Origin of the sequence: Burkholderia sp. MSMB1078WGS (assembly GCF_001528895.1) — a bacterium.
Lineage (GTDB): Bacteria > Pseudomonadota > Gammaproteobacteria > Burkholderiales > Burkholderiaceae > Burkholderia.
This window is the reverse complement of sequence record NZ_LPDI01000068.1, coordinates 1-48,735: the sequence shown is the minus strand read 5'-3', so window position 1 is coordinate 48,735 and position 48,735 is coordinate 1. Positions and strand designations below refer to the sequence as shown.

The following is a 48,735-nucleotide window of genomic DNA, read 5'->3' as shown; positions in this document are numbered from 1 at the left end:
AACCTCCCGTTCCTATTGGGAAAATTGCCTCCGAAACACTAACACTCATTTGTGTCCAGGATTTCTAGAGCAGATCAATACGATCCCGTACGTGAACGACTGGTATCGGAAGTATCGCGACCAGGGGCTCGTCGTGGTCGGCGTGCATACGCCGGAATATCCGTTCGAACGCGACGCGAGGAACGTGGCCGATGCGATCAGGCGCTTCGACATCCGGTATCCGGTCGCGCAGGACAACCGCTACGACACGTGGCGCGCGTACGGCAACCAGTACTGGCCCGCGCTGTACCTGATCGACGCGAACGGCAAGATCGTCTATACGCGGTATGGCGAAGGCGGGTACGACAAGACGGAGGCCGCGATTCGGGGGGCGCTTGCGCAGGCGGGAGAAGGTCGAGCACGACAGCAATAGATGGTATGCAGCCGCGGGGAAACTAATTCGGAAACGTCAAACCCACCCACCTGGGATGCATGAGTCGCAGTGGGTGTGTTTCCTCCTGACAATTACCGCTTTAAACGTGCGTGGTTCAAGGAACCCTATCAATATCGAGATGCGCTATTGCGCGACACGGCTACGATGACGGCTTTCCGAGAGGGCCGATCAATGAAAAGAAGAATTGCAGTCGTGGGCGATAGTCTTTCAAGCGGTGGGACGGTTAACGCATACGACGGCCCGCCGTTTCTTGTACACGGGCATCAAGCCGCCCTGATCGGGGGTAACGCATTCTGTATCGTGTGCCAAAAAGTCGGCACCATCGCAAAAGCCGGCGGCCCATACCGGATCAAGCTTCGGGGAGAGGTCGCGCTGGATAACGACGTCGTCCTGTGCGACTGCGCTACTCCACCGCACATCGTTGCATTGCTTGCCGGCGAAGCTTGGTGCAATGACGGGATAAAAGGTCTCGGGGAAGTCATTTCGAGCCGCACGCTGACAGGCGGAATCACATCGATCAGGAAAGGCGCTTTCGACGAGCGGGTAAGGGCGACCAAGGAGGTAACGGAAGGATTGCCCTACTATATCGAAACGTCTGACGGTCGTATGCATTTCGGGCGTCTTGATTCAAGCGGAAAACTTCCCCGCATCCATACCGGTAACGAGGCAAGCGATTACACCGTCTACTGGGGTGATGACGCGCTGTCAAAGCGAAACGGGGAGTAACCGATGCCACACACCGAGCCCACGAAAATCCGGACTACCGACACGAAAGATTCTGAGAAAGAGGTGCCATTAGCAGGAGTCGCCTTCAAAGAGCTTTGGGATAACTTCCCGTCCGGCAATCCGTACCGCGATCCGACGTATGCCAATCAATGCGCCATTCGCCTTAGCGTAACTCTGCACCGTGTCGGTATCGGAATGAAGTCGTTCAATGCAAGGAACGTCAAACCGATGTCGGGCGCAAAGACGATCGGCCGTATCTTGCTTGACGGGAAGCCCACCGCAACACGTGCTGATGAGCTGGGTGCATGGTTGCAGCTACAGCCGTTCGCAGGTCTTCCTAAAGCCGAAAACATTACTGGGAAGGATTGGGAGTCGAAGGTCAAAGGCCGCACCGGCATCATCCACTTCTCAAGATACTGGACGCGCAGTGGCGAATCGGCCGAGAACGCGAGTGGTGGCCATATAGATTTATGGAGCGGATCACGACTAACCGTCAGCAGCATACCCGGTGTTGTAGCAACGTTTGGCCGGGCCTTCGGTTTTCAGGCGTTCTTGCCTGGAACAGATTTTGGTTGGTCCGACCTCCGCAACGCTAAACAGATCCATTTTTGGGAAATCAAATGATGCGACGCTTTCTCGCCGCAGTCGCTTTCGCTATCTCTGGCTTTATCAGCGTCGTTGTATGGGCGGCGATAGACGCGCGCATATGCGCCAGTTTTGCACGATTTTGTGCACCTCACCCTGGCGAATGCGGTGGTGGTGTTGACGCATGCGCCCCCACCCTTCATTCGACTCTCTTGCTGTTTATCCATGTGTTCGGACCACCCGCCATCTTTGCAGCATTGGGTTTCGGCCTGTTCGCTCGCCGCCGTCGCCCGGAAGTCATCTTCGGATATTTTGCAATCGCCGTCTCAATACATTGGCTTTTGACATTCCTGAGCGTACGCATACTGCATATCTGATCTCAGCGACGGCCGCCCTCATCTGGCGGCCGCCCAGTTATTCGTTCTTGTAGTCGGCTTCCGCCAGCATCGCCTCCCCGATCGCGAGATTGCCGTTCGCGACCAGCGCTTCGCCCGCGCCGCGAATATCGGCCTCGGGCTTGTTCTGCCCGAGCTTGCGCTTGCCGATGAGCTGCGTGATCTTGATCTGCAGCCCGACAATCGATTGCAGCATCCCGTCCATGAAGTCCTGCGGCGCGTCGCCCATTTTCCACGGCACCGGCTGCGACGCTTCGTGCGTGCGCGTCAGCCGCGCGACCACGCCGCGCACGAACTTCTCGTCGTCGCGCGCCGTGATGCGGCCGTGCGCATGCACGACCCGGTAGTTCCACGTCGGCACCTCCCGGTGCGTCGCCTGCTTGCTCGGATACCAGCCCGGCGAGATGTATGCGTCGCCGGCACGGAAGATCGCGAGCACCTCGTCGCCGTCCGCGACGTCCTGCCAGACCGGATTCGCACGCGCGACGTGTGCGTGCAGTTCGCCGAGCCCGCCGTCCTCGTCGGGCATCAGCACGAACGGAATATGGATCGCGTCGAGCCCGTTCTTGCCGTGCGTGATCAGGCTGCCGAACGGATGCTGCACGATCAGCTCGCGCAGCGCGTCGGGGTTGGGCTCGTTGTAATCGGCAGGAATGTACATGTCGGCTCCACGGTCGTACGGGGTGGGAAATGGCGCGGGTGCTGGCCCGTCATGGTTCGATTGTGGCTGCAAACTGGTTTATCCTGTAGAGCCGGTTTAAAACAATTTCAGCAGACCAGAATCATGGCAAGAACGGCCCGGATCGTCGAAATCCCGTCGCTCGGCGCGCTCGACCGCGCAGCCGGCGACCTGAGCCGCCAGCTCGCGCAGGCGCTGCGCGACGCGGTGCGCCGCGGCGACGTCCGGCCCGGCGACGCGCTGCCTTCCACACGGCTGCTGGCCGCGTCGCTGCAGGTGGCGCGCGGCACCGTCGTCGATGCGTATGCGCAGCTCGTCGCCGAAGGCTTTCTCGAATCGCGCGGCGGCGCGGGCACGCGGGTCGCGAACGCGCTCGCGGAGGCGGCGCCCGGCACCGAGCCCGAGCCGCCCGCCCGGCGTCGGCGCCCGGTGCGCGACGGCCTGCCCGAGCCCGCCGCCACCTTCGCGCGGATCGCCCACGAATTCAGTCCGCTGCCGGCCATGCCGTTCGCGATCTCGGTGCCGGTCGGCCTCACCGCGCCCGACGACATCTGGCGCCGGCTCGGCAATCGCCTGCGCGCCCGCGGCGCCGGCGCGCCGTCCGGCTATGCCGATCCGCAAGGCGCGCTGCCGCTGCGCGAGGCGATCGCCGATTACGTGCGCCGGTCGCGCTCGGTGCGCTGCAATGCCGGCCAGGTCGTGATCACGAGCGGCACGCAGCAGGGGCTGCATCTCGCGAGCCAGGTGCTGCTCGGCGAGAACGATCGTGCGTGGGTCGAGAATCCGGCCTATCGCGGCATCACCGCGCTGCTCGAAAGCACCGGGCGGCGCGACGCGATGGTGCGCGTGCCGGTCGACGCCGACGGCCTCGACGTCGACGCGGGCGTGCGTCTCGCGCCCGATGCGCGCGCCGCGTTCGTCACGCCGTCGCACCAGTACCCGCTCGGCATGCCGCTGAGCATGGCGCGGCGCAATGCGCTGCTCGCATGGGCGGGCGCGCACCGCGCATGGGTCGTCGAAGACGACTACGACAGCGAATTGCGCTACGAAGGCTATCCGTTCCCGTCGCTGCAGGGCCTCGCGCCCGACCGCGTGATCTATCTCGGCACCTTCAGCAAGATCCTGTTTCCGTCGCTGCGGCTCGGCTACGTGATCGCACCCGACGATCTCGTGCCCGCGTTCTGCGGCGCGCGCGCGCTGATGGACCGCCACGCGCCGACCGCCGACCAGCACGTGCTCGCCACGTTCATCGCCGAAGGCCATCTCGATCGCCACATCCGCCGCGTGCGCGGCGTCTATGCGGAACAGCGCGCGCTGCTGATCGACACGCTCGGCGCGCGGCTGCCGCGCGAGCGCGCGTGGGTACAGCCGGGCGACCAGGGGATGCACGTCGTGCTGTGGCTCGCGGCGGGCATCGACGATCTCGACGTGGTCGCGCGCGCCGCCCGGGCCGGTGTCGCGGTGCGTGCGGTGTCGCCGATGTTCGCGCCCGGCACGGCGCGCCCCGGGCTCGTACTCGGCTTCGGCGGATTCGGCCGCGCGCAGATGGAAGCGGCCGCGCAGCGGCTCGCGGACGTGGTTTCGTCGGTGGAATCGCGGCCCCGCGCGCGATAAAAGGTTGGCGGCGGGCAACAAACGTAATCGTCTGTAAATCCTGCAAGCAAACGGCCGTTTCGGCGGCCGGCGCGCGGGTTCCGTTTGCTAGGATCGCGCGTCTTCGTTCCGCGCCCCTGCCGCCTTGAATCGCTTCGTGCCGTTTCTCCGAGATGCGTGGCTCCGTTGCCGCGCCCGTGTCGCGCCGCTCGCCGCCGCGTGCCGCACGCGCGTGCGCGCACCGTGCGCCGGCGCGCTGCATCGCCTGCGCCATCCGACCCGGCGCGGCGTGACGCTGACGCTCGCCGCGATTCCCGTGCTGGGCCTGCTGGTCCTGCTCGCGTTCGTTCCGTTCACGCCGAGCAACGGCGACATCCGCAAGGCGCGCATCGACCGCCCCGCGCGTGTGCTGTCGGCCGACGGCCAGCTGATCGCCGAATTCCGGCCCGTGAACCGCGAATGGGTGCCGCTCAAGCAGATCTCGCCGCACATGGTCGACGCGCTGATCGCGACCGAGGATCACCGCTTCTATGCGCATCACGGCATCGACTGGCGCCGCACGCTCGCGGCCGGGCTGCATACGTTCTCGGGCAGCCGCCAGGGCGGCTCGACGATCACGCAGCAGCTCGCACGCAACCTGTATCCCGACGAAGTCGGCCGCGCGCCGACGCTCACGCGCAAGATGAAGGAGCTGATCACCGCGTTCAAGATCGAATCGGTGTACAGCAAGGACGAGATTCTCGAAACCTACCTGAATACCGTGCCGTTCCTGTACAACGCTTACGGCGTCGAAATGGCCGCGCGCACCTACTTCGGCAAGTCGGCGGACCAGCTCGACATCGCGGAAAGCGCGACGCTCGTCGGGATGCTGAAGGGCAACAGTTACTACAATCCGGTGCTGAATCCGGAACGCGCGGTCCAGCGGCGCAACATCGTGCTCGGCCGGATGGCGCAGATGGGCATGCTGTCGCCGCGGCAACTCGCGAAACTGCAGCACCAGCCGCTGCGCGTCGACTTCGAGCCGCAGACGGCGCAGCCGGGCCTCGCGCCGCATTTCGCGGTGCAACTGCGCAAGTGGCTGATCGCGTGGGCCGACCGCAACGACCACGATCTCTACTCGGACGGCCTCGTCGTGCGCACGACGCTCGACGCGCGACTGCAGGATATGGCCACGCAGGCGCTGACGCGGCAGACCGAACGGCTGCAGGCGATCGCCGACGGCGCGTGGCGCGGGCCGGCCGGCTGCGGGCTGCGCAACGATCTGTTCCGCGGCTTCATGCGCCAGACGCCCGAGTATCGGCAGGCACGCGACACCGGGCTCGCCGACGGGATTGCGCTGAAGCAGCTCGGCGCGAATCGCGCATTCATGCGGGCGCTGTGCGAGCGCAAGACGCTGGTGCAAGCCGGCTTCGTCGCGATCGATCCGCGCAACGGCGCGATCCGCGCATGGGTCGGCAGCCCCGATTTCGGCAGCGCGCCGTTCGATCACGTCGCGCAGGCGCGGCGCCAGCCGGGTTCGACCTTCAAGCCGTTCGTCTATGCGGCCGCGTTCGCGGACGGGATGCGGCCGGGCGACACGTTCGTCGACCGCCCCGTCGCGATCCCGATCGACGCGCACTCGGTGTGGCGTCCGACCGATGCGGAGCCGCCGACCGGCGAGCCGATGACGCTGCGCGACGGGCTGGCGCTGTCGCGCAACCGCATCACCGCGCAGGTCATGCAGCACGAAGGCGCCGCGAAGGTCGCACAGCTCGCGCGCGCGATGGGCGTGCGCGACAGCCCGCTCGACGCGGTGCCGTCGCTCGCGCTCGGCACGAGCCCTGTCACGCTGAAGGAAATGGTGTCCGCGTACGGCACGATCGCGAACCGCGGCGTGTACGTCGCGCCGCAGATGATCACGCGCATCGAGGATCGCGACGGCAAGGTGCTCGCCGCGTTCGGCAGTGCGCCGCCCGAGCGTGCGTTACCGGTGGCCGCGGCACAGACGCTCGTCGACGCGATGCGCGGCGTCGTGGATTACGGCACCGGCGCCGACATCCGCTCGCGCTACGGAATTCGGATCGACGTCGCGGGCAAGACCGGCACGACGCAGGACAACACGGATGGTTGGTTCATCCTGATGCATCCGCAACTGGTGGCCGGCGCGTGGGTCGGCTTCGACGACGGCAGCGTGACGCTGCGCAGCGACTACTGGGGCGCGGGCGCGCACAGCGCGCTGCCGATCGTCGGATCGTTCTACGATGCGGCGCTGCGCGCGCATGCGATCGATCCGCACGTGCAGTTCTCGCCGGACTTCCGGCCGCGCAGCGCACCGGCGCCGAGGCGGCGTGCGGCGCAGCATTCAGGCCTGTTCGACTGGCTGCGGTTCTTCCGTTGATCGTGCCGGCGAAGGGCTGAGCCAGGAAACGCGCTCAACCCGCCGCAAGCGCTGCAGCGAGCGCATCGAACTCCGGCGACCACGCGGCACGCCACGCAGCCTTCGTTGCATCGTCGACCCACGCGCCGTCGATCCCGTTCAGCATGAACTGCTTCAAGTCGGCCACTGTGAAGCCGAAATGACTGAACATCAGTTCCCACGCCTCGCTCGGATCGACCTTGTGCAACGTCGGATCGTCCGTGTTCGGATGAATCTTCAACCCGAGGCCGGGCATCTTGCGCATCGGATGCCGCTCGGCCCACTGCTCCGGCGGCAGCGTGCGCAGATAGTACGAATTCGTCGGCACAACGGTAAACACAATCCCGCGCTCCGCGTAGCGCGCGCACAGCTCGGGATTGTCGACGATCGTATAGCCGTGATCGACACGGTCGACCTGCAGCAGATCGACGGCCGTCTCGACGTTACGCCACGGCATCCCGAATTCGCCCGCATGCGCGGTCGTGCGAAAGCCGGCCGCGCGTGCATTGCGGTACGCCTTCCAGAACAGCTCGGGCGGCCGGTCGTTCTCGCGATAGTCGATGCCGAGCCCCGCGACTTCGTCCGCGCGATTCGCCTTCATCCACTCGACGACCGCAACCGCTTCATCGGGATCCTGCTCGCGATCGATGCTCGGAATCAGGCGCGCGCCGATTCGAAAATCGCGCGCGGCATCGCGGATCGCGGTCACGATCGCGGCCTGCGCGTCCGCATACGCGATGCCCGATACCCGCACCGTTCCCGTCGGATTCCAGAAGAATTCCGCGTGCCGCACGTTGTGCGCGGCCGCGTCTTCCAGATACTCGTATGCGATTCGTCGCAGGTCGTCGGGTTGCGTCAGCAGATACCGGTCGAGCGCGCGCAGCACGTGCAGCACGCCGACCGGCTTCTCGCCGCGCGCGTAGAACGCGTCGATCTCCGCACGCTCGATCGGCGCGCCGCTGCGTTCGGCCAGCGCGACGAACGTATCGTGCCGCACCGCGCCGAGCAGGTGGCAATGCAGCTCGACCTTCGGCAACGCGTGGAAGAAGGCCCGATGGGCCGGCGTGATCTCGATGCCCGTGCGCGCGGCCGGGACGTTGCCTGGTGTTCCCTTCATGTCAGTCTCTTTTGCGGTAGTGCGATGCGTCGCGCAAGCCGTCTCTCAGTGCGGCTTCACGACGGTCCAGAAGTAATAGCCGAGCGGGATCGCGAGTACGACGAGCCCCCACGACACGTCGCGCCAGCGGCCGGCCAGCAGCTTGACGAGCACGTAGCACAGCAGCCCGCCGGCAATGCCGGTGCCGAAGCTGTTCGACATCAGCGTGAGCAGTACCATCGACATCACGGGCAGCGCATCGGTGAAGTCGTCGAAATGCGTATGACGGATCGTCGCGAACATCGACAGCCCGATCAGGATCAGCGCCGGCGCGGTCGCCTCCTTCGGGATCGCGAGCGCGACCGGCACGAACAGCAACATCGCGGCGAACAGCACGGCCGCCGCCAGCGACGACAGCCCGCTGCGGCCGCCGGCTTCGACGCCTGCAGCCGATTCGATCAGCGCGGTCAGCGCCGGAATGCCGAGCACGGGCCCGAGCGTCGCGGCGAGCGAATCGACGAGGAACGGCCGGTTGATGTTCGGCAGGTTGCCCTGTTCGTCGAGCAGGTTCGCCTTCGCGCCGACCGCGAGCGCGGTGCCGAGCGTCGAGAAGAATTCCGCCGCGAAGAACGCGAACAGGTACGGCGCGGCGGCCAGGCTCAACGCGCTGCCGATATCGAGCTTGAACGCGATCGGCGCGATGCTGTGCGGCAGCGACACGAACGACACCGGCAGATGCGTGACGCCGAGCGGCACGCCGGCCGCGGCCGCGACGAGGATCGCGATCAGGATCGCGCCGGGCACCTTGCGCGCCTGCAGCACGATCGCCGTCGCGAGACCGATCAGCGCGACGAGCGCGCCCGGCCGCGAGAAGTCGCCGAGCGCGAACGCGTTGGTCTTCGCGTTCGCGACGACCATCCCCGCATTGCGCAGCCCGAGCATCGTGACGAACAGCCCGATCGACGCGCCGAGGCCGAGCTTGATCTGCACCGGAATCAGCCGCACCACGACGCCGCGCGCGCCGAGGATCGTCAGCAGGAAGAACAGCACGCCCGACACGCACGCGATGCCGAGGCCCGTCTGCCAGCCGACGTGCTCGGTCGTCGCGAGCGTCACGCCGATGATCACCGAGCCGCCGATGCCGGGGCCGACGAGGAACGGCAGGTTCGCGTACAGCCCCATCAGCGTGGTGAACAGCACGAACACGACGATCGTCGCGGTCGTCGCCGCGCCGCGCTCCATCCCGCCCGTCGCCAGCAGCGACGGGATCACGACGAGCAGGTACGCGGCCGCGAGGAACGACGTGACGCCCGCGATCGTCTCGGTACGCACGCTCGTGCCGCGCGCGGCGAGCGCGAAGCGGCGTTCGAGCCAGTTGGCCGGCGCGCGCGCCGGCATCGTGTCAGTCGCTGACATGGTGGTTCTCCTGTGATTCCGAATATTGTCCCGTGTCGGTTCGTGCAGCGCGGCCTTATACTGCCGCGTACCGCATCCCGACCGTTATTGCCCGATGTCCGACCGCTCGTCGCTGCTCCCCGCGCTCACGCTGCGGCAGGTCCAGCACTTCGTCGTCCTTGCGCATGCGCGCAGCTTCACTCAAGCCGCGCAGGCGCTGTCGCTCACGCAGCCGGCGCTCACCGCGTCGATCCGCCAGATCGAGTTCCTGCTCGGCGGCCGCCTGTTCGCACGCACCGCCCATCGACTCACGCTGACCACTGCCGGCGAAGCCGTGCTACCGCTCGCCGAACGCCTGCTCAACCAGGCGCGCGGCACCTTCGACGACATGACGCGGCTCATCGGCGAACGCATCCAGACCGTGCGCATCGCGTTCATTCCGTCGGTCGCGGGCCGCCTGCTGCCCGCGCTCAACGCATTGCGCGGCACGCATCCGACGTTGCGCTTCACGCTCACCGATTTGCCGAACAGCGCGCTCGTCGAAGCGGTGCGCGACGGCGTCGCGGACCTCGGCATCGGCGTGCGCGAACCGGACACCGACGACGGCACGCTGCGCTACCGGCAGCTGTTCGAGGACGAGATCGTGATCGTCGTGCGGCACGACGATCCGCTCGCCCGCGCGAAGAGCGTCACGTGGGCGAAGCTCGTCGATCGCGAACTCGCGGTGTTCGTGCGCGGCAGCGTCAGCGAATCGCTGCATCGCACCGGCGGCGCCGGGAAGCTCCGCCTGAACGTCACGTACCGGATGGAATACACCGAGCCGCTCTACGCGCTCGCGCGCAACGGCCTCGCGATCGCCGTGCTGCCGAGCCTCTACACGATGCATCTGCACGATCCCGAACTCGTCGCACTACGCGTCGACAAACCGCGCGTCACGCGCGCGATCTCGCTGATCTCGCTCGCTGCCGACGATCGCGGCCCGCACGTGCGCGCGTGCCGCGAATGGATTGCGAAGCACATCTGATGCCGCGTTCGCCGCGCTTGCCGAGCGCGCTCAGGGCAGCTTCGCGATGCGCGCGACGAGCGTCGCGTAGAAGCGGTCCGCGTCGACCTCGTTGATCCACGTCGCGTTCGCCGCACGGCCGCTGCGCCCGTTCCAGTCGACGATCGTCTCGCCGAGCGTCCACTGCCCGGTCGTCTCGACCACCACATTCACCTTGCGTCCGCCGAACAGCGTCGGATCGACGAGATAGCCGACGGCCGTCGGGTCGTACATCGGCGCGTCGTCGATCCCGCGCCGCTTCCTGTTGTATGCGAGCTCCGCCTCCATGATGTCCGCGACGATCGCGCCGCAGCGGTTGCCGAGCGCGCGGAACGGTGCGACGCGCGCCGGCGTGATCGGCGCCTTCACCGCGACGTCGCGCGGCAGCACGACGATCGGCACGCCGCTGCCGAACACGACGTCGGCCGCCTGCGGATCGACGTAGACGTTGAACTCGGCGGCCGGCGTGATGTTGCCGCGCTCGAAGAACGCGCCGCCCATCAGCACGATATCGCGCAGCGCGGCGCGAATCTGCGGCGCTTCGACCAGCGCGGTCGCGATGTTCGTCAGCGGGCCGAGCGCGCACAGCGTCACGCTGTTGGGCGCCGCGCGGCTCAGCGTATCGACGAGGTACGACACCGCGTGACCGGCGGCGAGCGGTGCGCGCGGCGCGTGCAGTTCGACGCCTTCGAGCCCCGTCTTGCCGTGCACGTTCGCGGCCGTCACGAGCTCGCGAACGAGCGGGCGCGGGCAGCCCGCATACACCGGCAGCGTCGTCGTGCGGCCGGCCCAGTCGCGGACGATCCGCGCATTGCGTTCGGTCAGGTCGAGCGGCACGTTGCCCGCCACGGCCGTCAGCGCGCGCACGTCGAGCCGGTCCTGCGCGCCGAGCGCGAACAGGATCGCGATGGCGTCGTCCTGCCCCGGATCGGTATCGATGATCACCGTGCGGCGCGCGGCAGCGTCGCCGGCCGCGAATGCGCCCGTTTCGGGCAGCAGCGCGGTGCCGGCCAGCGCGGCGGACAGTTTCAGGAAGGTGCGGCGGGATGCGATCGGATGGCTCATGGTCGGGTGCTCAGAAGACGTGCCGGACGCCGAGCGTCGCCATCATCTGGCGCGTGCCGGTCGAACGCGCATACGCGAAGATCTGCGCATGATCCGCGTCGCCGGCCGCCTGTTGCGCGATCACCGTCAGCGCGACGTCGGTGCGTTTGGACAGGAAGTAGTCGGCCTGCAGGTTCACCTGATGCCATCTCGGACGCTTGTCGATCACGTCGTACTTGCCGTTCGTGAACGCATACGCGGCGCCCAGAAAGAGCTGCGGCGTCATCGTGTAGACGACGTTCACGCCGAGGTTCTGCAGGTGCAGGTGCGAATTGTCGAGGTAATCGTAGCGCACGTCGGTGAACATCGCGGCGAACTGCGCGCGGCCGATCGTGTAGAAGCCGCCCGTGCCCGCGATCCGCTGCCGGCTCGCATACGCGGCGGGCGTCATCGCGCTCTTGCTGAAGATCAGCAGCGGCGACGCGTAGTCGTTCGCAATCGCGCCGTCCTGGTTCGTCGCGCTGTAAGGATGGTTGTACTGCGCATAGACCGCGCTCCAGCGCAGCGGGCCGCGTTCGTAGCCGAGCCCGAAGCTGTACGCGCTGTTGTTCGCGAAACCGGTCGCATTGCTGAAGCCGTACAGCGCGGTGAACTTCAGCCCGTAGTAGACGGGGCTCACGTACTTCACCGAGTTCTGCACGCGAATGTCGTTGTAGCCGTTGTCGTTGTCGCCGATGTTCACGCCGTTGCTCGCGATGATCACGGGCCCGATGTAGTCGTGGATCGCGTCGTACTGGCGACCGAACGTCAGCGAGCCGTAAGTGCGGTCGGCCAGGCCGACGTACGCCATGCGCCCGAACTCGCGGCCGTTCTGCGCGGCCGTGCCCGTCATCACGTTGAAGCCGTTCTCGAGTTGGAACACCGCGGACAGCCCTTGCCCGAGATCCTCCTTGCCCTTCAGCCCCCAGCGCGGGTTCTGGTTCGTGCCGGACAGCGCCTGCCACGCGTTCTTGCCGCCCTGGTTCGTCGCGAACCCGACACCGGCCGAGATGAGACCGTACAGCGTGATGCTGCTTTGCGCACAGGCATGGGTCGCGAAGGCGCCGAGCATCGCGAGCGGAGCGAGCTTGTAGAGAGTTTTCATGCGGGTCGTGTGATCGGTGGTGGTCCAGGCGCGGCAGGGTTCCGCGAAACTGGCCTCGACTATACGAACCCGGATCGGATAATAAAAGTTTGCTTTCTTTATATCTCGATAAAACGGATTTATTCTCATCCTCGCGCCGCCCGCGTTCGGCGCACCGGCGCTCAATCCGCCGTATCGCCACCCTTCGGCAGCTTCGACCATGCGCCGCGCCCCGGCATCGGCGACCACGCCGGGCGGGTCTTGCGGGCGCTGTCGATCACGACCAGATAGCGGCCCGCGATCGGCGTGACGTCGCGATCGCGACGCAGTACCCACAGCGACTTGCCGGCCTCCACGCGAGCCTGGTAATCGTCGTCGAGCAGGCCGTGCCGGTCGAGGAACGTGTTCAGCGATGCGGGAATCCGCACGCACCCCTTCGAGTGCCGGATGCCGAGCAGCGCCTCGAGCCGGTCGGGATCGGTCGCATGCATCTGGAAGCGCATCGGCGACACGCCGCCCTTGCCCCAGCCGCGCTCGCCGTCCACCCAGCCGAAGTCGTAGATGCGCATGTCGCGGCGCCCGTAGCCGCGAATACCGTTCTCGTTCGTCGTCCCTTCCGCGCGAAAATCCATCGTGTCGGGCGAGTGATGAAACACGCCGAGCGGCGTCAGGAAATGGTCGTACTGGCCCGGCAACCCGGTGCCGACCGGCGATGCACCGATCATCAGCCATGCATTGGCCGGCGTCGCGCGGAAATAGATGAACAGCGCCTGCACGTTCGGCGTACGGTCGACCATCGCGACGTATTCGCCTGCGAGATCGCCGAGATCCGCATCGGCGAGCGCTTGCTGGAGCCGCTCGCCATACGCGCGCTGCTCGCTCGCCGGCACGTTCAGGCGTCGCGTGACTTCCTGCGCGAAACGCTTGCGCATGTCGAGCGCGCGCGTCGTCGCGTTCTGCGCCTCCTCGGCCGACAACGGCGGATGCCGGCGCGGCGGAGTGGGTGGAGCCGGCTCGGCCTCGCTGGCAGGCGTGCCGGAGGCAGCCGATGCTGGCGCGCTGGCCGACGCGGCGGAAGCGGCCGACGCCCCCGATCCCGCGCTCGCGGGTTCCGCGTGATTCACGTGATTCGCTTGTGACGCGGCGGATGTCGGCGCGGCGGCCGATGCGCCCGACGCTGCCTGCGCGGACGAAGCGGGATGCGTGAGAGAGGCCGCCGAAGCGGGCGACGCACCGGATGACGATTGCACGGCAGACGACGGCGCGTCGGATGCCGCGAAGGCAGGCCGTTCGGCGAGAACGGAAATCGACACCACGGCAGCGAGCCACACGTATGCGGCGACTGCGCGGTGACGGCAACGCGGCTTTGCAAATTGCCGCGCCAGGTGGGCAAGAATCATACGTTCGAAGCCATCGGCCGATCCGGCCGCCGCAGCGTGCTGTTGCGAGCGGCGCATCTTCCGCGCAAGCCATCGACACGTCCGGCGCATCGCGTGCGCCCGGCGCCGACGCCTCTTCGCGGCGGAGCCGTTCGCCGATGCAACGCGGGCGCTCCGATGGCTGCTAATGAGTCGTCAGGCCCTTCATTTTACTCGTCCATATGCGAATCGGCTGCGATGGAAATCGCGATTTCACGGCGAAATTGCGCTTCGTCACGCTTTGTTTCAACTCGTTGCCGCTTGCGTATTCGTAGCGTGGCAAGCTCGTGTGTTGACGTTTCGTCTGCGGCCGAGCGCGTGCGAGATCGAGCCGGTTCGATCGCACTTCCCGGTTGATTCGCACAACAAAGTAACTTGGCGACCGGACGGCCCAAACCGGAAACCTGTGACCGCCTCGCACGCATGCCGCAACGAACCGTGCGACACGCGTGCGCACCTGCCCGCTACTTCGAGATGGTTTCGAGCGCGATGCCCTTCGTGCGCGGCCCCATCCATCCGATTGCCGCCATCACGATCACCATCGCGCCCGCGATGAACGCGAACACGCCGAACGTGCCGAAACCGCGCAGCACGGCCGCGATCACGAACGACGAGAAGATCGCCGAGAAGCGGCTCCACGAATAGACGAAGCCGACGGCGCGCGCGCGAATCGACGTCGGGAACAACTCGGCCTGGTACGCGTGGAAGCTGTACGACATGATGTTGCTCGCCAGCGTGAGGCCGATGCCGAGCACGATCAGGAAAGCACCCACCTTCGTCTGGCTGAACAGCAGCCCGCAGACGACGATCGCCGCAGCCATCGCAACGATCACCGACTTGCGCTCGAAGCGGTCGGCGATCGCGAGACCGATCAGCGGGCCGATCGGCGCCGCGAGCGCGATCACGCTCGAATACATCAGGCTCGACGTGATCGTGATGCCCTGCTTGATCAGCAGCGTCGGCACCCAGTTCGCGAAGCCGTAGAAGCCGACCGTCTGGAACACGTTGAAGATCGTCATCATGATCGTGCGGCTGCGATACGGCGGCACCCACATGTCGCGGAAGCTGCCGCGCGGCGGGACGGGTTCGGCCGGTGCCGGCGGCGGCAGCGGCCGGCCGTATTCGGCTTCCACCTTCGCCTCGAGCGCGCACATGATGCGGTCGGCTTCGTCGACCCGGCCCTGCTGCGCGAGCCAGCGCGGGCTTTCCGGCAGTTCGCGGCGAATCCACCACACGAACAGCGCGCCATGCGCGCCGATCAGCACGACCCAGCGCCAGCCGTCGAGGCCGAACGGTGCGTGCGGCACGAGCAGGTAAGCGAGGAACGCGACCACCGGCACCGCGACGAACCCCACCGCCTGCTCGCACGCGAACGCGCGGCCGCGAATCTGCTTCGGCACGAGTTCGGAGATGTACGTGCCGATCGTCACCATCTCGACGCCGAGGCCGAGACCGACGACGAAGCGCCAGAAGTTCAGCCCCGCCGCGGTGTCCTGGAACGCCATCACGATGTTGGCGGCCGTGTACCACAGCAGCGACCACGTGAAGATCGCGCGGCGGCCGAAGCGGTCGGCGAGAAAGCCGCACGCGATCGTGCCGATGAAGAGCCCGGAGAACAGCGCGGCGATGAAGCTCGCGACGCCGGTGGTGCCGAACAGGCCGTGCGTGGTCGCGGAAAGGATGCCGCTTTTCACGAGGCCCGGCGCGATGTAGCCGCTGTACAGCAGGTCGTAGAGTTCGAAGAAGAAGCCGAGGCTCAGCAGCACCACGAGCTTCCAGACGCTGCGCGTCGCCGGCAGGCGGTCGAGGCGGGCCGAAATGGAACCGGGGTCGATGGAGGGGGATTGGGCAGGTGCCTGGTAAAGGCTGTCCGTTGAGGCCATCTTGGGCGCGTCTCCTGATCGTGTCGTGTTGTGCGTCGTCCGCCGAACCGCCGCCGGGCGGATCGCTGCATTGTACCGGCACGCCCGTTTGACGCATGGGCAAGGTAGCCGGCCGGACGCGTTCCAGGCGCCGAAACAATCCGATGCCCCATTTTCCCGCCTGATAATGTGTAACTTGCGTAACCGTGTGTCGGGCACGGAAAGCGCGTCCGCGCGGCGCTCCGGTGCCATCGGCCGCGCGCGCAGGCTGGTAACGACGGGGTTGCCGCGCTGTTTCGCGCAGGCACGCGCCGCCGATATCGCCGCGGACGACGAGACGCAATCGGTACAACCACGCGCTCCGCGCCCCGGTAACATGCTAGCGGGCCAACTACCGGCTTCCGGCTGCCTTTCGGCAACCGGCATTGTCGGCAAATCGTAAGCATTCCATGTCCATACAACGACTATCCACGTACGCCCGCCGGATCGCGCTGATCGCGCTGCTGCAGTTCGCGGCCATTGCGACTGCGTCGGCATTCCCGGCCGCCGCTTCCGCTCCCGTCGCGAGCGGCGTCGGCGCATCCGTGCCGGCCATCTCGCTGCCCGACGCCGTCGCCCAGCTCAAACAGATGCAGGCGGAGCTGGACCGCATCAAGCAGCAGACCTCGACCACGTCCAACAGCAAGGAGCTGGACGCGCTCGACGATTCGGCGCAGGAACTGAGCACCGATGTCGCGAAACTGCAGAGCGATCTCACGCCGCAACGCGCGCAGGTCCAGGCGCAACTCGACGTGCTCGGCCCGCCGCCGGCCGAGGGCGCCGCACCGGAAACGCCTGCCGTCGCGAAGCAGCGGGCCGCGCTCGACGCGCGCAAGACGCAGATCGATGCCGCGCTGAAGCAGGCCGCCGACCAGAAGGCGAGTCTCGCGAACCTGACCGAGCAGTTCGCGAAGCTGCACCGCAGCCTGCTGAAGAACCAGCTCGCGTTCCGTTCGGGCAGCATCTTCAGCGCGCAGTTCTGGCTGCCGCTGTTCCACCTGGCGCCGGACGATCGCCAGCGGCTCGATGATTTCAACGGCGAACTGTTCGACATGCTGCATTCGTCGTGGGTCCCCGGGCAACGGGCGATCACCACGCTGCTGCTGATCGCCGCATTCGCCGCATGGCTCGGCGGCCGTCGGCTCATCGAGCGCGGGCTCGCGTGGATCGCGCTGAACCGTCTGCCGCCCACCCGCTTGCGCCGCAGTGCGCTCGCGCTGTCGACCGCGCTGTCGACCTTCCTCTCGACGGCCATCGCGATTCAGATTTTCTACCTCGCCGTCGCGCGCCACTACGAACTCACGCCGTCGCTGTCCGATCTGTGGGACCAGTTCGCGAAACTCGCCGCAACGTGCGCGTTGATCGCAGGGCTCGGCCGCGCCCTGCTCTGCACGAAGCATCCGTCGTGGCGACTGCCTGCGCTCGCCGACCCGGTCGCGCTCGCGATGAAGCCGTTCCCCAGCATCCTGGCCGCGCTGCTGCTGGTGTCGGGCACGCTCGAATCGATCAACCGGATCGTCGATACCAGCCTGTCGGTCACGCTGCTCGGCCGCGGCATCGTATCGCTCGTCGTCGCGCTGACGGTCGGCGCATCGCTGTTGCGCGCGAACCGCGCGCGCAGCGCACTCGCGGCGGCAGGCGAGGCACCCGAGCAACGCTCGACGCTCGCCGGCCTGATCCATGCCGGCGTCACGCTCGCGATCGTCGCTTCGTTGATCGCACTCCTGATCGGTTACATCACGGTCGCGCGCTTCATCACGTACGAGCTCGTGTGGTTCGAGATCGTGCTGTGCGCGACCTACATCCTGATTCAGTTGACGCGCGACGCGAGCGAAAGCCTGTTCTCGTCGAGCCTGTCGTCGGGCCAGCAGATCAAGCATCTGTTCGCGCTCGAAGACCGCCACCTCGACCAGGCGCGTACGGTCCTGTCCGGCTTCGGCACGAGCCTGCTGATGCTGATCGCGGCGATCGCGCTGCTGACCGGCGGCTTCGGCACCACGCCGAGCGACCTGCTCGACAGCGCGGTCGCGATGATCGGCAGCCAGCGGCTGCAGAGCCTGAACATCATGCCCGACCGGATCATGAACGCCGTGATCGGCTTCGCGATCGGCTTGTACCTGCTGCGCTCGCTGCGCCGCTGGCTCGACGGCGAGTTCATGCCCGCGCTCGGCATGGATACGGGCATGCGCGTGTCGCTGATCACGCTGTTCACCAACGTCGGCTACGTGTTGCTCGTGCTGATGACGCTCGGGCTGCTCGGCGTCAGGTGGAACAATCTCGCGTGGATCGTCAGCGCGTTGTCGGTGGGGATCGGCTTCGGCCTGCAGGAAATCGTGAAGAACTTCGTGTCGGGGCTGATCCTGCTGACCGAGCGCCCGGTGAAGGTGGGCGACATGGTCAGCATCGCGGGCGTCGAGGGCGACATCCGTCGCATCAACGTGCGCGCGACCGAGATCCAGCTGAGCGACCGCTCGACCGTGATCGTGCCGAACTCGCAACTGATCTCGCAGAACGTGCGCAACGTGACGATGGGCAACAGCACGCAGGGCGTCGCGACGCTGGTGCTGACGTTCCCGCTGAACACCGATCCCGAGCAGGTGCGCGACCTGCTGCTCGATGCGTATCGCGAGCACCAGGCGATTCTCGAGAAGCCGGCGCCGTCGGTGACGTTCAGCCAGCTTACGCCGGACGGGATCACGCTGAGCGTGACGGGTTACGTGTCGAGCCCGCGAATCGCGAGTTCGACGAAGAGCGATCTGCTGTTCGAGATCCTCAAGCAGTTGCGGGCGGCGGGGATTACGTTGTCGAGCCCGCAGATGCTGGTGGTGCAGAACATGCCGGCGAACGATGGTTCCACGCGGCACGAATCGTAAGTCGACCATCGAGCGGGTACGCTCGCGATCGGTCGGCGCGCCGCGCGCCACGCAGTAAGCGAAATGGGCCGGTTACCGCTTCCACGGCAACCGGCCCATTTCATTCGACCGTCGAAGCGCCCAAGCAGGGCGCCTGCACTTATACGTCGAACTTCACCCCCTGCGCCAACGGCAACTGCCGGCTGTAGTTAATCGTATTCGTCGCGCGACGCATATAAGCCTTCCACGCATCCGAACCCGACTCACGCCCGCCGCCCGTTTCCTTCTCGCCGCCGAACGCGCCGCCGATTTCCGCGCCGCTCGTGCCGATGTTCACGTTGACGATCCCGCAATCGCTGCCGGCTGCCGACATGAACTGCTCGGCTTCACGCATGTCGTTGGTAAAGATCGCCGACGACAGCCCCTGCGGCACCGCGTTGTGCACGGCAATCGCGTCGTCGAAATCGTCGTAGACCATCACATAGAGAATCGGCGCGAACGTCTCACGCTCGACCACCGCCGTTTGCTTCGGCATCCGCACGATGGCCGGACGCACGTAGTACGCATCCGCGTGACCGACGTCCACGCGCTCGCCGCCCTTCACTTCGCCGCCCTGCTCGCGCGCGTCGGCCAGCGCCTTCTGCATCGCGTCGAACGACGCACGATCGACCAGCGGGCCGACCAGCGTGCCTTCCTCGAGCGGGTTGCCGACCTTCACCGACGCATACGCCTTCTCGATGCGCGGCAGCAGTTGCTCGACGAGGCTGCGATGCACGATCAGGCGGCGCAGCGTCGTGCAGCGCTGGCCGGCCGTACCGACCGCCGCGAACGTGACCGCGCGCACGACGAGGTCGAGATCCGCGCTCGGCGCGACGATCATCCCGTTGTTGCCGCCGAGTTCGAGGATGCCGCGTGCAAGGCGCTGGCTCAGCACCTTCGCGACTTCCTGGCCCATCCGCACGCTGCCCGTCGCGCTGACGACCGGCACCTTCTTCGACGCCGTCAGCACCTCGCCGACATCGCGCATGCCGAGCACCAGTTGGCTCAGCTCGGCCGGTGCGACGCCCGGATGCGTCTTCTCGAACTCGCGCAGCGCCTTCTGAAGCAGCACGTGACACGCGATCGCGGTGAGCGGCGTCTTCTCGGACGGCTTCCACACGACCGAATCGCCGCACACGAACGCGAGCGCCGCATTCCACGCCCACACCGCGACCGGGAAGTTGAACGCCGAAATCACGCCGCACACGCCGATCGGGTGCCACGTTTCCATCATCCGGTGGCCCGGACGCTCGGACGCGATCGTGAGGCCGTAAAGCTGGCGCGACAGGCCGACCGCGAAATCGCAGATGTCGATCATTTCCTGCACTTCGCCGAGGCCTTCCGACGTGATCTTGCCGGCTTCGAGCGTGACGAGGCGGCCGAGCTCGGCCTTGTGCTCGCGCAGCACGTTGCCGAACACGCGCACGAGTTCGCCGCGCACCGGCGCCGGCACCGTGCGCCACTTGAGGAATGCGTCGTGCGCGGCGTCGATCTTGCGTTCTGCGTCGGCGGGCGTGTCGACGGCCAGCGTCGCGAGCGTCGCGCCGTCGAGCGGCGAACGCGCGGTCAGCGCGTTGCCCTTCCACTGGGCGAGATCGATGTCGAGCGCGGCAAGAATGTCGTTGAATTGCATCACTTCCTCTTCAGGGACAGATTGATCGGTGCGGCGGCAGCGCCGCCCGCGTGATTCGATTGGAGCGCGTTCGAGCGCCTTGTGCAAGCGGATGCGCCGCGCGGCGGGCCCGGTGCGCCATCCGGCGCATCGCGCTGCGCCGTCGCAGGAAAGCCAGGCCGGACGGCACGCCCCAGCCTCGCGAGGCACGATCCATGAAACGCATTGTCGATGGCCACAAGTCGGGCCGCTATTGATATTAACTCACGACTTCATTCCAAAAACGCAAGAAGTAAGCAGGCCCGCCACCCCCGTTTCCGTGCCGATATGGGACGCTTCACAAGCCCGTAATCGGGCGCTCGGATGTGTCTCGACACGACACAAGTTGATGACCATCTCGCATCACCCTGTTCGGAAATATCGTTTGCCGCCGGTGCACCGGGCACACACAATCGGTGCGACGTCGAGGTGCAACGCACCCGGCGCGCCGCCGGCCGCCACCACGGCAGCCGGACGACCGACGAAGGCGACACGCACCACGGCCCGGCTCAGCGGGCCCGTTCCGCACCGCATCACCGCTACCCGGCCGCGGCCGGCAACGCGTCGCGCTTCGTCACCGAAAAAACAATCCCGGAGACAGCGCCCAGCGCACGCCATGCATTCAGATGCCCGCCCCGATTCGTCCCGTCCGTCCGGCTCGCCGCCCGCGAAGCCGTCCCTCCACCGCGCGTTGCAGGCCCGCCATCTACGGATGATCGCGATCGGCGGCTCGATCGGCACGGGGCTGTTCGTCGCATCCGGCGCGTCGATCTCGCAGGCCGGCCCCGGCGGCGCGATGCTCGCGTACATGGTGATCGGCCTGATGGTCTACTTCCTGATGACGAGCCTCGGCGAAATGGCCGCGTTCATGCCGGTGTCCGGGTCGTTCGCAACCTACGGCGCGAAGTTCGTCGACGAAGGCTTCGGCTTCGCGCTCGGCTGGAACTACTGGTACAGCTGGGCCGTGACGCTGGCCGTGGAGCTCGTCGCCGCGCAGCTCGTGATGCACTACTGGTTTCCGGACGTGCCGGGCGTGTGGTGGAGCGCACTGTTCCTCACGCTGATCTTCACGCTCAACGCGCTGTCGGTACGCGGCTTCGGCGAAGCCGAATACTGGTTCGCGTTGGTCAAGGTGCTGACGGTGCTCGCGTTCGTCGGCGTCGGCCTGCTGATGATCTTCGGGATCATGCAGGGCGGCCCGAGCGCCGGCTGGGGCAACTTCACGATCGGCGACGCGCCGTTCGTCGGCGGCTGGGCCACGATGCTCGGCGTCGCGATGATCGCGGGCTTCTCGTTCCAGGGCACCGAAATGATCGGCGTCGCGGCCGGCGAATCGGAAAACCCGCGCACGACGATTCCGCGCGCGGTGCGCCAGATCTTCTGGCGAATCCTGCTGTTCTACGTGTTCGCGATCTTCGTGATCGGCGTGCTGGTTCCGTACACCGATCCGAGCCTGCTGAAGAGCGACGTGACCGATATCGGCGTGAGCCCGTTTACGCTCGTGTTCCGCCACGCGGGCCTCGCGTTCGCGGCCGGCGTGATGAACGCGGTGATCCTGACGGCCGTGCTGTCGGCCGGCAACTCGGGCATGTATGCGTCGACACGGATGCTCTACAACCTCGCGGTCGAAGGCCGCGCGCCGAAGTTGTTCGCGAAGCTGTCGCCGGGCGGCGTGCCGCGCAACGCGCTGTATGCGACCACCGCCGTCGGCGCGCTGTGCTTCCTCACGTCGCTGTACGGCGACAAGACCGTCTACCTGTGGCTGCTGAACACGTCGGGTATGGCCGGCTTCATCACGTGGCTCGGCATCGCGGTCAGCCACTACCGGTTCCGCAAGGGCTTCCTGAAACAGGGCTACCGGCTCGACCAGTTGCCGTATCGCTCGAAGTGGTTCCCGTTCGGTCCGCTGTTCGCGTTCGCCCTGTGCGCGGTCGTCGCGCTCGGCCAGGACTACCGCGCGTTCCTCGCCGACAGGATCGACTGGACGGGCGTCGCCGCGACCTACATCGGCCTGCCGTTCTTCCTCGCGATCTGGCTCGGCTACGCGCTGGTGCGTAAGTGCCGTCTGGTGCGCTACGAGGACATGGAAATCGCGCCGTGGATCGACCGCAACGCGACACCCGACGCCACCGAAAAGGCCGACGCCGGCTATCCGGCCTACGTCGCCCGGCCGGTCAACCCGACGCCGGGCGCCTGAAGCCCGGTGACGCGCAGGCGGCCGCCCGATCGCGGCGGCCGCTGCGCTGAAAACCCCATTCGACGCGGCGCGCGCGTTCAGGCAAGATCGACGCCCGCCGTCCGTTTTTCCGCCGCCACGAATCACCGAAAACGCATGCAGAACTTCTACGAAGCCACCGTTACCCGCCAGCCCTACCCGCAACTGACCGGCACGACCGATACGCAGGTCTGCATCGTCGGCGGCGGCCTCGCCGGCCTGTGCACGGCGCTCGGCCTAGTCGAGCGCGGCGTGCGCGACGTCGTCGTGCTCGACAGCGAACGGGTCGGCTTCGGCGCGTCGGGCCGCAACGGCGGCTTCGTGTTCGGCGGCTACAGTCTCGACAACGCCGACCTGCTGCGCACGCTCGGCCGCGACGAAGGGCGCCGGCTGTACCGGCTCACCGTCGATGCGGTCGACCTGATCCGCGCGCGCATCGCCCGCTACGGGATCGACTGCGACATCGTCGACGAAGGCGTGATGCTCGCGAACTGGTTCGACGATCCGTCGCGACTCGACGGTGTGCGCACGCTGATGAAAAACGAGCTCGGCGTCGAGTGGGAACCCGTCCCGACCGGCGCGCTGCGCGAGCGGCTGAAGACGCAGCGCTATTACGGCGGCCTGTTCGAGCCGAACGCGTTCCACTTCCACCCGCTCAAGTACGTGCTCGGCGTCGCGGCGGCCGCCTCGCGCGGCGGTGCGCGCGTGTACGAGCGTTCGGCCGCGCTGGGCATCGCGCGCGACGGCGCCGGGTACGTCGTGCGCACGGCGCAGGGCGCGGTACGTGCAAAGGACGTCGTGTTCGCCGGCGGCGGCTACGCGCGCGGCGTGTCGCCGCGCATCGAGCGCGCGGTGCTGCCGATCGCGACCTACGTGATCGCGACCGAACCGCTCGGCACGCGCCTGCCCGACGCGATCGACGCGCCGTACGCGATCTACGACACGCGTTTCGCGTTCGACTACTACCGTCCGCTGAAGGACACGCGGATCCTGTGGGGCGGCCGGATCTCCGTGCTCGACCGCGGCCCCGACGCGATCGCGCGCCTGCTGCGGCGCGACCTGCTGCGCGTGTATCCGCAACTGGAAGGCGTGAAGGTCGACTATGCGTGGGGCGGGTTGATGAGCTACGCACGGCACAAGATGCCGCAGATCGGCCGCGACGCGGACGGCGTGTGGCACGCGATCGCTTTCGGCGGCCACGGGATGGCGCCGACCACGGTGGCCGGCGAGGCGCTCGCCGCCGCGCTGGCCGAAGGCCGGCCGGTGCCGGACGGCTTCGCCGCGTTCGGGCTCACGCGCACGTTCGGCCTGGCCGGCCTCGCCGCCGCGCAGCTCACGTATACGGCGTACCAGGCCCGCGACGCGCTCGCGTCCTGCCGCCGCTGAGCGCCCGCGGCCGCCTTGCCGATTAGAGCGGAAGGTCGGCCGGGCGGGCATTTCCCACATGCTAGAATGGCTTTTCCAAGCCGCCGCGAACCACAACAAAGTCACATGAAAGCAGGAAGCAAGGCCGCCACGTCCGACACCCGCGCGCTTGCGTCCGACGCGCGGCGCAAATACGATCCCGAGCAAACCAAGCGCAACATCCTCGACGTCGCCACGCAGGAATTCTCCGCGATGGGCCTCGCCGGTGCGCGCGTCGACGCGATCGCGGAGCGGACGAACACGACGAAGCGGATGCTCTACTACTACTTCGAAAGCAAGGAAGGCCTGTACGAGGCCGTGCTGGAGAAGGTGTACGGCGACATCCGCGCGCTCGAGCAGGAACTGCACGTCGGCGACATGGAGCCGCGCGAAGGCATGCGCCGTCTCGTCGAATTCACGTTCGACTATCACGACAAGCATCGCGATTTCGTCCGTCTCGTGTCGATCGAGAACATCCACGGCGCGAAATACGTCGAACAGCTCAAGTCGTTCAAGAACCGCAACGTCAGCATCATCAAGACGCTCGAGGAACTGCTCGAGCGCGGCGCGGCCAGCGGCGCGTTCCGCAAGGACATCGACGCGTTCGACCTGCACCTGCTGATCAGCTCGTTCTGCTTCCATCGCGTGTCGAACCGCTACACGTTCGGTGCCGCGTTCGGCCGCGATCCGTCGGCGCCGCGCCTGCGCGCGCGGCATCGCGACACGATCGCCGACGCGGTGCTCCGCTACGTCGCCGCGTAAGCGGCGGCATCAGCCGGCCGGGGCGCGACACGTCCGCGCCGTTGGCACTGCAACGTTTCGGCGCATCAGTCCGTCGGCTCGGTCGACGCCAGCGCGATCCGCGCCTTCTGTTCGGGGCTGCCTGCCACGTAATACTTCTTCGCCCAGCTCGAATCGGGCGCAAGCGCGAGCCGCGCATGCGCGCCCGTGCCCCGCTGCTTCGCATCGATCGCCAATGCGCGTGCGCGGTAGTGCTCGTAAAGCCGCAGGAATTCCGCGAGATAGATCGCCGCGATCCGCTTGTCGCGGATCTCGAGCAGGTTCTCGTCGTTGTACTGCTCGGAATTGCGGCTCATGTTCGCCGAGCCCGTATAGACGACCGGATTCGCGCCTTCCGCATCGATCACGATGAACTTGTGATGGATCACGACGGGCGGAAAGGCCGGCGCCGGCTCGCCCGGGAAGAGCCGCAGTTCCGGCTCGAAGCCTTGCGGCACCGTGGCCGGCGAAAAATACGACGCGTCGATCACGTCATGGTTGTCGCGGCTGCGGTGGTACAGCTCGAGGTTCGCGAGCGTCGCCGCATCGAGCGACTGGCCGCCCTGCTGCGCGGCATCGGCCTTCGTCGCGCTGCCCGCGTTGATCCGGTTCACGAGGCCGAACATCATCAGCCCGCGGTCGCCGGCCGCGAAACACGCATCGCGCAGCGCCGCGTCGGTCGGCATGAACAGGCAGAACGACACCGAATGCTTCGCGGCCGCGATCGCGGCGACGATCGTATCGATCTCGGTACGCTGCCCCGACGGCTCCGGCGAGTACGCGACGCGTACCTGCGCGCTGCCGATCGTCATCGGCGCCGACCAGCCCGGCGACAGCCGGGCGGTCTCCGCAATCGACGGATTCCCGGCCAGCGCGTGGGCGCGTTCGTTGTACAGCGCGGCGAGCGCGGGCGAATCGAACGCGTGCAGCACGTTGGCCTGCTCGGTCAGCCCCTCGGTCGTGAAGTTCGCGGAACCGGTCAGCACGCGTGCGGGCGCCGGGCTGGACGGCGCATCGGTCACGATGAACTTGTCGTGCATGATGTGCGTCCGGTCGCGCGGCGCGAGCGTCGCAAGGCCCTGCAGCGCATCGACGGCCGGCTGGTTCGGCGACGGCAGCGGCGGCTTGCCCTTGCGCGCCGTCGTATGCGCGTCGTAGACGATCGCGAGCGACGCTTCGCCGTGCCGGCGGCCGAACGCCTCGAACGCGGGCAGCGCCCACAGCGTGTCGGTCAGGTGATAGACGGCCGACACCGCGCGCGACGCAGGATCGAGCATCTCCGCGAACACCTGTTCCATGTCGTTAGCGAGCCACGTGCGCAGCTTCAGCGCCTGCTCGGCGCTCGGCGCCTCGTTCGGCGCGAGGCCCAGCGCCGCGACCTGCTTCGCGAACGCCTGCGAGCTGACCACCGCGCGGTTGAACCACGTGCCGATGCCGTCCTCGACGTGCGCGGGCAGCACGACGTCGCACACACCGGCTTGCGCGTCGAGCACCTGCAGGTTCGCCGGCGTGCCGACGACCGGATAGACGTCGTAGCGGAACGACGCACCGCGGTCCTGCGGATCGATGCGCGCGTCCCACCACATGAATTTCTGAATCGGCGCCTGATCGGTCGGCGCATCGCCCTGCGTGTCGGCGGCCGGGCCGTCGAACGTCAGGCGATTGGGCAGCCAGCTGTCCGGCGCACGCGTCTTGCCGTCGGCCGACCAGAAGCCGGGCGTGCGCCGGATCGCGAAGCCGAGGAAATCGGACCGCGTCGCCGCATCGGGCCAGTCGAAAGCCAGCAGGACCAGGGTGGGGGAAAGATAGCTGCGCACGCTGACGGTCATTCGTTGCTCCCTGGCCCGGCGGCCGATCGAGATGAATGGGTCAGTCTTGACGACGGTTCTTCCCGCACGATGACCGTTCGATGAACCTTGTATGTCGGACGCGCGTCAGTCGCACACGAGCAGCTCGATCCCGCGCGCCGTCAGCGCGCGCCGCACGGCCTTGTCGGGCGCGCGCTCGGTCACCAGATAGCGGGCGGCGGCCGCGCCGTTGATCCGCACCGGCGTCACGCGGCCGAATTTCGAGTGGTCGGCGACGATGATCGCCGTACCCGCCGCCGCGATCATCCGGCTGCGCACTTCGGCCGCGAGCCGGGAGTAGTCGGTGCACTCGCCGTCGGGCGTGATGCCGCCCGCGCCGACGAACGCGAAATCGACGTGGTATTGCGCGAGCTGATGGATCGTGTCGAGACCGAACGTGGCGTCCTCGTCGTCGGACAGCTCGCCGCCGAGCAACGTCACGCGGTTGCCGTTGCGCCGCGCGAGCACGAACGCGGTACGCCAGTCGTTCGTGTAGATCGACAGCCGGTGCCGATCGGCGAGCGCCAGCGCGACCGCGTGCGGTGTGCTGCCCGAATCGATCAGCACCGATGCATCGTCGGGCACGAATTCGGCCGCGCGCCGCCCGATCGTGCGCTTCGCGTCGGCGTTCGCGGCTTCGCGCTCGGACAGGCTCGGCTCGCGGCGATCCGCGGCCAGCGCGCCGCCGTGCGTCATCACGAGCAGGCCGCGCGCGGCCAGCGCGTTCAGGTCGCGCCGCACGGTTTCGCGCGATACGTCGAGCGAACGCACGAGTTCCGCGACCGACAACGCGCCCGACCGTCCGAGCTCCGACAGGATGTATTGATGACGTTGTTCCGCCAGCATCGCGTGTACGCCCGAGGCGACTGGTAATGGGTAAGCCGGCCATTGTATTACGGACGTTTGACGACCATTTGACCGCGCCGGGTAATGCAACCGGGCGGCGGCCGGGCGCGCCTCCCGAAAGCGAAATTCTGTATTGTCTGGCGCGCGCGAATCCGCGCGGCGCCGGTTGCTACACTTTGCGCTTCGCCGAACGAACGACCGACAAAGGGGCTCGCGCCATGTATCGCAAAGGCAGTGTGATCGAAATCCAGTTCCCGCCGGAACGCCTCAACGACGCGGCAGGCGATCCGTACTGGATCGACCTGACGCTCGACGAAGCGCGCCGGCTCTACGAACAGCTCGCCGCGCGCTTCGCGACCGACGCGCGCGCCAACCAGCCGCTCGACACGTTCTCGATCGACTGACCGTCGCCGCGGCCCCGTCCGCGCCGCGCCGTGCGGCGGCTGCTCGTCCCCGCCGCCCCGCCGCCCCGCACACCGGCGCGATGACCGCCGGCACGATCGCACGCCGCGCGGCCCGAGTGCAGGATTCGACAAGACGCCGGCGCCGCTTCGGCCGATACTGGCCGACTTTCCGGTTCCGTCCGGCCGCCTCGCGGCCCGTCACGCATGCTTACCTCGATCGTCGCCGCCGCTTTCGTCGCGCTCTGGTCCACCGGCTTCATCGTTGCCCGGGCGATCAAGCCTTACGCCGATCCGAACCTGTTCCTGCTCGCGCGCTTCGCGGGCACGGCCGCGCTGTTCGGCGTGGTGGCGCTCGTCGCGCGCGCGCCGTGGCCGGCCCGCCGCGAATGGCCGCGCCACCTGATCGCCGGTGCGCTGCTGCAAGGCGTCTATCTCGGTGCGAGCTACTGGGCCGTCGCACAAGGGCTGAATGCGGGCGTGATGGCGCTGCTCGGCGCGCTGCAGCCGCTTGCCACCGCCGTGCTCGCGGTCCCGCTGTTCAACGAACGCCTGCCCGCGCGCGGCTGGCTCGGGATGGCGCTCGGGCTGGCCGGCGTCGCGCTCGTGCTCGCGCCGAAAGTCACGGGCGGCGTCGCGCCGCCGCCGGGCGCGGCGCCTGCGTGGCTCGTCGTCACCGTGTCGGTTCTGGCGGTCGGATCGATCACCGCCGGCTCGCTGTACCAGAAAGGCAAGCTCGCGCAGAGCGATCTGCGCACGGCGGTCGCCGTGCAGAACTTCGGCGCGGCGATCGTCGCGGCCGCCTTCGTCGTGCTGCTCCACGAAACCCGCTGGATCGGCGCGCCGGCGCTGTGGATATCGCTCGTGTGGGGCGTCGTGTTCCTGTCCGGCGGCGCGGTCACGATGCTGATGTGGATGCTGCGGCGCGGCAATGCGGCGCGCGCGACGTCGCTGCTGTTTCTCGCGCCGCCGCTGGCCGCGCTGCAGGGTTACGGGCTGTTCGGCGAAACGCTCGCGACGATCCAGCTCGCCGGCTTCGCGCTCGCGCTGGTGGGCGTCGTGCTCGCGCGGCGCTGACCCGGCCATCGGGCGCCGCCCGGATGCCCTTCGCGCCGCCCGCCCGGCGCACCGCGCACCACGGCGATGCGCCGCGTCTCGCCGAAGCAACGCGAAACCGCCGGATCGCAGGCCCGGCGCGGCGGCACGCCACGATTGCGCTTATGATGTGCGCCTTGCATTTCGTTCCGGAACTTCACTCATGACATCCGCCGATTACGCCAGCCGCCAACGCGCGATCATTGCCGAACTGAACGTCGCGCCGCACTTCGACGCCGAAGCCGAAATCGATCGCCGCGTCGATTTCCTCGCGCAGTACCTTCGTTCGACCGGCCTGCGGACCTACGTGCTCGGCATCAGCGGCGGCGTCGATTCGTCGACGGCCGGCCGGCTTGCGCAACTGTCGGTCGAGCGCCTGCGCGCCGAAGGCTACGATGCGCGCTTCATCGCGATGCGCTTGCCGAACGGCGTGCAAAACGACGAAGACGATGCGCAGCGCGCGCTCGCGTTCGTGCGCGCGGACGAGGTATTGACGGTCGACGTGAAGCCGGCCGCCGATGCGATGCTCCGTTCGCTGGTCGCGTCCGGCCACGCGTTCGAAACGCCCGCGCAGCAGGATTTCGTGCACGGCAACATCAAGGCGCGCGAGCGCATGATCGCGCAGTACGCGGTGGCCGGCGCACGGCGCGGCATCGTGATCGGCACCGACCACGCGGCCGAATCGCTGATGGGTTTCTTCACGAAGTTCGGCGACGGCGGCGCGGACATCCTGCCGCTCGCGGGCCTGAGCAAGCGTCGCGTGCGCGGCGTGGCGCGCGCGCTCGGCGGCGACGAGCTGATCGTGATGAAGGTGCCGACGGCCGACCTCGAGGAGCTGCGCCCGCTGCGCCCCGACGAGCACGCGTATGGCGTGACCTACGACGAGATCGACGATTTCCTCGAAGGCAAGCCGGTCGCCGACCGCGTCTACGAAACGGTGCTGCGCTTCTACGACGGCTCGCGCCACAAGCGCGCACTGCCGTACACGATGTTCGACTGGCCGGTCGCGCAACCCGGCCACTGCGGCTGATCAACGGCGCGGCACCACTGCGCCGCGCAAACCCGAACGGTTTCGCGCGGCACGGGCGCGACCGGCAGCGCTACGCGTTGCCACCCGTCTTCTTCGCCTGCAGCGCACGAATCCGCATCCGCGCGCCCGTATCGCTGACCGTTGCGTCATACATCGTCGCGAGATCGCGCTTGAGCGCGGTGCGCGAACCACCGTCGAGATACACCATGTGCCCCGACGGATAGAACCGCGCGGACAGGTTCTGCCGCACCTTCTGGTCCTCCAGCGGCATCTGCTGGAGGTCGATCACGGTCTGGTAGAACGGCGTGACGAAGTCGTAGAGGCCGTTCGCCGACAGCACCTTCAGGTCGACGTTCAGCGCCATCACCGCGGCGAGGTCGCCGGCCGTGTAGAGGATCACGTTCCCCTTCGCGTCGATGCCCTGCTGCGCGCCGGTCGGGTCGATGTGGCTGAAGTCCCAGTTCTGGAACGCCTGATCGTTCAGGTCCGTGAACGCGGAATTCGACGTGAATTTCAACTGCTCGTTCAGGTAACTGTTCCACATCGCCGTATAGACACCCGTCACGGCCGTCATCGTCGGATCGTTGCCTCCCGAATTCGGGTCGATCTTGCCGGCGATGCCCGATGAGATCCCCGTCACGCGGCCGTCGTACGAACCGAGCGCGAGCCCCTGCGCATGCAGCAGCGTCGTCAGGAACAGCGAGTTGCCGCGCGTGTCGTAGCCCGCGATATCGAGCCCCCACGATTGCAGCGTCGCCGTATCGATGCCCGTGTATTGCGACAGTTTCTGCACGGTGGCCGGGTTCGCGTGCGGCGCCGCGCGCAGCGCGGCCAGGTAGTCGGTGCGCGCGAACTGCGCGACTTCCTCGACGAACGCGCCGAGATCGCTCGGCGGCGGCTTGATGCCGAGTTTCTTGTGATACCACGCGTCGGCCGCGGCGGTCGGCAGCGCGCCGACCGGGTTGCCGGCCTGCCGGTAATCGAGGATCGACGATTGCAGCGTGACGCCGTTCAGGTCGACGCCATCCTCGTGCAGCTTGTACGCGAGCACGCAGCTGCGCGCAGTGCCGTACGATTCGCCGAATAGATATTTCGGCGAATTCCAGCGGTTGTTCTTCGTCAGGTAGCGCTTGATGAACTGCTTCAGCGAATTCGCATCCTGGTCGACGCCCCAGAAATCGCGGTTCTTGTGCGGCGCGACGGCCGCCGAATAGCCGGTGCCGACCGGGTTGATGAACACCAGGTCGCTGTGGTCGATCATGCTGTCCGGGTTGTCTTCGATCTGGTACGGCGCAGGCGGCGTGAAACCCGGCATCGACGTCTTGATGCGCTTCGGCGCGAACGAGCCGAGCAACACGAACACCGACGACGAACCGGGCCCGCCGTTATAGAAGAACGTCACGGGCCGCGTTTCTTCCTTCGCGCCGTCGGCCGTGAACGCGACGTAGAAGATCTTCGCGGCCGGCTGCGAGCTGCTCGGATCGACCGTCACGAGATGGCCGACCGTCGCCGTGTACGCGATGCGCTTTCCGTCGATCAGGATCGTGTGGTGCGTGATCGCGGCCGCCTCGGTCGTGTCGGTCACCGAGTCGTCCGGGCCGTTGCCGTACGCGACCGGATCGAAGAACGGCTGGTCGCGGCCGTGGCTCAGCGCGACCGGGTTGATGGTCGGCGGCACGCCATGCGAATTGTGGTCGCCGTGATGCAGCGGATACACGCCGCCGGAAGATGCGGAATCGATGCCCATCGTGCTGCTCCTGGAGGTGAAAAAAGACGCGGGCAGACCACCCGCGTCGAACGGAAAGACGTGCGCCGGCGCGTCAGCTCGACGGCTTGCGCGCGAGGATCGTGGCGAGCTGCGCGCCGTTCGGGCTGCCGAGGCCCGTGCACGCATCCCAGCCCGACGCGGCCGCATACGTGCCGTTCGATCCTTTCGTGATGTCGCGCAGCGCGCCCGGGTTCTTGTACAGCGTCGGATTGATCCAGCCGGCCGATGCGCCGGCCGCCGCGTTGATCCGCGCGATCAGCGCGGCCCACAACGGCGCGACCGCGCTCGTGCCGCCCATCACCGCCGGGGTGCCGGCGATCGATACCTCGTAGCCCGTCTGCGGCGACGCGTCGCCGGCCACGTCCGGCACGCCGCGCTTCGCGAGCGGTGCGCTGCTGCCGTCGGCGTGCGCAACCGAGAGCCCCTGCTGCCATGCCGGCAGGTCGAACAGCGAACTGACGCCGCCGCCGCCCGCACCGCCGCCGGACGCCTCGTCGTTCCACGTGACTTCGCTGCGAATGCCCTGCCCGGGCAGCGCGTCGAGCTGCGTGCCGCCGCAGCCGAGCACGTACGGGCTCGACGCGGGGAAATCGACGTGATCGGCGCCATCCTGCAGCCCGTCGCCCGAGCCGCTGTCGCCCGACGCCGCACAGACGGTGATCCCCTGCGCCGCGGCCGCCTGCAGCACGCGGTTGAATGCGTGTGCCGACTGCGCCTGCCAGATCGCTTCCGGGCCGCCCCAACTGATCGAGATCACAGAAGGCCGGTTGGTCTTGTCGGTGACGGCCGCGTTGACCGCCTGGATGAAGCCCGCGTCGCTGTTCGGCGCGAAGTACACCGCAAGCTTCGCGGCCGGTGCAATCGCGCCGGCGATTTCGATGTCGAGCGCGACTTCGCCGTCCGGGCCGTTCGGCTCGCCGGTCGGCGCGTTGCGGCCGGTGCCGACGTTTACGTCGACGAGCGTCGGCGGCGTCGCGATCCCGAGCCCGCGGAAATACTGCTGGATGTCGGCCGCGCGATAGCCGCCGCCGAGCTCGACGATCGCGATGCATTGCCCGGCGCCGTCGCCGGCCGGGAAGTCGTACAGCGACGCAAGCTGGATCGGCGTGAACGTGACGGCCGCCGCGCCGCGCGCCGGCCTGAACGGCGGCCGGATCCGAAAGTGCGGCCGCGCCTGCGGACGGCTGTCGAGGCCGAGCACGGCCGTCACCGCATCGCCGAGCTCGTCGGGCAGCGCGATCGGGCCCGAGCGGCCGCGATACTGGCCGATCGCCCGATGCTCGAAGCGCTCGAGCTTCACGCTGAACGCGGTTTCGAACTGCCGGATCGTGCCGGACAGCACGACGACGCTTTCGACCGGGTCGACGCGATCGACCGTCAGTTGATGACGATGCGCGAATTCCTCGGTCTTGCGGATATCGTCGGGATTGGCGGAGAAACGCTGCGCGAATGCATCGCGCGACAGCGGTTTTGCGTGCGCGTCGCCGGTGGCGAGCTGGTGAACCAATGCATCGAGTTGCCCCTCTTCCTGCCGCCGCAACATGATCGTGACGTGGATGCGTTCTGCCGGATCGCACTGGCCGAGACACTTGGACTCGGCGACGATGCGGGGTTCACGGTCGGCTTGAAGATGCCTTGCCATGTTCAGACCCTCCTTGGTACCGCGTTGCACGGAACAGCCAGGAAATCGGACATAGCCTGCGGAAGACGGTTCCGTTCGGTCAGTCGGTTCGCGCCGACGCGTTGGCGACGGCGCGTTCGCGATCGCGATCGCGCGAAGCTAGAGGAAGTTTAGAACAGTCAGACGATTTGCGCGCACGCCCTTCTGCGGCAACGCGCACGAGCGCGAGCCGGCATCGCGCGCGGCCGGCGTCGATCGTCGCTTGGCCGCCGCCACGTCGGTCGACCCGCGCGGTGGCCATGCGAGGGCCACGCTCAGTCCATCGACAGCCGCAGTGCGAAACCGATCAACGCCGCGGAAAAGGTCCAGCGCTGCACCGTCTGCGCCAGCGGATGCGCGCGCATCCATGCCGCGATGCGCGACGCGCCGAACACGCATGCGAGGTCGAAGCACACGCCGGCCGCCACCAGCAGCGCGCCGAGTTCGAACATCTGCCAGACGACCGGCCCGGCCTCGGGCCGCACGAACTGCGGCAGCAGCACCGAGCAGAACAGCAGCGCCTTCGGATTCAGCAGGTTGGTCAGCAGCCCCTTCACGAACGACTGCCGCAGTTCGCCCGCCGCCGCATCGCCGTCGCCGAGCGCGAACACCGGCGAGCGAAACACCTGGATCGCGACATACGCGAGATAGAGCGCGCCGCCGTAGCGGATCGCCTCGTACAGCCACGGCGCGCTGCGGATCAGCGCCGCGACGCCGCACGCCGACAGCGTCACGTGCACGGTGCGCGCGAGCGACAGGCCGGCCGCCGCCGCCATCCCCGGCCGCACGCCGCGGCCGATGCTGGTCTGCAGCACGAGCGCCATGTCGGGCCCCGGCACCGCATAAATGGCCGCCAGCGCGGCAAGATAAATCAACAGCAAATGCGTGGAAATCATGGTCTGCCCCGTCCTCCAATGACGATATGTTGCCGTTGAAGGACGAGGGATTATTGGCCATCTTTGGCGAATAATTGGCGATTCGTAGGGGAATCCGCCACAATTCCGAGATCGAAATAAGGATTCCGCCAACATGATCGACCTCGATAAAACCGACCGCGCGATCCTCGCTGCGGTGCAACGCGACGGCCGCCTGCCGATCGCGCGGCTCGCCGAATCCGTCGGGCTGTCCGAGACGCCTTGCGCTCGTCGCCTGAAACGCCTCGAAACCGACGGCTACATCGAACGCTACCGCGCGCAGCTGTCGCGCCAGGCGCTCGGCTTCGGCGTGGTCGCGTTCGTGCTCGTGCGGTTCGCGACGCACGACCGCAAGGTCGCCGACCGGTTCGAACGGGAAGTGCTCGGCATCGAGCGGATCCTGGCCTGCCACAACGTCGCGGGCACGGCCGACTACCTGCTGCAGGTGGTCGCGCGCGACCTGGACGACTACGGCACGTTCCTGCGCGATTCGCTGCGGATGTTGCCGGGCGTGACGTCGATCGAATCGGCGCTGTCGCTGCGCGAGGTGAAGCACGACGCGGGGTTGCCCGTGCCGTGATGCGCGCCGGAGCGGCAATCTGCCCCGGTGCAACGCTCGTTCACATTGTTGGCGGCCCCGCCGTCATGCGAAGTCGGATGACTGATGCGCGCGCTCGAGATCCTCGAGAAACGCCTCCACGAGCGGATTCCCGCGGCCGTTGCGCGCGACGACCATGTGGAACGTCACGTCGTAGCGCAGTTGCTCCGGATTGAGCGGCGCGAGCAGCCCCTGCGCGACGTACGGCGCCGCGAAATGCTGCGGCAGGTAACCGAGATGGTGGCCGGACAGGATCAGCAGCGCGACGGCTTCCATGTTGTCGGCGGTCGCGGTCACGCGGTCGGGCGTCGTCGACAGTTGCGCCTCGGGCAGCGGATACGAGCGCCACGCCCATTCGAAGCCGGCGACGTCGGCCGGCGTCAGCGCGCCCGCGCCGTCGAACAGCGGATGGCCGCGGCCGCAATACGCGACCTGACGCTCGACGAACAGCGGCGTGTAGTGCAGCGACGGCACGCGATGCCAGAAGTAGCCGACCGCGATCTGGATCTCGTCACTCAGCAGCTTCTCCTCGAGATCGCCGGGCGCACGCACCGATATCGAAAAGCGCACGGCCTCGTCGCGGGTACGGAACGCGGCGATCGCCTCGGCGATCCGCGCATTCTGGCTCACCGGCGTATGGCCGATCAGGCCGATGTTCAGCGTGCCGACCAACTGGCGGTCCATATGCCGCGCGGCCATCCCGAATTCGTCGAGCGCCGCCAGCAGCTTGCGGCTCATCGCGTGGAACCGCTCGCCCTTCGGCGTGAGTCGGAAGCCGCTGCGGCCACGTTCGCAGAGCCGATAGCCGAGCCGCGTCTCGAGCGACGACAACTGCGCGCTGATCGTGGACTGGCCGACGTTCAGCACGGCCTGCGCGGCCGACACGCCGCCCGCGTCCGTGACCGCGAGAAACACGCGGATCAACCGCAGATCGAGGGTCGACAGATTCCCCAGCACGTTCATCCCCTTCCATACATCGACGACGATCGATGTTTACGTCGATATCTTCGCATTCTTCTTTCCCGACGGAGCGCGTAAAACTGTGCGCCAGACCGCGTCGCATGATACGGCAACCCCACCCCGGAAGAGACACCCCATGAACGACCACACCCATTTCCAGCCGCTCGGCGGCAATGAAATGCCGCGTTGCGGCGGCATCGCGACGATGATGCGCCTGCCGCACGTGGCCAGCGCCGAAGGCCTCGACGCGTGTTTCGTCGGCGTGCCGTTCGATCTCGGCACGTCCAACCGCACGGGCGCGCGCTTCGGCCCGCGCCAGATCCGCACCGAATCCGTGCTGCTGCGCCCGTACAACATGGCCACGCGCGCCGCCCCCTTCGATTCGCTGCAGATCGCCGACATCGGCGACGTCGCGATCAATCCGTACAACCTGCACGATTCGATCGCCCGCATCGAGGCCGCGTACGACGCGATTCTCGAGCACGACTGCAAGCCGATCACGCTCGGCGGCGACCATACGATCGCGCTGCCGATCCTGCGCGCGATCCACCGCAAGCACGGCAAGGTTGCATTGATCCACGTCGATGCACACGCCGACGTGAACGATACGATGATGGGCGAAAAGATCGCGCACGGCACGCCGTTCCGTCGCGCGGTCGAGGAAGGCCTGCTGCACGGCGACAAGGTCACGCAGATCGGCCTGCGCGGCACCGGCTACGCGGCCGAGGATTTCGACTGGTGCCGCGAGCAGGGCTTCCGCGTCGTCCAGGCCGAGGAATGCTGGAACAAGTCGCTCGCGCCGCTGATGGAGGAAGTGCGCGCGCGCGTCGGCGATACGCCCGTCTACATCAGCTTCGACATCGACGGCATCGATCCGGCCTACGCGCCGGGCACCGGCACGCCGGAAATCGCGGGCCTCACGGTGCCGCAGGCGCTCGAGATCATCCGCGGCGCGAAGGGGCTGAACATCGTCGGGTGCGATCTCGTCGAAGTCGCGCCGCCGTACGACCCGTTCGGCACTACGGCCCTGCTCGGTGCGAACCTCGCGTACGAGCTGCTGTGCGTGCTGCCGGGCGTCGCGTACCGCGACTGATCCCCGCACCGCCACCATTCCAAATCAGAGGATTCCAGAGGAGCACGCATCAAGATGGGGACTTCCGTCAAACAACCGAAGCGGGCGGCGCTCGCTTCGTTCGTCGGCACCACGATCGAGTGGTATGACTTCTACAGTTACGCGACCGCCGCCGCCATCGTGTTCGGGCCGCTGTTCTTTCCCGGCGAAAACCGCTTCATCAGCCTGCTCGCGTCGTTCGGCTCGTTCGCAGTCGGCTTCTTCGCGCGGCCACTTGGCGGCGTGATGTTCGGCTACCTCGGCGACCGCTTCGGCCGCAAGCGTTCGCTGCTCGCGACGCTGATGCTGATGGCCGTGTCGACGGTCGCGATCGGCCTGCTGCCGACCCATGCGCAAGCCGGCGTGATCGCCCCGATCCTGCTCGTGCTGATGCGCGTGCTGCAAGGGATCGCGGTCGGCGGCGAATGGGGCGGCGCGGTGCTGCTGGCCGGCGAGCATGCGCCCGAAGGCAAGCGTACGTTCTTCGCGTCGTTCGCGCAGCTCGGCAGCGCGAGCGGCCTGATCCTGTCGATGCTCGCGTTCGGCGCGATCAGCACGCTGTCGAAGGACGACATGATGAGCTGGGGCTGGCGCGTGCCGTTCCTCGCGAGTTCGGTGCTCCTGATCGTTGGCTTCGTGATCCGTGCGAGCGTGTCGGAGTCACCCGAGTTCGAGGAAGTGAAGCAGAGCGGCAACATCGCGCAAAAACCGCTGCGCGAAGCGCTCAAGTACTGGCCGCTGCTGCTGCTCGCGATCGGCGCGAACGTGTACGGGATCGCCGGCGTGTATTTCAGCAACATCTTCATGATCAGCTATGCGACGCAGTTCCTGTCGCTCGACCGGTCGATGGTGCTGCATTGCATGACGATCGTCGCGGTACTGCAGTTCGTCGTACAGCTTGCGGCCGCGTTCCTCGCGCAGCGCTTCGGCACCACGCGCGTGCTGCTGATCGCAGGCGCCTGGGCGATGATCGTCCCGTTCGTGATGCTGCCGCTCGTGCACCTGGGAACGCCGGTGTCGATCACGGTCGGCGTCGGCCTCGCGACGCTCGCGGAATCGGGCTACTACTCGGTGGTGGCGGGCTTCGTCAGCGGCATCTTCGTCGCGCGGATCCGCTATACGGCGATCTCGATCGCCTATCAGGTGTGCGGCGCGCTCGCCGGCGGCCTCACGCCGCTCGTCGCGACGCTGATCGCGCAGAACACGGCCCCGCAATGGTGGCCGCTCGCGATCCAGTACACGAGCGCCGCCGCACTGTCGTCGCTGTGCGTGTGGCTGATCGCGCGCCGCGTCGGCATCGACGATGCGGGTGCGCCCGGCAAGACGAACGACGCGCTGCCGCGCGGCACACGCACCGCGTAGCGCGACGCGGTACGCAAATGCATGCGTGACGAAAATCGGCCCGCTTCTTCCGCGGGCCGATTTTTTTCCGTCCGATCGTCGATCGCGACGGCGCCGCCCAGCACCCGCTGCGTGGTTAGCGCATCTGATTGCGCAGCGTCTTCGCGGCGGCGACCATGTTCGTCAGCGCCGGAATCACTTCCGCCCATTGGCGCGTCTTCAGCCCGCAATCCGGGTTCACCCACAGGCGTTCCGCCGGAATCCGCTCGGCCGCCTTCCTCATCAGCCCGACGATGTGATCCTGCGTCGGGATGTTCGGCGAATGGATGTCGTACACGCCCGGCCCGATCTCGTTCGGATACTTGAAATCGTCGAACGCATCGAGCAGCTCCATGTCCGAGCGCGACGTCTCGATTGTGATCACGTCCGCGTCCATGTCGGCGATCGACGCGATGATGTCGTTGAACTCCGAATAGCACATGTGCGTGTGGATCTGCGTATCGTCCTGCACGCCGTTCGCGGCGATGCGGAACGACTCGACCGCCCACCGCAGGTATTCGCTCCATTGCGCGCGGCGCAGCGGCAGCCCTTCGCGCAGCGCCGCTTCGTCGATCTGGATCACGCGCACGCCGGCCTTCTCGAGATCGAGCACTTCATCGCGGATCGCCAGCGCAAGCTGGTAGCACGATACCGAGCGCGGCTGGTCGTCGCGCACGAACGACCAGTTCAGGATCGTCACGGGGCCCGTGAGCATGCCCTTCATCGGCTTGTCCGTCAGCGACTGCGCATAGGCGATCCATTCGACCGTCATCGCCTTCGGGCGGCTGATGTCGCCGAACAGGATCGGCGGCTTCACGCAGCGCGAACCGTACGACTGCACCCAGCCGAACTGGCTGAATGCGTAGCCGTCGAGTTGTTCGCCGAAGTATTCGACCATGTCGTTGCGCTCGGCTTCGCCATGCACGAGCACGTCGAGTTCGAGCGACTCCTGTTCGCGGACACTGCGCTCAATCTCGGCCCGCATCGCCGTGCGATAGCCGGCTTCGTCCAGCGCGCCGGCCTTGAACCGGCTGCGCGCCTGGCGGATTTCGGCGGTCTGCGGGAACGAGCCGATCGTCGTCGTCGGGAACGCCGGCAGGTTCAGGCGCGCCGACTGCTTCGACGCACGCTGCGTATAGGGGCTCGCGCGGTTGCCGAGCTGCGCGTCGATGCGGGCGATAGCGGCCTTCACCGCCGGGTTGTTCACGCGCGGCGAGCGGCGGCGCGAATCGATCGCGGCGGCATTCGCGACGAGCGCGTCGACCACCTTGTCGCGACCTTCGTTCAGTGCGGTCGCGAGCACCTTCAGTTCGTCGAGCTTCTGCAGCCCGAACGCGAGCCACGAGCGGATTTCCGCGTCGAGCTTCTCCTCGCTCGCGAGATCGACCGGCACGTGCAGCAGCGAGCACGACGGCGCGAGCCACAGCCGGTCGCCCAGTTGCTTCGCGAGCGGCTCGAGCCAATCCAGCGTCGCGTTCAGGTCCGTCTTCCAGATGTTGCGGCCGTTGATCGCGCCGACCGACAGCACGCGATCGGCCGGCAGTTCACGCACCAGCGCGTCGACTTCGTCGCGTGCATTGATCGCGTCGATATGCAAGCCGTCGACCGGCAGCGACGCCGCGAGCGTCAGGTTGTCCTGGAGCTGTCCGAAGTACGTGGCGAGCAGCAGCTTGATGCGGCGAGTTTCCAGCGCCGCGTACGCGGTACGGAACGCGTGGCGCCATTCGGCATCGAGCTCGGTGACGAGAATCGGCTCGTCGATCTGCACCCATTCGACGCCTTGCGCGGTCAGCGTGTCGATCAGCGCACCGTACACCGGCAGCAGCTTCGGCAACAGCGCGAGACGATCGGAATCGTCCTTCGCCTTGCCGAGCCACAAGTACGTGACCGGGCCGAGAATCACCGGCTTCGCGTGCACACCCTGCGCGTTCGCTTCGGCCAGTTGCTGCAGCAGACGCGACGGATCGAGCGAGAAGTTCGTGTCCGCATGGAACTCCGGCACGATGTAGTGGTAGTTCGTGTCGAACCACTTCGTCATTTCGCCGGCCGCGACACCGCCGCAGCACGCGGCGTGCTCCTGAGCCGACCGCGCCGAACGGCCGCGCGCGACGCGGAAATAGTTGTCGAGCGCATCGCCGTGGAAATCCTGCACGCGTTTCGGCAAGTTGCCGAGCGTGAAGCTCATGTCGAGCACTTGGTCGTAGAACGCGAAGTCGCCGATCGGCGCGAGATCGAGATCGCGCTGATCGTGCCAGTGACGCCTGCGCAGTTCGGCGCCGAGTGCCGTCAGTTCGTCGCGCGACGATTCGCCGTTCCAGTAGCGTTCGAGGCCGAACTTGAGTTCGCGCTTCGCGCCGATGCGCGGAAAACCGAGGTTGTGTGTCGTGACCATGAAGCTGCCGTCCAGAGAAAAGGTGAAGATCCGGCAGCCATCATAGGGATTTCAAACCATGAAATAAAATGGCATTATTTCATTCATCCATTAATATTTCTCATGCATTGGCTGCATGAGCGCGATCCATGCTGGAACGATTCCATCTCGTCGTCATTCGCGAAGTCGAGCGCCAGGGCTCGCTGACCGCGGCGGCCAATGCGCTGCACCTCACGCAATCGGCGCTCAGCCATACCGTCAGGAAAATCGAGCAGCAGCTCGGCACGCCGATCTGGGACCGGGAAGGCCGCGGCCTGCGGCTCACGCAGGGCGGGCAGTATCTGTTGAAGCTGGCAAACCGGCTGCTGCCGCAGTTCGAACTCGCCGAGGAACGGATGAAGCAGTACGCGAAGGGCGAGCGCGGCACGCTGCGCATCGGGATGGAGTGCCACCCGTGCTACCAGTGGCTGCTGAAGGTCGTATCGCCGTACCTGTCGTGCTGGCCCGACGTCGACGTGGACGTGAAGCAGCGCTTCCAGTTCGGCGGCATCGGCGCGCTGTTCGGTTACGACATCGACGTGCTCGTGACGCCCGATCCGCTGAACAAGCCGGGGCTGCGCTTCGATCCCGTGTTCGACTACGAACAGGTGCTGGTGGTCGCGGATTCGCACCGGTTCGCGAATGTCGACTACGTGAGCCCCGAGCAACTGACGGACGAGATCCTGATCACGTACCCGGTCGAAACCGACCGGCTCGACATCTACAACCAGTTTCTGACGCCGGCCGGCATCGTGCCGCGGCGGCACAAGTCGATCGAGACGACCGACATCATGTTGCAGATGGTCGCGAGCGGGCGCGGCGTGGCCGCGCTGCCGCGATGGCTCGCCGACGAGTACGCGGACCGGATGCCGGTCGTGCCGGTCAAGCTCGGCAAGCAGGGCATCGCGAAGCAGATCTTCCTCGGCATCCGCGAAGCGGACGCATCGATCGACTATCTGGCCGCATTCGTCGCACTGGCGCGCGAATCGACGTGGAGCGCGCCGCGCATGCTGCGCTAGGCGCGTTCGGTTGTCCCCGCGTCAGGCGGCGCGCATGCCCGCGCGTTCGCCGCGCTCGACCCACGCGCCGAACAGCAAGCCGATCGTCGTCCACATGATCACCTGCATGCCGATGGCCGCCACGCGGAATTTCCACAGCAAGGCCGCAGGGAAATCGGCCGGCAGTTCGCTGACCGACGGCAGCCCGATCTGCACGGCCGCGATGATCGCGACGAACACGAGCCCCGCGACGATCGACGCGTTCCACTGGCCAAGCTTCGCCAGCAGATGGCGGCGCACGCCGACCGAGAACACCATCGTCGCGACCGAGATCGCGATCATCAGGAAGAACAGGCCGGTGCGATAGCCGATCGTGTCGGGGTCGCCGACCGACGGCGGGTTGGCCGGGTACTTGAGGTTCGGCACGATCACGAGCGCGACGAACGCCGCCAGCGCGAGCCACGCGGCCAGCGGCCGTGCCGGCAGGCGACTGCCTCGTCCGTATGCATACGCGAAGACCAGCGAAAACAGCCCGCCGAATGCCGCGCCGTAGGTCACGACACCCGTCAGCAACCCGAGGCCGGCCTGCGTGTGACGGCTGACCAGCTCGGGTTCCGGCGCCTCGCCTTGAGCGGCGGCGGTTTTTTCCTCTAGGGAGATCGCCTGATCGACTTGCGGTTCGCCGACCACTTTCGCGAAACCGAACGTGAGGAGGCCCGCGGCGATGCCTGCGAGCATCCCGCGCATGAGCAGCTTTCCGACCATCTTTTTACTCCGCGTCAGTGGCAGGGAAAGCCGAGCAGATGGCGGCCGTCGTGGACGAATTCGTGAACGTACATGCCTGGCACGAGCGACGTCGCGCCCTGTTCCGCACCGACGAAATAAAGTGCGAGCAGCAGGATCAGGCCGACGAACACGGCCCACGGCAACAGTTCACGGACGGGAATGGGCGCCGGCACGACCGCCGGCTTCAGCACTGCTTCGCTCATGGATGCACCTCAGGGGAATCGCGCCCCGACAAATGATGGATGGGTACGAAGGCAGGTCTGGCTTCCGGGATCGTCGATTCCCCGGTTACAGTGGCGCGACCGCGCCGGAATTGCACCGGCTTCCGCGCTTCGTATCGGGCGAATTGTACGCGCGAACGTTCGCGTATTGAAGCGATGACATCCGGCAAGTGCGCATCACTCCCGATCGTCCGACAACCGACATGACCATGCATGCCTCGCTGCGCCTGATCGCACACGCCTCGACCCGCGCAATGCGCACCGGCACGTTTCCCGACGACGATCCGCTCGACGCGCACGGGCTGGCCGAAGCCACTGCGCTGCGCGGCCGCTGGACGAGCGGTGCCGGCTCGCTCGTGCTGTGCAGTCCGGCGCGCTGCGCAAGGCAGACCGCCGACGCACTCGGACTGCACGCCGATATCGACGATGCGCTGCGCGACATCGATTACGGCAATTGGTGCGGCAAGCGGCTGCACGATCTCGCGCGCGACCTGCCTGACGAACTGGCGGCGTGGATCGGTACGCCGTCCGCGTCGCCGCATCGCGGCGAATCGTTCGACGCCGCCGCGCATCGCGTCGGCACATGGTTGAGCGCACTGCCGCCCGATCGCGACGTCGTCGCGATCACGCATGCGCCGATCGTCCGCGCAGCCATCGCGCATGTGCTGCGGATGGGTACCGGGGCGGCCACACGCCTCGACGTCGCGCCGCTGTCGTGCACGACGTTCGTCGCATCACCGGCCGGCTGGACCTTGGCCACGGCGGACGATGACCCGCGCGACACCGGCGCGTAAGCCGCTGACGTGTTCACTATGTGAGCGGACGATGCGCCCCCGACGCTTCGCATGCCGCCGCTCGCCTTACATCCCGTAAGACACACCGTTCGTCATCCCGACTGTCATCAAACTGACTGCTAGCCGCAGCTAGGATCGAACGAGGTTCCCTTACGAGATGTCGTCATGAATCAACCTGCTTCGTCCGCCCCGAACAATTCGGCCTCCGTCGCGCGCACCCGGCAGATCGGCTATACCGTCTTCCTGCTGGTGCTCGTGCTTGGCGCCGTCTATATCGCCACGCACCTGGTCGACGATCTGTCGCCGGTCCGCGAAGGGTCGATGTTCCCGTACCTGCTGCTCGGCGCAGCACTGCTGATCGCCCTCGGCTTCGAGTTCGTCAACGGCTTCCACGACACCGCGAATGCGGTCGCGACCGTGATCTATACGCACTCGCTCACGCCGAACGTCGCGGTGATCTGGTCGGGCATGTGGAACTTCCTCGGCGTGATGGTCTCGAGCGGAGCCGTCGCGTTCGGCATCCTGCAGTTGCTGCCGGTTGAGCTGATCCTGCAGGTCGGCAGCGGCTCGGGCTTCGCGATGGTGTTCGCGCTGCTGATCGCCGCGATCGTCTGGAACCTCGCGACCTGGTATTTCGGGTTGCCGTCGTCGAGCTCGCATACGCTGATCGGGTCGATCATCGGCGTCGGACTGATGAACCAGTTGATGCACGGGCCGTCCGGCACGAGCGGCGTCGACTGGGGCCAGGCGCTCGGCGTCGGCAAGTCGCTGCTGCTCTCGCCCATCGTCGGCTTCCTGTGTGCGTCGCTGTTGCTGCTCCTGCTGAAGGCCGTCGTGCGGATTCCCGAGCTGTACAAGGAACCGCCGAAGGACCAGCCGCCGCCGTTCTGGATTCGTTGCCTGCTGATCCTCACCTGCACCGGCGTGTCGTTCGCACACGGGTCGAACGACGGACAGAAAGGGATGGGCCTCATCATGCTGATCCTGATCGGCACGGTGCCGACCGCGTATGCACTGAACAAGGCCGTCACGCCCGCCGAATCGCAGACCTTCGTGGCGGTCGCGAACCAGGCGGCTGCGACGTTCGGGAAGTACACGAACGGCGTCGCGCCTTCCTCGAATCCGCGCGCCGATGTCGAACACTACGTGCAGCATCGTGAACTGACGCCCGCCGTGCTGCCGGCCGTGGCGCAGTTGTCCACGTCGCTCGCGACCGCCGTCGGCGCGTCGGGCTCGATGGCGGCCGTGCCGCAGCGCGACGTCGACAACGTGCGCAACACGATGTATCTGGTATCCGAAGCCATTCGCCTGATCGAGAAATCGGGCCAGCCCGCATTCGCCACCGACGACAAGCTCGCGATCGACAACTATCGCAAACAGCTCGACCACGCGACCAAGTTCATTCCGACGTGGGTGAAGGTCGCTGTCGCGATCGCGCTGGGTCTCGGCACGATGGTCGGCTGGAAGCGGATCGTCGTGACCGTCGGCGAAAAAATCGGCAAGCAGCATTTGACGTACGGACAGGGTGCATCGGCCGAACTCGTCGCAATGCTGACGATCGGCGCCGCCGACATGTATGGGCTGCCCGTGTCGACGACACACGTGCTGTCGTCGGGCGTCGCGGGCACGATGGCAGCGAACGGCTCCGGGCTGCAATGGAGCACGGTGCGCAGCCTCGTCCTCGCTTGGGTGCTGACGCTGCCGGCGTCGATCGCGCTGGCGGCAGGGCTTTACTGGTTGTTCCGGTCGCTGGCTTGATCGGCGATGCGGCGGGTGGCGGGCGATAGCCGGCCACCCGCCGCGGCAGGTCGGATCTGTCGCTTCTCCGCTTCTCCGCTTCTCCGCTTCTCCGCTTCTCCGCCTCTCCGCCTCTCCGCCTCTCCGCCTCTCCGCCTCTCCGCCTCTCCGTCACGTCACGTCACGTCACGTCACGTCACGTCACGTCACGTCACTGCATTTAGTGTGTCGATGCCGTGCCTACAACGTTTTCCCATCCGAATTAAAGCGCAAGATCTGGAGCGTACCGGCACACGGACACCGCTAGACTGGGTTCGTCAACTTTCGTGAATTCGACCGTGCGCGATCGCACGGCGCCACACTGCCGATACCCCGAGGTATGCCCGTGAACATTGCCGATCTGCAACCTGCCGTCGAACCGCTGGACATCGCACAACGCGTCGGCACCCTCGACTGGCCGGGCATCGAGGCGGAACTCGATCGCTACGGATGCGCGCGCGTACCGGACCTGATGTCGGCGAGTGAGTGCGATGCACTCGCGTCGCTCTATCCGCGCGATGCACTCTATCGTTCACGTGTCGTGATGGCGCGGCACGGCTTTGGCCGCGGCGAGTACAAGTATTTCGCGTATCCGCTGCCAGCCGTCATCGCCGAACTGCGCGCGACGATCTATCCGCATCTCGCGCCGGTCGCGAATCGCTGGAACCAGGCGCTCGGAATCGACGTCCGTTATCCGAAAGACCATGCGACGTTCCTCGATCGCTGCCACGCGGCGGGGCAGACGCGACCGACGCCGCTGATCCTGCAATACGGCGCCGACGATTACAACTGCCTCCACCAGGACCTGTATGGCGACCACGTGTTTCCGCTGCAGGTCGCGATCCTGCTGTCGGCGCCAGGCCGCGATTTCAGTGGCGGGGAGTTCGTGTTGACGGAACAGCGACCACGCATGCAGTCACGTGCGGAAGTGGTGCCGCTGACGCAAGGTGATGCTGTGATCTTCGCGGTACACGGCCGGCCTGTGCAGGGAACCCGCGGCGTCTATCGCGTCAACCTGCGTCATGGCGTCAGCCGGATTCGAAGCGGCCACCGCCACACGGTCGGCATCATCTTTCATGACGCGCAGTAGCGAAAATCGAAACAGCTGCGCTGCTGCCGCGCCGCTCATTGCGCATCGCATTCACGCTCGTCCCTGCATCGCACGTCGTCGTTCGGAACACGAACCGACCAAGCATGGCCGGCCGGAAGGCCGACTCGCCCGAGTGACGGAAGACCGGTTGCGCCGACCGTCGAGCGAACGCGGCCGCCACGCATCAGCGCTTCCGGTGAACGCCGAAAAATACGCGCCCTCCCCCGTCTCCCCGCCAATACGATTTGCAGTCCGGCCTATCCGCGCGCCACGTTGGCCCGCAGCCGATCGCCGGCATCGGAAGCCAGCCGGGCGTAGCCCGGCAACGTCAGCAGCGCGAGCACGCCCGCCGCAACGAACGCCCAGCGGAAATCGTCGAGCACGTAGTGCATGCCGGCCCCATCGCCGCGCCCCCATGCCGCGAGCCGCAGCGACAATGCACCGAACGCGATCCCCATCCCGATCGTCATCTGCTGCGCGGCGCTCCACAGCGTGCTGGCCGCGCTCGTCTGCTGAGCCGGGATATCCGCATAAGCCAGCGTCGCGAGCGTCGTGAACTGCATCGACCGCGTGAGTCCGTAGACGAATACGACGAACAGCGTGATCGCCAGCGATGTCGACGCGGTCAGCCAGCCGCATGTGATCGTGAAGATGCCGACGATCGTCACGTCGACGAGCGCAACGCGCCGAAAGCCGTAACGGTCGAGGATCCACGATGTGCCTGCCTTCATCCCGAGATTGCCGAGCGCGCTGGCGAGCAACAACAGCCCCGACTGGAACGGCGACAGCCCGAAGCCGATCTGGAACAGCAGCGGCAGCAGGTATGGGACGGCGTTGATCGCGATCCGCGTGATCGAGCCGGTGATCACCGTCACTGAGAACGTGGGCACTTTCAGCGTCGTGAAATCGAGCAGCGGATGTGCGCAGCGTCGCGCATGCAACCATGCGGCGATGCCGAACAGCACGCTTGCCCCCACCAGGACGCCCGCGCGCGTGAAGTCGACATCCTGCTGGCCGGCTGCTTCGGTGCCGATCAGCAGGCAGGTCAATGCGCCGCCAGCCAACACGAAACCGACCCAGTCGAGCGGCCGTTGCTCGTCGGCCCGCGTGTTCCGAACGATCAACCAGGTACAAACGAGCGCAGCAACGCCGAACGGGACGTTCAACAGGAAGATCCATCGCCACGATGCATAGGTCGTGATGAAGCCACCGACCGGCGGCCCGACGACGGGCGCGACGATGCCCGGCCACGTGATCGTCGCGATCGCACGCATCAGCCTCGCCTTCTCGGTACTCCGCACGACGATCATTCGCCCGACCGGCACCATCATCGCCCCGCCGACGCCCTGTAGCAGCCGGGCAGCCGTGAACGACATCACGCCTTCGGATAGCCCGCACAGCACCGACGCGCCGGTAAAGACGACAATCGCGCTCGCGAAGACCGTCCGCGAGCCATAGCGATCCGCGATCCAACCGCTGATCGGAATGAACACCGCCAGCGCCAACATGTAAGCCGTCATCCCGAGGCTCAGTGCGTTCGGCCCAACGCCGAACGAGCTGGCCATTTGCGGCAGCGCGGTCGCGATCACGGTCGTGTCGAGATACTCCATGAAGAACGTCGCGGCGACGAGATATGGCAAGAAGTCGGTCGTCCGACCACTTTGGGCGGGGCTGTCAGTCATGAACGATGCAGGAGATGGAATGCAAAAGAAGACGCCGACCGCCGGCGGATGCAGACAAGCACCGTGAGATCGGGACGAACGGCGATATTACCCCGAAGGAGTTGCTCCTCGCTCTGCCGAGCATGTCCCGTGAACGAACTTTATGCGCATAGATTTCTTGTGACGATTTTGCGCTGCGTTCGCTGCGTGATGCCCGGGACGCGGTGCATCGAAGAGCGGCCAGACAAAGTGGGATTTTTTTCGTCAGAAAGCAGCATTTACTGATTATCGTTGATCAACATCGCCTATCGTCGACCATCACAACACCGTGGCCGGACGGGCAGTATTGGCCGGACGATCCGAAGACGGACGGTACGACTAGCGGAGGGAAGTTGCGATCTTGATCGAAGATGCGATCAATAATCGCTTGAATCGCCGGAGATAGGGGCGATTGAGGCGGATTTGATGTTGCGATTGATGCGGTAGTGATTTCCGTCGCACAAATGCAAAAACCCCCGCCTTTCGGGCGGGGGTTTCTGTCTTGAGGGGAGCCTGACGATTACCTACTTTCACACGGGAATCCGCACTATCATCGGCGTAGAGTCGTTTCACGGTCCTGTTCG

Annotated in this window: 38 protein-coding genes, 1 pseudogene and 1 riboswitch; of the genes and pseudogenes, 21 read left to right on the top strand and 18 right to left on the bottom strand. The window is 66.8% G+C overall.

Features of this window, described 5'->3' with window-relative positions; genetic code table 11:
- Positions 1 to 73: 73 nt before the first annotated feature.
- From WT24_RS16660 to WT24_RS32965, 4 genes and pseudogenes are all read left to right on the top strand, one after another.
- Positions 74 to 412 (top strand): annotated as a pseudogene (locus WT24_RS16660) (redoxin family protein); the annotation flags it as partial.
- Between the two features lie 69 nt (positions 413 to 481).
- Positions 482 to 1,159 carry a PAAR domain-containing protein gene (locus WT24_RS34425; RefSeq protein WP_373557241.1) on the top strand — a complete coding sequence of 226 codons (678 nt, stop codon included), beginning with the start codon at positions 482 to 484 and terminating at the stop codon, positions 1,157 to 1,159.
- Positions 1,160 to 1,162: 3 nt separating this feature from the next.
- The gene (locus tag WT24_RS34420; protein WP_082741753.1) at positions 1,163 to 1,783 is read left to right on the top strand and encodes a type VI secretion system amidase effector protein Tae4; all 621 of its coding nucleotides are present in this window, start codon (positions 1,163 to 1,165) and stop codon (positions 1,781 to 1,783) included.
- Positions 1,780 to 2,121 (top strand): hypothetical protein, encoded by a 342-nt coding sequence (locus WT24_RS32965; protein WP_257127246.1) that lies wholly within the window; start codon positions 1,780 to 1,782, stop codon positions 2,119 to 2,121. Before WT24_RS34420 ends, WT24_RS32965 begins: the two co-directional genes overlap by 4 nt.
- Before the next feature lie 37 nt (positions 2,122 to 2,158).
- Here WT24_RS32965 and WT24_RS16655 read toward each other — a convergent pair whose 3' ends face one another.
- Positions 2,159 to 2,800: an FMN-binding negative transcriptional regulator gene (locus tag WT24_RS16655; RefSeq protein ID WP_060034951.1), complete on the bottom strand. Its 642-nt coding sequence runs from the start codon at positions 2,798 to 2,800 to the stop codon at positions 2,159 to 2,161.
- Positions 2,801 to 2,923: 123 nt separating this feature from the next.
- Between WT24_RS16655 and WT24_RS16650 the strand changes: the two genes are divergently transcribed.
- Both WT24_RS16650 and WT24_RS16645 read left to right on the top strand, forming a co-directional pair.
- Positions 2,924 to 4,432 carry a PLP-dependent aminotransferase family protein gene (locus WT24_RS16650; RefSeq protein WP_060034947.1) on the top strand — a complete coding sequence of 503 codons (1,509 nt, stop codon included), beginning with the start codon at positions 2,924 to 2,926 and terminating at the stop codon, positions 4,430 to 4,432.
- 124 nt (positions 4,433 to 4,556) lie between these two features.
- Complete coding sequence (locus WT24_RS16645) at positions 4,557 to 6,788, top strand: penicillin-binding protein 1A (protein WP_060034944.1); 2,232 nt, start codon at positions 4,557 to 4,559, stop codon at positions 6,786 to 6,788.
- 34 nt (positions 6,789 to 6,822) lie between these two features.
- Here the strand turns inward: WT24_RS16645 and add are convergent, their stop codons facing one another.
- Both add and WT24_RS16635 read right to left on the bottom strand, forming a co-directional pair.
- Complete coding sequence (add, locus tag WT24_RS16640) at positions 6,823 to 7,923, bottom strand: adenosine deaminase (protein WP_059500550.1); 1,101 nt, start codon at positions 7,921 to 7,923, stop codon at positions 6,823 to 6,825.
- A 45-nt stretch (positions 7,924 to 7,968) separates the two neighbouring features.
- Positions 7,969 to 9,318: an NCS2 family permease gene (locus WT24_RS16635; RefSeq protein WP_060034941.1), complete on the bottom strand. Its 1,350-nt coding sequence runs from the start codon at positions 9,316 to 9,318 to the stop codon at positions 7,969 to 7,971.
- A gap of 94 nt (positions 9,319 to 9,412) precedes the next feature.
- On the opposite strand from WT24_RS16635, the gene WT24_RS16630 reads away from it, so the two are divergent.
- Positions 9,413 to 10,321 carry a LysR family transcriptional regulator gene (locus WT24_RS16630; RefSeq protein WP_059500548.1) on the top strand — a complete coding sequence of 303 codons (909 nt, stop codon included), beginning with the start codon at positions 9,413 to 9,415 and terminating at the stop codon, positions 10,319 to 10,321.
- 30 nt (positions 10,322 to 10,351) lie between these two features.
- Here WT24_RS16630 and WT24_RS16625 read toward each other — a convergent pair whose 3' ends face one another.
- The 4 genes from WT24_RS16625 to WT24_RS16610 all read right to left on the bottom strand — a co-directional run bounded on the left by WT24_RS16625 (position 10,352) and on the right by WT24_RS16610 (position 15,807).
- Positions 10,352 to 11,404 (bottom strand): nucleoside hydrolase, encoded by a 1,053-nt coding sequence (locus WT24_RS16625; RefSeq protein ID WP_060034938.1) that lies wholly within the window; start codon positions 11,402 to 11,404, stop codon positions 10,352 to 10,354.
- 10 nt (positions 11,405 to 11,414) lie between these two features.
- Entirely contained in the window at positions 11,415 to 12,527 is a 1,113-nt protein-coding gene (locus WT24_RS16620; protein WP_060034935.1) for a porin, read from the bottom strand.
- A 161-nt stretch (positions 12,528 to 12,688) separates the two neighbouring features.
- Entirely contained in the window at positions 12,689 to 13,996 is a 1,308-nt protein-coding gene (locus WT24_RS16615) for a hypothetical protein (protein ID WP_082742203.1), read from the bottom strand.
- 392 nt (positions 13,997 to 14,388) lie between these two features.
- The gene (locus tag WT24_RS16610) at positions 14,389 to 15,807 is read right to left on the bottom strand and encodes an MFS transporter (RefSeq protein WP_060034928.1); all 1,419 of its coding nucleotides are present in this window, start codon (positions 15,805 to 15,807) and stop codon (positions 14,389 to 14,391) included.
- 428 nt (positions 15,808 to 16,235) lie between these two features.
- Between WT24_RS16610 and WT24_RS16605 the strand changes: the two genes are divergently transcribed.
- On the top strand, positions 16,236 to 18,698 hold the full coding sequence (locus WT24_RS16605; RefSeq protein WP_060034925.1) for a DUF3772 domain-containing protein: 2,463 nt from the start codon (positions 16,236 to 16,238) through the stop codon (positions 18,696 to 18,698).
- Positions 18,699 to 18,837: 139 nt separating this feature from the next.
- Here WT24_RS16605 and WT24_RS16600 read toward each other — a convergent pair whose 3' ends face one another.
- On the bottom strand, positions 18,838 to 20,349 hold the full coding sequence (locus WT24_RS16600) for an aldehyde dehydrogenase family protein (RefSeq protein ID WP_059500542.1): 1,512 nt from the start codon (positions 20,347 to 20,349) through the stop codon (positions 18,838 to 18,840).
- A 634-nt stretch (positions 20,350 to 20,983) separates the two neighbouring features.
- Here WT24_RS16600 and WT24_RS16595 point away from each other — a divergent pair.
- The 3 genes from WT24_RS16595 (at position 20,984) to WT24_RS16585 (ending at position 24,748) form a co-directional block, all read left to right on the top strand.
- Complete coding sequence (locus WT24_RS16595) at positions 20,984 to 22,564, top strand: amino acid permease (protein ID WP_059500540.1); 1,581 nt, start codon at positions 20,984 to 20,986, stop codon at positions 22,562 to 22,564.
- Between the two features lie 135 nt (positions 22,565 to 22,699).
- Positions 22,700 to 23,968: an FAD-binding oxidoreductase gene (locus WT24_RS16590; RefSeq protein WP_059789272.1), complete on the top strand. Its 1,269-nt coding sequence runs from the start codon at positions 22,700 to 22,702 to the stop codon at positions 23,966 to 23,968.
- Between the two features lie 105 nt (positions 23,969 to 24,073).
- Entirely contained in the window at positions 24,074 to 24,748 is a 675-nt protein-coding gene (locus WT24_RS16585; protein WP_034204121.1) for a TetR family transcriptional regulator, read from the top strand.
- 65 nt (positions 24,749 to 24,813) lie between these two features.
- Here WT24_RS16585 and WT24_RS16580 read toward each other — a convergent pair whose 3' ends face one another.
- Both WT24_RS16580 and WT24_RS16575 read right to left on the bottom strand, forming a co-directional pair.
- Positions 24,814 to 26,595: a phospholipase D-like domain-containing protein gene (locus tag WT24_RS16580; RefSeq protein ID WP_060034921.1), complete on the bottom strand. Its 1,782-nt coding sequence runs from the start codon at positions 26,593 to 26,595 to the stop codon at positions 24,814 to 24,816.
- Positions 26,596 to 26,700: 105 nt separating this feature from the next.
- Positions 26,701 to 27,459, bottom strand: coding sequence for a DeoR/GlpR family DNA-binding transcription regulator (locus WT24_RS16575; protein ID WP_006491117.1), 759 nt, complete (start codon positions 27,457 to 27,459; stop codon positions 26,701 to 26,703).
- 218 nt (positions 27,460 to 27,677) lie between these two features.
- On the opposite strand from WT24_RS16575, the gene WT24_RS16570 reads away from it, so the two are divergent.
- From WT24_RS16570 to nadE, 3 genes are all read left to right on the top strand, one after another.
- Positions 27,678 to 27,863: a hypothetical protein gene (locus WT24_RS16570; protein WP_006480515.1), complete on the top strand. Its 186-nt coding sequence runs from the start codon at positions 27,678 to 27,680 to the stop codon at positions 27,861 to 27,863.
- 204 nt (positions 27,864 to 28,067) lie between these two features.
- Positions 28,068 to 28,937, top strand: coding sequence for a DMT family transporter (locus tag WT24_RS16565; RefSeq protein ID WP_060034918.1), 870 nt, complete (start codon positions 28,068 to 28,070; stop codon positions 28,935 to 28,937).
- A gap of 181 nt (positions 28,938 to 29,118) precedes the next feature.
- Entirely contained in the window at positions 29,119 to 29,985 is an 867-nt protein-coding gene (gene nadE, locus WT24_RS16560) for an ammonia-dependent NAD(+) synthetase (protein WP_059789275.1), read from the top strand.
- Positions 29,986 to 30,055: 70 nt separating this feature from the next.
- Here the strand turns inward: nadE and WT24_RS16555 are convergent, their stop codons facing one another.
- The 3 genes from WT24_RS16555 to WT24_RS16545 all read right to left on the bottom strand — a co-directional run bounded on the left by WT24_RS16555 (position 30,056) and on the right by WT24_RS16545 (position 34,309).
- A complete protein-coding gene (locus tag WT24_RS16555) occupies positions 30,056 to 31,732 on the bottom strand; it encodes a S10 family peptidase (protein WP_059500535.1) in 1,677 nt (558 codons plus the stop codon).
- A 73-nt stretch (positions 31,733 to 31,805) separates the two neighbouring features.
- On the bottom strand, positions 31,806 to 33,395 hold the full coding sequence (locus WT24_RS16550) for a protease pro-enzyme activation domain-containing protein (RefSeq protein ID WP_060034916.1): 1,590 nt from the start codon (positions 33,393 to 33,395) through the stop codon (positions 31,806 to 31,808).
- Between the two features lie 293 nt (positions 33,396 to 33,688).
- A complete protein-coding gene (locus WT24_RS16545) occupies positions 33,689 to 34,309 on the bottom strand; it encodes a LysE family translocator (protein WP_059500533.1) in 621 nt (206 codons plus the stop codon).
- A gap of 133 nt (positions 34,310 to 34,442) precedes the next feature.
- On the opposite strand from WT24_RS16545, the gene WT24_RS16540 reads away from it, so the two are divergent.
- Positions 34,443 to 34,907: an Lrp/AsnC family transcriptional regulator gene (locus WT24_RS16540; protein ID WP_059500532.1), complete on the top strand. Its 465-nt coding sequence runs from the start codon at positions 34,443 to 34,445 to the stop codon at positions 34,905 to 34,907.
- A gap of 63 nt (positions 34,908 to 34,970) precedes the next feature.
- Here WT24_RS16540 and WT24_RS16535 read toward each other — a convergent pair whose 3' ends face one another.
- Positions 34,971 to 35,882 carry a LysR family transcriptional regulator gene (locus WT24_RS16535; protein WP_059500577.1) on the bottom strand — a complete coding sequence of 304 codons (912 nt, stop codon included), beginning with the start codon at positions 35,880 to 35,882 and terminating at the stop codon, positions 34,971 to 34,973.
- 139 nt (positions 35,883 to 36,021) lie between these two features.
- On the opposite strand from WT24_RS16535, the gene speB reads away from it, so the two are divergent.
- Together speB and WT24_RS16525 are read left to right on the top strand one after the other, a co-directional pair.
- Positions 36,022 to 36,978, top strand: a complete 957-nt coding sequence (speB, locus tag WT24_RS16530) for an agmatinase (RefSeq protein WP_011353980.1) — start codon at positions 36,022 to 36,024, stop codon at positions 36,976 to 36,978.
- A 54-nt stretch (positions 36,979 to 37,032) separates the two neighbouring features.
- Positions 37,033 to 38,358, top strand: a complete 1,326-nt coding sequence (locus WT24_RS16525; RefSeq protein ID WP_059500530.1) for an MFS transporter — start codon at positions 37,033 to 37,035, stop codon at positions 38,356 to 38,358.
- 115 nt (positions 38,359 to 38,473) lie between these two features.
- Here the strand turns inward: WT24_RS16525 and metE are convergent, their stop codons facing one another.
- The gene (gene metE, locus WT24_RS16520) at positions 38,474 to 40,768 is read right to left on the bottom strand and encodes a 5-methyltetrahydropteroyltriglutamate--homocysteine S-methyltransferase (RefSeq protein ID WP_060034913.1); all 2,295 of its coding nucleotides are present in this window, start codon (positions 40,766 to 40,768) and stop codon (positions 38,474 to 38,476) included.
- 128 nt (positions 40,769 to 40,896) lie between these two features.
- Here metE and WT24_RS16515 point away from each other — a divergent pair, with 128 nt between their 5' ends.
- Positions 40,897 to 41,805, top strand: a complete 909-nt coding sequence (locus tag WT24_RS16515) for a LysR family transcriptional regulator (RefSeq protein ID WP_059789278.1) — start codon at positions 40,897 to 40,899, stop codon at positions 41,803 to 41,805.
- Positions 41,806 to 41,826: 21 nt separating this feature from the next.
- On the opposite strand, the gene WT24_RS16510 is transcribed toward WT24_RS16515, so the two are convergent.
- Positions 41,827 to 42,549, bottom strand: a complete 723-nt coding sequence (locus WT24_RS16510) for a CbtA family protein (protein ID WP_060034910.1) — start codon at positions 42,547 to 42,549, stop codon at positions 41,827 to 41,829.
- A gap of 14 nt (positions 42,550 to 42,563) precedes the next feature.
- The gene (locus WT24_RS16505; RefSeq protein WP_006488502.1) at positions 42,564 to 42,773 is read right to left on the bottom strand and encodes a CbtB-domain containing protein; all 210 of its coding nucleotides are present in this window, start codon (positions 42,771 to 42,773) and stop codon (positions 42,564 to 42,566) included.
- A gap of 32 nt (positions 42,774 to 42,805) precedes the next feature.
- Positions 42,806 to 42,949, bottom strand: a riboswitch (cobalamin riboswitch).
- Between the two features lie 45 nt (positions 42,950 to 42,994).
- Between WT24_RS16505 and WT24_RS16500 the strand changes: the two genes are divergently transcribed.
- The 3 genes from WT24_RS16500 (at position 42,995) to WT24_RS16490 (ending at position 46,451) form a co-directional block, all read left to right on the top strand.
- The gene (locus WT24_RS16500) at positions 42,995 to 43,585 is read left to right on the top strand and encodes a histidine phosphatase family protein (protein WP_060034908.1); all 591 of its coding nucleotides are present in this window, start codon (positions 42,995 to 42,997) and stop codon (positions 43,583 to 43,585) included.
- Positions 43,586 to 43,750: 165 nt separating this feature from the next.
- A complete protein-coding gene (locus tag WT24_RS16495; RefSeq protein WP_059500526.1) occupies positions 43,751 to 45,343 on the top strand; it encodes an inorganic phosphate transporter in 1,593 nt (530 codons plus the stop codon).
- 364 nt (positions 45,344 to 45,707) lie between these two features.
- Positions 45,708 to 46,451: a 2OG-Fe(II) oxygenase gene (locus WT24_RS16490; protein ID WP_179949361.1), complete on the top strand. Its 744-nt coding sequence runs from the start codon at positions 45,708 to 45,710 to the stop codon at positions 46,449 to 46,451.
- 257 nt (positions 46,452 to 46,708) lie between these two features.
- Here the strand turns inward: WT24_RS16490 and WT24_RS16485 are convergent, their stop codons facing one another.
- Positions 46,709 to 48,133, bottom strand: coding sequence for a DHA2 family efflux MFS transporter permease subunit (locus WT24_RS16485; protein ID WP_060034902.1), 1,425 nt, complete (start codon positions 48,131 to 48,133; stop codon positions 46,709 to 46,711).
- Positions 48,134 to 48,735 lie beyond the last annotated feature (602 nt).

Excerpts from the sequence above, each read along its gene's own strand:
- WT24_RS16555 (WP_059500535.1), bottom strand. The coding sequence starts at position 31,732 with ATGGGCATCGATTCCGCATCTTCCGGCGGCGTGTATCCGCTGCATCAC.
- WT24_RS16550 (WP_060034916.1), bottom strand. The coding sequence starts at position 33,395 with ATGGCAAGGCATCTTCAAGCCGACCGTGAACCCCGCATCGTCGCCGAG.
- WT24_RS16570 (WP_006480515.1), top strand. The coding sequence starts at position 27,678 with ATGTATCGCAAAGGCAGTGTGATCGAAATCCAGTTCCCGCCGGAACGC.
- WT24_RS16495 (WP_059500526.1), top strand. The coding sequence starts at position 43,751 with ATGAATCAACCTGCTTCGTCCGCCCCGAACAATTCGGCCTCCGTCGCG.
- WT24_RS16615 (WP_082742203.1), bottom strand. The coding sequence starts at position 13,996 with ATGCGCCGGACGTGTCGATGGCTTGCGCGGAAGATGCGCCGCTCGCAA.
- WT24_RS16605 (WP_060034925.1), top strand. The coding sequence starts at position 16,236 with ATGTCCATACAACGACTATCCACGTACGCCCGCCGGATCGCGCTGATC.
- WT24_RS16630 (WP_059500548.1), top strand. The coding sequence starts at position 9,413 with ATGTCCGACCGCTCGTCGCTGCTCCCCGCGCTCACGCTGCGGCAGGTC.
- WT24_RS16655 (WP_060034951.1), bottom strand. The coding sequence starts at position 2,800 with ATGTACATTCCTGCCGATTACAACGAGCCCAACCCCGACGCGCTGCGC.
- WT24_RS16620 (WP_060034935.1), bottom strand. The coding sequence starts at position 12,527 with ATGAAAACTCTCTACAAGCTCGCTCCGCTCGCGATGCTCGGCGCCTTC.
- nadE (WP_059789275.1), top strand. The coding sequence starts at position 29,119 with ATGACATCCGCCGATTACGCCAGCCGCCAACGCGCGATCATTGCCGAA.
- WT24_RS16500 (WP_060034908.1), top strand. The coding sequence starts at position 42,995 with ATGACCATGCATGCCTCGCTGCGCCTGATCGCACACGCCTCGACCCGC.
- WT24_RS16625 (WP_060034938.1), bottom strand. The coding sequence starts at position 11,404 with ATGAGCCATCCGATCGCATCCCGCCGCACCTTCCTGAAACTGTCCGCC.
- WT24_RS16485 (WP_060034902.1), bottom strand. The coding sequence starts at position 48,133 with ATGACTGACAGCCCCGCCCAAAGTGGTCGGACGACCGACTTCTTGCCA.
- WT24_RS16575 (WP_006491117.1), bottom strand. The coding sequence starts at position 27,459 with ATGCTGGCGGAACAACGTCATCAATACATCCTGTCGGAGCTCGGACGG.
- WT24_RS16635 (WP_060034941.1), bottom strand. The coding sequence starts at position 9,318 with ATGTCAGCGACTGACACGATGCCGGCGCGCGCGCCGGCCAACTGGCTC.
- WT24_RS16505 (WP_006488502.1), bottom strand. The coding sequence starts at position 42,773 with ATGAGCGAAGCAGTGCTGAAGCCGGCGGTCGTGCCGGCGCCCATTCCC.
- speB (WP_011353980.1), top strand. The coding sequence starts at position 36,022 with ATGAACGACCACACCCATTTCCAGCCGCTCGGCGGCAATGAAATGCCG.
- WT24_RS16595 (WP_059500540.1), top strand. The coding sequence starts at position 20,984 with ATGCATTCAGATGCCCGCCCCGATTCGTCCCGTCCGTCCGGCTCGCCG.
- WT24_RS16590 (WP_059789272.1), top strand. The coding sequence starts at position 22,700 with ATGCAGAACTTCTACGAAGCCACCGTTACCCGCCAGCCCTACCCGCAA.
- WT24_RS16580 (WP_060034921.1), bottom strand. The coding sequence starts at position 26,595 with ATGACCGTCAGCGTGCGCAGCTATCTTTCCCCCACCCTGGTCCTGCTG.
- WT24_RS16515 (WP_059789278.1), top strand. The coding sequence starts at position 40,897 with ATGCTGGAACGATTCCATCTCGTCGTCATTCGCGAAGTCGAGCGCCAG.
- WT24_RS16510 (WP_060034910.1), bottom strand. The coding sequence starts at position 42,549 with ATGGTCGGAAAGCTGCTCATGCGCGGGATGCTCGCAGGCATCGCCGCG.
- WT24_RS16610 (WP_060034928.1), bottom strand. The coding sequence starts at position 15,807 with ATGGCCTCAACGGACAGCCTTTACCAGGCACCTGCCCAATCCCCCTCC.
- WT24_RS32965 (WP_257127246.1), top strand. The coding sequence starts at position 1,780 with ATGATGCGACGCTTTCTCGCCGCAGTCGCTTTCGCTATCTCTGGCTTT.
- WT24_RS16525 (WP_059500530.1), top strand. The coding sequence starts at position 37,033 with ATGGGGACTTCCGTCAAACAACCGAAGCGGGCGGCGCTCGCTTCGTTC.
- add (WP_059500550.1), bottom strand. The coding sequence starts at position 7,923 with ATGAAGGGAACACCAGGCAACGTCCCGGCCGCGCGCACGGGCATCGAG.
- WT24_RS16650 (WP_060034947.1), top strand. The coding sequence starts at position 2,924 with ATGGCAAGAACGGCCCGGATCGTCGAAATCCCGTCGCTCGGCGCGCTC.
- WT24_RS16565 (WP_060034918.1), top strand. The coding sequence starts at position 28,068 with ATGCTTACCTCGATCGTCGCCGCCGCTTTCGTCGCGCTCTGGTCCACC.
- WT24_RS16585 (WP_034204121.1), top strand. The coding sequence starts at position 24,074 with ATGAAAGCAGGAAGCAAGGCCGCCACGTCCGACACCCGCGCGCTTGCG.
- WT24_RS16545 (WP_059500533.1), bottom strand. The coding sequence starts at position 34,309 with ATGATTTCCACGCATTTGCTGTTGATTTATCTTGCCGCGCTGGCGGCC.
- WT24_RS34420 (WP_082741753.1), top strand. The coding sequence starts at position 1,163 with ATGCCACACACCGAGCCCACGAAAATCCGGACTACCGACACGAAAGAT.
- WT24_RS16540 (WP_059500532.1), top strand. The coding sequence starts at position 34,443 with ATGATCGACCTCGATAAAACCGACCGCGCGATCCTCGCTGCGGTGCAA.
- metE (WP_060034913.1), bottom strand. The coding sequence starts at position 40,768 with ATGGTCACGACACACAACCTCGGTTTTCCGCGCATCGGCGCGAAGCGC.
- WT24_RS16600 (WP_059500542.1), bottom strand. The coding sequence starts at position 20,349 with ATGCAATTCAACGACATTCTTGCCGCGCTCGACATCGATCTCGCCCAG.